The sequence below is a fragment of the Bradyrhizobium neotropicale genome (genome assembly GCF_001641695.1).
Taxonomy (GTDB): Bacteria; Pseudomonadota; Alphaproteobacteria; order Rhizobiales; family Xanthobacteraceae; genus Bradyrhizobium; species Bradyrhizobium neotropicale.
Window position 1 is genome coordinate 1 of the sequence record NZ_LSEF01000006.1, and the last position, 55299, is coordinate 55299.

The following is a 55299-nucleotide window of genomic DNA, read 5'->3' on the forward strand; positions in this document are numbered from 1 at the left end:
CTAGGCGGTGTGGACACTTATCGCATCCATAGGACGATGGCAGCGAGAGTGACGACGGCTCGGTAATTTCGGGCGGTCTTTTCGAAGCGGGTAGCGACGCGGCGGAACTGCTTGAGTTTGGAGAAGCAGCATTCCACGAGATGGCGCTGGGCATAGAGATGTTTGTCGAGCGGATATTTGAGGGCGCGTGACGGGTTGTTGGGGATGACGGCGAGCGCCTTTTTGGCGGCGATGTCTTGGCGCAAATGATCGGCGTCATAGGCTGTATCGGCGATGACGACCTCGGCCGGCAGTCCCTCGATCAATGCGGCGGCCTGTGGTGCATCGCCCTTCTGGCCTGCGGTGAGCGTGAACCGTACAGGACACCCCAAGCCGCGAACGGCCATATGTATCTTCGTGCTCAGGCCGCCGCGCGAGCGGCCAAGCGCCTGATCTTCAGACCCCCTTTTTTCGCCCCGGCGGCGTGCTGATGCGCCCGGACGATGGTGGAATCGACGATCAGATATTCGAAGTCTGGATCATCAGACATCGCCTCGAAGATCCGCCACCAAACACCCTTGATGCTCCATCGACTGAAGCGCCGGAATACGCTGTTCCAGTCTCCGAACGCCTCCGGAAGGTCGCGCCAGGGAGAGCCTGTACGCACGATCCAGAGCACACCTTCCACGAACATCCGGTTGTCCCGCCCGGTCGAACCCTTCTGGTCGGGCCGGCCTATGATCAGCGGCGCCATGCGCTCCCAGGCCGCGTCGCTCAACACCAAACGATCCATCACACCCAAGGCCGCCTCCCAAAAAGAAGCCTTGAATCTGATTTGCTCTCAAAAGGGAATCCTTAGAGTCCACACCGCCTAGCGGCTCGACGCGGATGAATTGGTGGCCGCGACGCGCGTCAGCGCCAGGGATGGCGTCTCGGACATCTTCACCAGCACGTCCTTGAGCGGATTGCGTGTCCAGGCGCGGTTCACGTAATCGCGATGCGTGATGCCGTCGCCGGTTTGGACGAACACAACGGTTCCGGGACGCAGCGGCCCGTCCATGTCCTCGGAGACGCTGATGCCCTTCTGGCGCAGCGTGCTCATCAACTCGCGGTCGCGCCGCGCGGTGTAGTGAGTGTAGGAGCTGACGAAGAAGCCGGAGCGATGGCTCTCGATCCATGAGGCGAACTTGTCGAGCTCGCCATAGACGGCATCGAGCAGCACGACGCCGCGAACGCGGTCGCTGATGCCACCGACCTCGAGGCTCCAGGCGGTGGGCAGGAAGCCGCCGCTATAGCCGACGATCACGATGGGCATGTTGGCGAAGGCCCGCGCGCTGTTGGGATCGCCGGTGAGGCGGGCGAGGTGATCGGCCGACTCGGCCATGAAGCGCTTCAGTCCGCCCGCCTGCCAGAACTTGCCGGCGCTGGAATCGGCGGCATCGACCGCCATCTGCGGTGCAAGGAGAATGGCGTTGGCGCCGGAATCGGTGACCTGCTGCGGCACCAGTTGCCGGTCGCGCACGTCGCGCTCCAGCGTCGCGCCGTTGCCGTGGAAGAACACCACGATCACGCCCGGCTTACGGACGTCGAAGTGTTCGGGGACGTGCACCAGCACGCGGCTGTCGCTGTAAGTTTCGTCCTGCCAGTAGACGCGTCCCGAATAGCTGCGATGGCCGCGGCGGTCGCCCTTGGAAATGTTGAGGAACGGCGCGTCGGAGGCGGGGTTGTTGCCGAAATAGGGGAAGGCCGACGATTTCATGCTGACGAGCGTCGTCAGGTCTTCGCGCTGCGGACGCTGGTACGGAACCTGCGGCTCCAGCGATGCCACCTTGTAGGCGGCCTGCTCCGGCTGTTGCTGCACGGCGCGCTTGGGCGAGAAGTCCGACATCTGCCGTAGCAGGAGGCTCTCGCTGGCGGACGGGAAGCGATCCGTGAACTGCGGGGCAGGGAAGCGATCGTCGAACGTGTCGCCGCTCGCCACCTTGGTCTTTGCAACGACCTGCGTGTTGGCTTGCGAGTTGGCCGCGAGCGCTGCCGGATTGGGCGCCCTGCCGCATTGAACCAGCGTCAGCGAAAGCGGCACCAACGCGCAGATCAGGCCGATCCGGAGCGCACGAGCGTACACACCGGACGTCGTCCGGTGCGCACGCGTGTCAGCTCTCAGTTTCGGAACGGCCCCGACCATCCACCCATGACCCCGATCCAGCGGCAATCTTTAGGCTAATTGAGCCGACTGGCGTTTAGGCGACGTTAAGTGTCCGGAGAAACTCCCCACATCCGGAACACTGGAAAGGACCATGCAATCGTGTCCTGAGTGTGGGAGGGGACTGCGGATTTTCACGGGTCTGGACGGGTTTATCGCCTTGGAATGGCATAAGAGGTGGCGAGATACCTATTTCGCTTGCCTCATTTAACCCTTGTTAACCCTGCTTGAATTGACTGGACCATACTGCACGATGCTTTCCCACGAGGCGTGACGCCTGAGGTTAAGACCCCGATGACGGCATCAGATGCGGGTACTGCGACCTGGACTGGCCGGCTGACCGGAAGGGCGGGCGGCGTTTCCGCTCTGGTCGCGACCGCCATCGTCGTTGCGGACATGGTTGGGGTCGGCGTCTTCACCAGCCTCGGCTTCCAGGTCAAGGACATCCCGTCCGGTTTCTCGATCCTGCTGCTCTGGAGCGTCGGCGGTATCGTCGCTTTGTGCGGCGTGTTCTCCTACAGCGAGCTGGGTGCGATGTTTCCGCGCTCCAGCGGCGAATACAATTTCCTCGGTCGCGCCTATCATCCCGCCTTCGGATTTCTTGCCGGCTGGGTCTCGGCGACGGTCGGTTTTGCGGCACCCGTCGCGCTCGCGGCGATGGCCTTCGGCGAATATGCGAAGTCGGTCTTTCCCGATCTGCCGCCAATCCCGCTCGCCATCGGCGTGGTGTGGCTGGTCTCAATCGTGCAGCTGACCGGCGTCAGGCATTCCTCGACCTTTCAGCTGATCTCGACCATCCTGAAGGTCGTGCTCATCGTCGCGTTCCTGGTCGCAGGCTTTGTCATCGGCGCGCGACAGCCGATCTCCTTCACGCCGCAGGCCGGCGACCTCGGCCATATCGCCAGCGCCCCCTTCGCGATCGGGCTGGTCTTCGTGATGTACTCGTTCTCGGGCTGGAATGCTGCGACCTACATCATCGGCGAGATGCGTACGCCGCAGCAGAGCCTGCCGCGCGCGCTGCTCGCGGGCACGCTGATCGTGCTCGTGCTGTACGTCGCGCTCAACGCGGTGTTTCTCTACTCGACGCCGATCGATGCGCTCGCAGGCCAGCTCGATGTCGCGAGCGTCGCCGGCAGCGCCATCTTTGGCGGCATCGGCGGCAGGATCGTCGGCGCGATGATCTGTGTCGGCCTGATCTCCTCCATCAGTGCGATGATGTGGATCGGCCCGCGCGTGATGATGACGATGGGAGAGGACATCCCGGCCTTGCGCATGTTCTCACGGAGATCGGTGAGCGGCGCGCCGGCCTACGCCATCCTGTTTCAGCTCGCTGTCGCCAACCTGCTCCTGTTCACGCGCAGCTTCGAGGCGGTGCTCGACTTCATTCAGTTCGCGCTGCTGTTCTGTTCGTTCTTCACGGTCGCAGGCGTCATCAAGCTGCGCATCACCGATCCCGATCTGCCGCGTCCCTATCGGGCCTGGGGATACCCGTTCACGCCGTTGGTTTTCCTGCTCGTGACTGCCTTCATGATGTACTACCTGTTGATGGAGCGGCCGGTGCAGTCGCTCTCGGGGATGCTCGTCATGCTCGCGGGCCTGCTGATTTATGCCCTTTTCCGCAGGCGGCCGGTCGCCGCTGCCGATTCATCACACCGCGAAGAGACATGTTTCGACCCATGAAGATTGCGGCCGTCGCTCTTGCCCTGCTGTTTGCGGTCGTCCCCTCCGCGCGCGCCGCCGAGGTGACCTTTGACGATACCGCGCGCTTCCTCGCCGGCATGCAGCCTTCGGCGGACTCGCCGCTGGTGGCGCTGACCAGGGACCCTGCCTGGCAGCACCACGCGAAATTCTTCGACGGCGCCTTCGCGCAGCTCGATCAGAGGCAATTGTCGAAGATCCGCAACTGGGCCGACGTCAATCTCGCCGCACCCAGGCCGACCATGTTCTACATGTTCAGCGGCCCGGATTTCCTCTACGCCGACGCGTTCTATTCCAAGGCGAGCACCTATGTGCTCGGCGCACTCGAGCCGGTCGGTGTGGTACCCGACCTGACGAAAGTGCCGCGCGGAGCGGTCAGTACCGCGCTCTACAATGTCGAGCGCTCGCTCAGTTCGATCCTGAGCTTCTCTTTCTTCATCACCAAGCACATGAAGGTCGACCTGCATGCCAACCAGGTCCACGGCACCTTGCCGATCCTCTATGTCTTCCTCGCGCGCTCCGGCAAGACCATCCGCAACGTCGAGATGATCGCGCTCGACAACAAGGGCGGGATGCATACCGGCAACGACAATCCCGGACCGAACGCCACGCGCGGCGTCCGCATCACCTTCGTCGGCAGCGACGGCGAGGTGCGCACGCTGTATTATTTCTCGACCGATCTCTCCAATCCCAATGCGCGCGGCACGGGCTTCCTGAAATTCTGCGAGACGCTCGGGCCCGGCAACAGCCTGCTCAAGAGCGCGTCCTATCTCCTGCATTCCGGCAACTTCACCACGGTGCGCGACTGGCTGCTCGCGAACAGCGCGACCATTATCCAGGACGATTCCGGAATACCGCTTGCGAACTACAACGCGCGTCAATGGCGCTTCTTCCCGTTCGGCCGCTATCTCGGGCCGATCGACGAATTCCCCGGCCGCTACCAGGAACGCTACGCCGAACTGTTCACGCGCGCCCAGCCGATCGATTTCGGCATCGGCTATCGCTGGCGCACGCATGAATCGAACCTGCTGTTGTCCGTGAAGGTGCCAGGCAGCGAGACGGTGCCGGCGGTGGAAGCCACTTCGTCCGCGGAGCCTCCGCCCAAACCGGCGCGTCCGAAGCGGTTGCGCCCGCCCGAGCCGATCCCGCCACCGCCCGGGCGCTTCTTCTGGTTCCGTTAGCTACCAGTGCACGCTCTGACTTGGCACGATGAACGCCGTCGTGTTCGGCGCCGTGGAAAAGCTTGTTGCCAGATACCAGCCGGAGCCAAGCACGAGCGCCAGGAGCGCAATGATGGCGAGCAGATCGATCGTTCTGGGATCGTGTCCCCTCGGACCAATTCGCAGATGCGAACCAAGATTGAAGTGAAAATGAGGGCTGATTTTCCAGCGCATTGTTGTTTCCTCCCGCGGGAGTATCAAAACAACGCGAGCGGGAAGTTCCGGTTCCGGTCGGGGCATGCGCAGAGCACCGCAGCAAACTCAGGACGCGTTGACGCCCCGCCAGCGGCCATAGCGCCATGGAAGATACCAGCGCGCACCTTCGGGGGCGGTGAGCGGCACGCGGTCGATACCTGAGGTGCCGAAGGGATGGCAGCGCAACAGCCGCGCCAGTGTCATCCAGCCGCCGGCCCAGAGTCCGAAACGTTCGATCGCCTCGTCACCATAGACGGAGCAGGTCGGCAGGTGCCGGCAGTTGTAGCCAACCAGAGGTGACAGCGTGTGGCGGTAGAGCCAGATCAGCGCGCGGCCGAACCTACGCGGCAGTCGCAGCACGACCGCAACGATACTGGCCCCTTGTTCGGACGCTGAATGCTTCATGAGCGGCTTGCTACGATCCTGTGCAGCACGTTGCGCGGTTCCGATGCAGGGAACTGCAAGTTGTTGTAAGCGCGCCATATTTTGCGTGCTTTTTGGGAGCAGTGCAGCAAGTACCTATGGACGATCTGTATTCCCCCGGATACCATTTTTGTGACACTCGTGGGATAGGAACAAACGTCTGTATGATGGACTCATCGGGCGCGAAGCGGGGATAACTCGCGCAATATTGGGACTTGGGGAAGGAACCAGTTTGAAACTCCTGAGGTCGCTTGATCTTCGCGGTTGGTTGCTGATGGGAACCGCCGCTTGTTGCTTCGCGCTGACGAGCGCAGTCGCGACCTTCACCTCTTCTGCACATGCCGGCGCTGCGCTCGAAGAGCGCAAGCTGCCTATGAAGTTCAACTGGGTCGCATGCGAGCCGAACTGCCGTGGCTGGGTCAGCGCAGTCGGCATCATCACCTCCGACACGCCGAAGGACTTCGAGGACTTCGCGCGCGGGCGCCAGCTTGGCGGCGCAACCGTCGTGCTCGACTCCAGCGGTGGTTCCGTCAACGACGCGATCACACTTGGTCGGCGCTTCCGTAACCTCGGTCTCATGACCACGGTCGGCATCACCCAGCAGAACCGCGGCAGGCCGGGCGTTCGTCCGGCGGTCGCGCCCGAGGCCTATTGCGAATCCATGTGCGCGTTTCTGCTGCTGGCCGGCAAGAAGCGCTACGTGCCCGACGCCGCGCATGTGCGGGTCCATCAGATCTGGATGGGCGACCGCGCCGACGACGCCAAGGCGGCGAGCTACAGCGCGCAGGACCTGATGATCGTGGAGCGCGACATTGGCCGGCTCGCCAAATACACCTTCGACATGGGCGGCGCCGGTGATCTGCTGTCGCTCGCGCTGAGCGTGCCGCCGTGGGAAGACCTGCATGAGCTGGACGCTGGCGAGCTGAAGCTGACCAATCTCGTGACCACGGACCTGGTCGCCGACGTGCTGCCGAACGTGGATGTCTCGGCGCCCGCGATGGCCGACCTTGCGCCAAAGACGCAGGACAGGTTCGGCGAGGAATCGGAGCAGCCGCATCCGGCCAAGTCGACCAAGACTGCGGAAGCGGCGGTGCCGACGGGCGCGGCGCCCGTGGCTGCGTCGCAGAAGTAAATCCAACGACAATCGCTCTCGTCATTCCGGGTTCTCCGCTTCGCGGGCGCCCTGGAATGACGGTTCAGAACGACGGGAGCGAAAGCTCAGCCCTGCGCCGCGGCCGGCTGCTTGACCTTGGCCTCGATCTGGCCGATGGCATCGACCACGGCGTCGAAGGTGAGCAGGGTCGAAGCATGGCGCGCCTTGTAGTCACGGACCGGCTCGAGGAACTTGATCTCGGCCCATTTTCCGTCCGGCGGCGCGCCGTTTTCCTTCAGCATCTTGCGAACGGTTTCGCGTAACTCACGGAGTTCGCTCGCAGTCGAGCCGACGACGTGACTTGCCATGATGGATGAAGACGCCTGGCCCAGCGCGCAGGCCTTCACGTCATGGGCGAAGTCGGTGACGGTGTCGCCCTCCATCTTCAGGTCCACCTTGACGGTCGAGCCGCACAGTTTGGAGTGGGCGGTAGCGGTGGCATCGGGGTCCGAAAGCCGCCCGAGGCGCGGAATATTCCCGGCCAGTTCGATGATCCGCTTGTTGTAGATGTCGTTCAGCATGTGATGGAGTCCAACACTTCCGGGCCGGATCGGCCTTGGCGGGCGCCGTCCAGGGTCCTATATAGGGTCGGAACTTGCGGAAAAACAGTCCAGCGGCGGTGGTCCAGAACCACGCGGCCTGCCTTGGAGGCGAGGATGTTTTTGTGCCGGGATCGATTGTTCTCTTCAGGCGTCCGGCGGCTTGCCGCCCCGTCTGCCGGTGACACTCCGGCCGTTAAGGCCGTCGAACGGAGTTGACATGGACGCTTTGATCAAATCCATCCGCCCCAACAAGCCCGCTGACAAGCAGCCCGAGAGCCGCCCGGCAGAGCTTGATCCTTCCGAATTCCTCGCGGTCGCCGTCCGCGCCGACCAGCCGCGCCCAGCGCGCGCCGAGGCCGAGCAGGCGGTGAAGACGCTGCTCGCCTATATCGGCGAAAACACCCAGCGCGAGGGCCTCTTGGACACGCCGCGCCGCGTGGTCGAGGCCTTCGACGAGCTCTACCAGGGCTACCACCAGTGCCCGGCCGAGGTGCTCGACCGCACCTTCGGCGAGACCGCGGGGTATGACGACTTCGTGCTGGTGCGCGACATCGAGTTCACCTCGCAATGCGAGCATCACATGATGCCGTTCTACGGCAAGGCGCACATCGCCTACACACCGGTGGAACGCGTCGTCGGCCTATCGAAGCTCGCGCGCCTCACCGACATCTTCGCCCGCCGGCTTCAGACCCAGGAGCACCTGACGGCGCAGATTGCAGCGGCGATCGACGAGATCCTCAAGCCGCGCGGCGTTGCCGTTCTGGTCGAGGCCGAGCATACCTGCATGTCGGTGCGCGGCGTCGCCAAGCATGGCGCGATGACGTTCACCAGCCGCTTTACCGGCATGTTCCGCGACAATCCGGCGGAGCAGGCCCGTTTCCTGTCCCTGGTGCGAGGCACGCAACGCTGACCTCGCGACGAATTTGCGAGGGGTCTCGTGTCCACTCATTCCCATGACATCGAGGAAGGGCTGAGCTTCCAGCCCAAATTCGACGCGGCCGGCCTCGTCACCTGTGTGGCGACGGATGCCGCGACCGGCGACGTGCTGATGGTCGCCCACATGAATGACGAGGCGCTGCGCAAGACCATCGCGACGGGTGAAGCCTGGTACTTCAGCCGCTCGCGCAATGCCTTATGGCGAAAGGGTGAGACGTCGGGTCAAACTCAGCACGTGGTCGAGATGCGCACCGATTGTGACCAGGACGCGGTCTGGCTTCGCGTCGAGCAGTTGGGGGCAGCCTGCCACACCGGCCGCAGGTCGTGCTTCTATCGCAGGGTCGAGGCCGAGGGGACGGGCGCCAGGCTCGTCTTCGTCGACGCGGACAGGCTGTTCGACCCGAGCGCGGTCTACAAGAAGTAGCTTCCGTCATTCCGGGGCACGCGAAGCGTGAACCCGGAATCCATCGCCAGGCATTACGCGCGGCTGAATGATTCCGGGTTCATCGCTGCGCGATGCCCCGGAATGACTCGGGGGCAGGCCGGTCGCCGAATTAACCCCGCATTAACCATAACTGTCCCACGGTGGGACGACAGGGCGCCGAATTGCCGGCGCCGCTCAACGCCGCGCGGGGCGGGCACTCCATCATGTCGGTCGACAACTCCAGTGCCACGCAGACGGTCGCTACCGATCCGTCGCGGGCGCGCGTTGCCGGCGCGATCAAGCAGGCCTCCAACCTCTCCGGCGTCAGCTTTCAATACATGCTGACCACCGCCAAGATGGAGTCGGATTTCAATCCGACAGCGGGCGCCACCACGTCGTCCGCGCACGGGCTCTACCAGTTCATCGACCAGACCTGGCTCGGCACGGTGAAGGAGGCGGGCGCCCAGCTCGGCTACGGCAGCTACGCCGACGCCATCAGCAAGACCTCGTCCGGCAGCTACACTGTCGATGATCCCGCCATGAAACGGTCGATCATGAAGTTGCGCGACGATCCGCAGGTCGCCTCCGACATGGCGGCGGCACTGACGCAATCCAACAGCTTCAAGCTCACCGGCCTGCTCGGCCGCCGGCCGTCCGACAGCGAACTCTACATGGCGCATTTCATGGGCGTCGGCGGCGCGGCCAAGCTGATCGCCAATGCCGAGGACAATCCGCAAGCGGTCGGCGCGCGGCTGTTCCCCAATGCCGCTGCTTCCAACCGCTCGATCTTCTACGAAAAGGACGGCCGCGCGCGTAGCGTCTCCGAAGTCTATTCGGTGCTGACGTCGCGCTACGCGAGCGCTGCGAATTCGAAAACGACGCGTAGCGCGATGGCGATGTATGGCGACACGCCGTCGACGGCGCAGGTTGCGAGCGCAAACGGCGTGCAGGCGACGGCGCCTGTGATCGACAACGCGGCTTATCTGCAGACCTTTCCGGATACGCGCGCGGTGACGCCGGTGAGCGCAACATCGTCGACGACGGTTGCGGACAATGCGCCGACCACGCCGGCGTTTCGCTCGATCTATCAGCCCGGCGATACCACGCAGCCGGTTTCGACGACGGTGCAGAAATTGTGGGGCAACAACGCCTCGCTCACCTCGGTCGCACCCGCGACCGCGACCGCGTCGGCAACACCCGAGGTGCGGCCGCCGCAACCGCTTGATCTCTTCAGCGATCGCAGCGGCACGTTCTCGAGCTAGCATCTGCTCTCGTGCCAATGCTCAGCGCGCGCCATCGTAGCGCGTTGAAGACGCGCGTGAACGCGCTTTTGCTGCGCTGCGTCCGGTGCGCGACAGCAGGGCGGCCTTGGTTCCCTTAACAAAACGTCAATAAAACCAGCCGGTTATGGTGAACGCTTTGTTAAGCGTCGTGGTTTATTTTGTATTGCAGGTGACAGGCCGTCACCATTTTTCGTTAGGTTGCGTAAGCCGGAAAGACCATGATCGTTCGGCAGTTCATCAGTTGGATCAGGACGGCATCCGCCGGCGAGCGGGCCGAGGCAACGCGGGCATTGGCCCGCGCCTGGTTGATTTCAGACCTTTCCCATGACGACCGCATCGCCGCCGAAGGCGCGCTGCTGATGCTGCTCGACGATCCGTCCCCCCTGGTGCGACAGGCGATGGCGGAAGCCTTCGCTCGCAGTGCCGAGGCACCGGCCGCAATCATGCGGGCACTGTCGGCCGACCAGCCGACCGTCGCGCTGCCCGTGCTCGAACATTCCCCGCTTCTGATTGATGCCGACCTCGTCGACATCGTCGCGACCGGCAACGACGAGGTGCAGTGCGCGATCGCGCGCCGCATCGCGCTGCCGGTCTCGGTCTGCGCCGCGATCGCCGAAGTTGGCTGCGCCGCCGCGGCCCTCGAGCTGATCGAGAACCCCAACGCCGAGCTCGCGCCGTTCTCCTGGGATCGCATTGTCGAGCGTCACGGCCATCTCGCCGCGATCCGCGAGGCGATGCTGGTGATGGAGGATCTGCCGGCCGCGACGCGGGCGGCGCTGGTCGCAAAGCTGTCCGAGACGCTGGCGCAGTTCGTCGTGGCACGGAACTGGCTCAGCGCCGATCGCGCCGAGCGTATGACGACCGAGGCGCGCGACCGCTCCACCATGAACATCGCGGCCCGCTCGCGCGGCGAGGACATGCAGGGTTTGGTGCGGCACCTGCGCATCACCGGTCAGCTCACGGCGGGCCTGATCCTGCGCGCGCTGTTGTCGAGCAATCTCGAACTGTTCGACGCGGCGCTCGCCGAATTGTCCGATCTGCCGCTGGCGCGAGTCTCTGCGCTGCTGCACGATCGGCGCGGCACCAGCCTGCACGCGCTGCTTCGCCGCGCCGGCCTGCCGGAGGCGACCTTCGCGGCCTTCCAGGTCGCGCTCGAGGCCTGCCACGAGAACGGCTTCGTCGATACCGACGACGGCGCCGTGCGGCTGCGCCGGCGCATGGTCGAGCGGGTGCTCACCCATTGCGAGACCGATCGCGGCGCGACCGAGCCGCTTCTGATCCTGCTGCGCCGTTTCGCAACCGAATCGGCGCGCGAAGAAGCGCGGCTGTTCTGCGACGAGCTCGTCGCGGAAGAGGCGATCGCACCGTTCTATGACGAACTGATCGCGGCCTGACGAAGAGGTCGTAGGGTGGGTTAGCCTTGCGGCTGCGCGAAGCGCAGTCCGCTAGGCGTAACCCACCTCTTTGCTTTCCGCGCGAAGAGAGAGTGGTGGGTTACGCTGCGCTAACCCACCCTACGACACCTTGAGAATGGCGAGCCTTACTCCCCCGGCACGATGCTCGGCGCCAAAATCGCTTCGAGATGCTCGGGACGGTCGCGGTTGACGTGGGCGAGATATTCGTCGGCGACCTTGCGCAGGCGGCGGCTGAGCTCGCTGGAGACGGTGAGGCTGTCGAGCTTTGTGTTCTCGTGCACGATCGCCGTGATGGCGTTGATGTGGTGCGAGAACAGCTCGGCCGGCACCTTGGCAAGATCCGGCGCATGCTCGATCACGCGGCACAGGCTTTCGGCGATCACGGCGGCCGACGGAAAGCCGAACGTCGCGGCATCGCCCTTGATGTCGTGGGCCGCGCGGAACAGCTCTCCGCGCCGATCGTCGTCGAAGCCGTCTTGCTGGATGGCGGCCCAGGCGGCGGACAATCGGTCGACCTCGCTCGCCATCCAGTCCGTGAACTCGCCGGAGAGGCCAGCAAGCGCCTGCTCCGCGCGCCCGACCGGATCATCCATGTCCTTGGCCTCGACCCGGCGCAGAACTTTCCGCAGCGGGTTGGGCTGCGTGATCACATGATGGGTGGCGAAGGCCTTGACCTCGATGTCCTTTGCGCTGTTCTTCGCCATGGTGCCTGTCTCGCGTAAGACGTTGCGCTAGATGGAGGAGCGGGCCTTGTCGAGCAACGAGGGCTGCTGGAGCACCTCGTGCTTCTCACCGACGCGGCGCTCGGGGCCCATATAGGCGGAGTTGATGTTGCGGCGGCGGTCGGGCCCGAAATAGGTCTTGGTCTTGATGAAGGGCCGGGGATTGGCGACCACGTTGAGGATGCGCTGATAGAGGCCCTTGGCCGAGATCGGCTTGGCCAAAAACTCGGTGACGCCGGCATCGCGCGCGATCGTGACCCGGCGTTTCTCCGAATGTCCCGTCAGCATGATGATCGGCGCATAGGGGTTACCCTTGGACTCCGGCTGCCGGATCATCTGCGCGAGCTCGAGCCCGTCGAAGATCGGCATCGCCCAGTCGGTGATGACGATGTCGGGCACGTAGTGGCTGTACATTTCGAGCGCGGTCGCGCCGTCCTCGGCTTCATAGACCTCGCGCGCGCCGAACGAATGCAGCAGCGTCCGCAGGATACGGCGCATGTGCGGATTGTCGTCGCAAACGAGGAAGCGCAGCTTGTTGAAATCGATACGGAACATGACGCCCGGGCCAAAGCGGTCAACCTTCGTTAACCATATCGCGCCGGGAGTTAACGAAGGGTTGCGACCGGGGCGCCGGAGGGCTTCCGGGCAGGTGGCTCAGTAGCCGAACTGCTCGCGCAGAATGCGCTCTTCCAGGCTGTGGCCCGGATCGAACAGCATGCGCATCGAGATGGTCCTGTCGGCGAGCACCTCGACGCGGCGGACGTCGCGGACCTCGTCGTGGTCGGCCACCGCGGCGACAGGGCGCTTCTCGCCTTCCAGCACCTCGATCACGACATAGGCCGTATTGGGCAGGAGAGCCCCGCGCCAGCGTCGCGGGCGGAAGGCGCTGATCGGCGTCAGCGCCAGCAGCGCGGCATTGATCGGCAGGATCGGCCCCTGGGCGGACAGATTGTAGGCTGTCGAGCCCGCGGGCGTTGCCACCATGATGCCGTCGGCGATCAGCTCGGACATGCGCTCGCGCTCGTCGATCAGGATGCGCAGACGCGCCGCCTGATAGGTCTGCCGGAACAGGGCGACCTCGTTGATGGCGTGATGGAGATACACCCGGTCGCGCACGTCAGTTGCGCGCATCAGGAGCGGATTGATCTCGGATTCATGCGCGGCCTCGAGCCGCGTGCGCAGATCGTGTGTCGAATATTCGTTCATCAGGAAGCCGACCGTGCCGCGGTGCATGCCGTAGATCGGCTTTCCCGTGTGCATGTTCTGATGCAGCGTCTGGAGCATGAGCCCGTCGCCGCCGAGCGCGACCACGACGTCGGCATTCTTCGGATCGCAATTTCCGTAGCGTTCGGTGAGCTGGTTGAAGGCGGCCTGTGCCTCGCTGCTCGGGCTGGCGACGAAGGCGATCCGGTCGTAGGACTTGGTCATGGGCTTCCGGGCAGGTGCCGCTGGCTCGAGGAGGTTCCGCCGGGGTCGTCTATACGACCTGGGCCTCCATTGTCGAGGATGACCGCCTCTCAAGGCAAGTAGAGGGCGGCCGGAACGGCCGTCCGTCCCGATTCACGGTAAAAGCCACCTCGATTTGCGCCCGATCGGCGGCTTCCGGCGCCGCCGGACCTCGTGATCCCCCAAACCGTCGCAATTCCTCGCTAGTCTTGCAGGCAGTCACCGACACGCAACCGATGAGGGCGCGCTGCCGGGCAGGGAGACCGACCATGATGATAAGTTCGTCGGCGCTGCGCCGCACGGGGCTGGTGCTGGCGTTGTCGGCCGTCGCACTCGCTGGACTTGCGCATGCGGACGATCCGCCGCAGCCGCGTCCGGAGGCAACCGCACCTGTGGGGCAGAAGGGCGTCCGTGGCGGCGGTGCGCAGTCTGCAGGTCAGCCTTCGTCCTCCGCCGCCGAACAGCGTGGCCTCCCTGCGGATGCGACGACGAAGCAGACGCTCGACCTGCCCGGGCGAACGCTCGCCTTCATCGCGACCGCCGGCTCGATCCGTCTGTTCGATGAAAAGCGCGAGCCGCAGGCCGATATCGCCTACACCTCCTATGAGCTCGATGGCGCCGACCGCACCACGCGCTCGGTCACCTTCCTGTTCAATGGCGGGCCCGGCGCGTCCTCGGCATGGCTCCAGTTCGGCAGCGCCGGGCCGTGGCGGCTGCCGCTCGATGGCGAAGCTCTCTCGCCGTCGGCGTCGCCCGAGGTGAGGCCGAACGCTGAGACCTGGCTCGACTTCACCGATCTCGTCTTCATCGATCCCGTCGGCACCGGCTACAGCCGCCTCATTGCGAGCGGCGAGGACGCGCGCAAGCGGTTCTATTCGATCGACGGCGACGTCAGTTCGATCGCGCTCGTGATCCGCCGCTGGCTCGAGAAGCACGACCGGTTGCTCTCGCCGAAATACGTCGCGGGCGAAAGCTATGGTGGCATTCGTGGACCGAAGGTCGTGCGCCAGTTGCAGCTTCAATACGGCGTCGGCGTCAAAGGTCTGATCATGCTGTCGCCGCTGTTCGACTTCCGCGAGTTCACCGGCTCGAGCCTCCTGCAATATGTCGCGACGCTGCCGAGCTACGCGGCGGTCGCGCGCGAAGCCAAGGGGCCGGTGACGCGCGACGATCTCGCCGACGTCGAAGCCTATGCGCGCGGCGAGTTTCTGGCTGACCTCGTCAAGGGCCAAGCGGATCGGGAGGCCACCAATCGGCTCGCCGACAAGGTCGCAGCCCTGACCGGGATCGACCAGGCGGTCAGCCGCAGGCTCGCCGGTCGTTTCGATGTCGGCGAATTCCGCCGCGAATTCGACCGCAAGAACGGCAAGGTCACCGGGCGCTACGATGCTTCCGTGCGCGGCTTCGATCCCTATCCGGATTCGAGCAGCTCCCGCTTTGGCGATCCCTCCGGCGACACGCTTCAGGCGCCGCTGACCAGCGCCGCAGTCGATGTCCTGACACGCAAGCTCAACTGGCGGCCCGACGGCTCCTATGAAGTGCTGAACAGCTCTGTCGAACGTGCCTGGGATTTCGGTCACGGCATCACCCCGCCGCAATCGGTGTCGGAGCTGCGCCAGATCCTCGCGACCGATCCGAAGCTGAATGTGCTGGTCGGGCACGGCCTGTTCGATCTCGCCACGCCCTATTTCGGAACGCAGAGAGTGCTCGACCAGTTGCCGGCCTTCGCGACGCCGCGGATCAAGTTCGTCGTCTATCCCGGCGGCCACATGTTCTATTCGCGCGACGGCTCGCGGCAGGCGTTTCGTGGCGAGGTCGAGGCGATGGTGAAGCGGTAGCGTCGGGACGGCGGTTTCTTTGTTCGCAGCTCTCTTGCTCGCCGGGTTAGTTGGCGTGAGCCACAGCGCTGATTTCAACGATCTGTTGCCGCTTCGTTGATCTGATCGTCGAGGAGCTCACGATGAGAGCTTAGTGCTCCTGCGTGGAGTTGGTCATTTGACGAGGATTCTTTACGCGAACCGGTATCCGCTTCGCTCGAAAACGCTCCAACCCAAAAAGCAGAACCGGCACAACCCTGAGGATTGTGCCGGTTCGTTTGCGTTGCGACTCAGTAGACGAGCGTTGCGCCGGTCGGCTTGTCCAGCGCGGCTGCAAGCGAGCGATACTCGGTGCTGTCGGTGCCGGCGAGCGAGGCGATCTTGTTCAGATGATACTGCGCCTGTTCGCGGTTGCCCTGCTCGAGCTGCCAGAGACCGTAATACTGCCAGGTCCGGACGTGGTTCGGATCGTCCTTCAGCGCCAGCTCGTAATAGATCTTCGACTGCTGGTAATCGCCGAGCTTGCGGTAGGAGTAGCCGATCAGATTGGCGACGTCGGCGACGTCCTGGCGCTTGAGCGACTTCAGCTGGTCGATCGCGCCCGTATAGTCGTGGCGGTCGTAGATCGTGGTGTAGGCCGTGCGATAAGCGGCGAGGAATTTGGGGTCGCTGATAGAGGAGCTCTTCTTCTTCGATTTCTTGCTCGAAGAGTCCGACTTCGGCGGCGGCGAGGGATCGTCGCTACCCGCAGCGTAAGCGCTCGTCAGCACCGGTCCGGCCGCCAGCGTCATCGAGACAAGTCCCGGTACCAGAAGCATTGAAAGTCTGCGCATCTATCTTCTCCCGTATGGAACGAGGCGATCCTACACGATTGCCTTCTGACGGGAACACCCGCGGTACGAAAACATTCCCAAATCGCCCGGTTTATTGCCCCTCCCTGAGGAGAGATGACAAACTTGTCATCCAGATGAACGGAAGCTTGCGATGCACTTCAGAATGGGTTCAGCGCGCTCCAACTAGGCTCACTCCTACGATCGAAGGGTCGGCGAGAGGGCGCCGCCTCAAGATCCTTCAAAGAGGAGACCACCATGCTGAAGACTATTTCCGCCGCTTTGCTCGCAGCTTCCGTGATCGCAGCTCCGGCTTTCGCCGCCGAAGCGGGCAAGACCACGACCACCGCACCTGTGATCAAGGCGGACCAGAGCCAGACCAAGACGTCGACCACCGCCGCGAAGTCTGACGCCGGCGTCAAGGCCGACACGAAAGCTGCCGACGCCAAGGCGGATTCCAAGGCGAAGGCGATGAACGCCAACGCCGCGGTCACGCCCGCCGAGCACAAGTCCGTGCGCACGCACCGCCATCACCACAAGCAGCTGTCGGCCAAGAAGTCGCTGAAGACGCAGCCGGATGTTACCAAGCCGGTGAGCACCGACAAGCGCAGCTAACGACTGATCCCGCGAGGCGGCATCCCCGCATTGCCCCGCCGCCTCGCGCGGAGTTCAGGCCGGCCCGTTTCGTCATGACGAGCACGCGCAAGCGTGAGCGCCATGCGGCGGGCCGGTATGCTGATTGCCCGGCCGGCAACATGGAATTCCCTTATGGATTTCCCCTGGAGCAACCTTGGCGCTAGAACATCTCAGAGTGAGGTGGTTCGGAGTCGTGGTCTGTGGGGCGATTGGCGAAACGCGCGGCGGTCCTCGTGCTTCCGCTGGCGCTTGCGGCATGTTTTGGCAGTGACGGCGACCGTCCATCCCTGATGGACGCGGGGCCGCAGCCGTTTCCCGATAATTTCCGCAGCGACACGCTGGCCCTCATGCGCACCTATCTGAACAACCCGGTCGGCGTTCGCGAGGCCAGCATGGCCGAGCCGGCGCTGCGGCAAGTTGGCGGCCGTCCGTTCTATGTGAGCTGCCTGCATTTCACGCCCCGCGAGACCGACGGCAGCTACAAGGCGATGCGCGAGCGGGCTGTCATCTACGTCAACGGACGGGCGGATCGTGTCGTCGAGCGGGCCAACGAGCTCTGCGCCGGTGCGGTTTACGCACCCTTTCCGGAACTGGAAAAGATGACGCGCTAGCGCAAAGCGGGTCTTCACCGCTCGGTGGTAGGACTACAGCCGCCGGGGCCGCTGGATCACATTTTGGCGAGCTTTGAATGGGCGGTGTGGCTTTGCGACAAACTGTTACGACATGCCATGCGCGGGCGACAGAATCTGTCGGCGCAAGGGAGCGTGACGGAACAGGAACGCGCGTCGTTGCCGCCCCGTCACAGTATCGGACGATCAACGTTCCGGCACTGCCGCCAAGCAACCAAATTCAGGCCACGTTGTTTGCTGAGGGTCGAATTTGAAAGAACGGGGATGATCATGAAGACGATTTTGCTCGGCGCAGCAGCCCTGCTTGCGCTGGCAGCGCCAGCCGCGGCAGCCGACATCCCGGCGCGCACCTACACCAAGGCACCGGCCTATACCGCGCCGCAGGTGGTCTATAACTGGACCGGCTTCTATATCGGTGGCCATGTCGGCGGCGCCTTCGCCGGCGACAACACCTTCCAGTCGAGCGATGCCCGTTTCCTGGGCGGCGTGCAAGGCGGCTTCGATTACCAGTTTGCGCCCAACTGGGTCGTGGGTGTCGAGGCCCAGTATTCCTGGCTGCCGACGAACAACAATGCTGTCGGCTTCCCGTTCGGCACGCAGGTGACCTCGAACACCGACCAGATCGGCTCGGTGACCGGCCGCATCGGCTACACCTGGGGACCGACGCTGGTCTACGCCAAGGGCGGCTATGCGTGGCGCAACAACAACCTCGGCGTCAGCGTCGCCGGCGTGCCGCAAACGTTCACCGCCACCGGCAATAACAAGGACGGCTACACCGTCGGCGCCGGCCTGGAGTACATGTTCGCGCCGAACTGGTCGGCCAAGGCCGAGTACCAGTACTATAATTTCGGCAGCACCACCTTCACCTCCGGTCCGGCCGATGTCGTCGGCGTTCGCGGGCGGGAGGACGAACATACCGTCAAGGTCGGCGTGAACTACCGCTTTGGCTGGGGCGGCCCGGCGGGCTCGCGCTACTGATCCACGGACCCAGCCAACCGCATCTCACAAAGGCCGGCTCTGCCGGCCTTTGTTTTGAGCCGGCCGCGTGTCTGGCGCGAGCCTTGCAGGGAATCTTTTCACCAAGCGGCTTTTCGACGCGCGCCTTCTCACGCGCGTCATGGGGCTGCGGTAAAGCAAAAATAATTTTTACGATTTACGGAACTCGCGCTCCGGAGCGCGTTAATATGAAAATTCCCGGGCTGGTGGGACAACGAATATGCGTATCTTGGCGTCGGTGGTGATCTCGTTCCTCGTCGCGCTGCCGTGCTCTGCACAGACGATCCTCAAATCCGAACCTTTGATGTTGGCGCCCTATGAGGTGGCCTTTGTGCGGGACGGCTCCTGTCCCTCCGGCAAGGTGCTCAAGGTCACCGGCGCGATCCGCGGGCTGCATCGCCGGAAGGCCTGCGTAGCCCTCGCCGGCGAGCAGGCCTCCCTGGCCACTGCAATGCCCTGAGCGCTACCCGCCGGCGGTCGGACTTCTTTACGAGTTGAACTCGGGCTCCATTCTGGATTGCTGCTCGGCGTCCGCCTTGTTCTTGGCGGGGTCCTCGCCTTGGGCAGCCCGGCAGGGCTTGATTTCGTAGTCATTGTCGAGCACCCGGCGGGGCCCGGGCCGCTCATCGTCGTTGGCCACGTCCACGACCAGCCCGCTCCGGTGTGCGAGCTTCCAGACGTCGGCCTCGGCCGGATAGGCCTTGCTGATTTGGGCGTCGTTGCAGAACAGGGCGTAGGGCATCCTTCCCGCTCCCAAGAAAGCCGCTCCCAGGAAAATCCATTAACGGCTTGCGGGCGGCGGGGTTCCGGACGGGCTATCGATCACGGCGCCGTGATCGAGGATGCTGGAGTCTGAGTCGTAAACGAGTCCTGAATCCCGGGAAAAAGAATCCCAGGGACTCTCCGGCCGGAATCAGCGGATGCTTCGGCCCATGACGAGCGACCTCAAAACCTCCTGCGGGCACATGCTCCTGCCGTTGACTTTGGCGCTGGTCGGCGCGTGCGCCGCCAATCTCGTCCTGGTGTGGTCCTGGTTGTGACCGGCCGAGGCGCCGCCATGCCTCACTTTTCTACCGGCGGGCGAGAGGAGGGGGCGCGAATGGCCTCGCGGAGCTTGGCCAGGGTTGTCGCGCAATATTCCTCGCGTTCGCGCTCGAACCGCTCCTGATGCTTGCGGAAATTGGCGATACGGGCCTGCATTTCGCTGCGGAAGTCGCCAATCGCCCGCGGCGGCGCGTGGACGGGCTGGGGCGGCGGGATGGCCGGCGACGGGTCGATTTCGGGCGCGGCTTCCGGCGGCCGCGCGGAGACGATCTCGGCGGGCAGGGGCGGCGCAGCCGCAGGCGCATCCGGCTGGCGGAGCTCGCCCGTCTTGCCGGTTACGGATTGAACGAAGGCCATCGTCTGCGCGATCAGGGCGTCGCGCTCCTTGATCCACTTCATGATCCACCTCGGTGAATCATTCCAGCAAAGCGGCTGCGACGAATCAAGAGTCGTTTGCAAGGGATTGCATATTTTTCCCGATAGCCTGACACTATGCGAATGGTTGCTCAGGACGAAGAGTCGGACGAAGCGTTGGGCTTGAGGCTCGTGCGTGCCTTTCTGTTGCTGCCGCCCGAGAAGCGGGCAGAGGTGATCGCGTTCGTCGAAGAGCTCGTCCGCGCCCGCGGCCGGCCCGAGGAGGGCAAGGAAGTGTCCCCGACCTGAAGCGCTATCGCTCGCGCGGCTTGACGTTGGGGACGAACGGCGCGCCGACAATGCGGACGGGCGTCTCGATGGCGGCATCGATCGGCCCGCGCGTGGCAACGCGGGGGTCCGATGTCTGGCCCGAAACGGGCTCGAACAGTGCAAGCGTGGCCGCCACGACGGCGCAGCAGAGCATGACCATCGCAAGCAGAAGCATGTTTCGGTTGTCTTCCCTGATCCGCATGGGCCGAGAACGAGCGACGCAAGCGATTGGTTCCGAGCCGGCGATGATTCTCGCGAAAGTTGCCGAAGCTTACGCCAGGCTGACGCGCAGAAGCTGAAAGGTTATTTTCCCGTAAGAGTACCCGTGTCATTTGGTATTAATTTTTAACACCCGCCGGTTCCAATGCCGTCGCTGGGACGACCTCCGTCCCGTTGAGCGAAAATCATTGGGCGGCTGCGATGAGCTTTTTGAATAATTTGAAGATCGTGTGGAAGGTCGCGCTGATCGTGACCGTGATGGGTTGTGCGATGATCGGTGTCGCGACCTTCGGCGTGCGAGAGCTTTCTTCCACAGTCGACCGATTTGCAGAGCTTTCCGCCGCGCAATCGGCAGCCCTCAACATCACGCGCGCCCAGCGTCGCATGGAGACCTATCACGCGGCGCTCTACGCGATCTTTACCGAGACAACCGAAGCGGGCAACGCCAATCGCCTGAAGATCGCGAACCAGAATCGCAATGAGATTCGCCAATACCTGGATGCGGCGGAGCAGGATGATGCTTCCCGTGGAAACGAGATCAGGAGCCTTAGCGAGCAGTTGAAGGCCGCGTTCGTAGGCTGCGATGCGGTTTTGCAGGCCGGCGCCGCCGCGAACAGCACGGAAGAGAACGCCAAGGCTGCCGAACGTGCCCACAAGGAATGCGACCCGCTGATCGACGCGTCCCTCGAGCGCATTGCGACGTTCACGTCCGATGTGGCCAAGGCGGTCGCCCAGCGTAAGCAAGCCATCGTGCGCGATGCCGGATCCGCGACCTGGACGGTGATCGGCGTCAGCGCCGGTGGTCTCGTGCTGGGCATCGCGATCGCGCTCTTCATCGGCCTCAAGGCGATGTCGCAGCCGATCGCCCGGCTCAAGCTCGCAATGGAGGGCCTCGCCCGCAACGATCTCAAAACCGAAGTGCCGGAGAAGGATCGCCGCGACGAGATCGGCGACATGGCCAGGACGGTCGAGATCTTCAAGACCAATGCGGTCGAGGTCGAGCGGCTCAAGGCGGCGCAGGCGGAAGCCGAGCGCGAGGCCGCCGAGCAGCGCCGCCGCGACATGTTCAACCTTGCCGATGGCTTCGAACGGGCGGTCGGCGAGATCATCGACACGGTCGGATCCGCCTCCACCGAGCTCGAGGCATCGTCCTCGACGCTGGCGACCACTGCGCAGCGCGCGCAGGAATTGACCTCGGTCGTCGTGGTCGCCTCGGGCGAAGCCACCGGCAACGTGCAGTCGGTCGCAACCGCCACGGAGGAATTGTCCTCCTCCGTGAACGAGATCAGCCGCCAGGTGCAGGAATCCGCGCGGATGGCCAGCGAAGCCGTCGGTCAGGCCCGCACCACGACCGAGCGCGTCAGCGAGCTCTCGATCGCGGCGACGCGGATCGGCGATGTCGTCGAGCTGATCAACACCATTGCCGGCCAGACCAATCTGCTCGCGCTCAACGCCACGATCGAGGCCGCGCGCGCCGGTGAGGCCGGCCGCGGTTTTGCGGTCGTGGCTTCCGAGGTGAAGACGCTCGCCGAGCAGACCGCGAAGGCGACCGGCGAGATCAGCCAGCAGATTTCCGGCATCCAGACTGCCACCGAGGAATCCGTCAACGCAATCCGCGACATATCCGCGACGATCGAGCGGCTCTCGGAAGTGTCCTCGACCATCGCCGCGGCGGTCGAGGAGCAGGGCGCTGCGACCCAGGAGATCGCACGCAACGTCCAGCAGGCGGCCCACGGCACCCAGCAGGTCTCCTCGAACATCACCGACGTGCAGCGCGGTGCGGCGGAGACCGGCTCGGCCTCCTCGCAGGTGCTCTCGACCGCGAAGCTGCTGGCGAGCGACAGCAGCCGGCTGAAGCTCGAAGTCGGAAAATTCCTGTCGACGGTGCGCGCCGCGTAACTTCGCGCGGCGGCGTGCGTCCGCCGCGCCTCGACCTATCGCACCAGCAGAAGACCGAGCGCGATTGCGAACAGCATGGCCGTCATGACGACGGCCGCAGCCGCGCCGGCGGCGATCTTGGCTTTCTCTCGGGCGGTCGTGGGGCGCATGCGACGCACACGCTAGCTCATGTTGAACTTCGATCCAACGTGTGGTTAATGGCCGTCCCCGCGATGCAAGCGGCCAACATCCATTCCCGAAGGTCGATCCATGAGCGACGATGTCAGCGACGGCTGGGCCGATTCCGCGTCTGCGTGGATCGTGGAGCAGGGTGAGGATGGCGACTACGGCCGCCGCTTCGTGCTGGACGCACCGATGCGTGCGCGGATCGAGGGACGCGGTTTCCGCCGCGCGCTGGATGTCGGCTGCGGCGAGGGGCGCTTCTGCCGGATCATGCAACGCGCCGGCATCGCCACCATCGGCATCGATCCGACCGAGGCGTTGCTCGCGCGTGCAAAGGCGATGGATCCGCAGGGTGACTATCGGCTCGGCCGCGCCGAGGCGATGGATTTCGATGCGTCCTTTGATCTGGTCGTCAGCTATCTCAGCCTGATCGATATGCCGGATGTCCGTACGGCGATCGCGAAGATGGTGGCGGCGCTGCGGCCGGGCGGCACACTCCTGATCGCCAACCTGACGAGCTTCAACACCGCCGGCCAGCCCGATGGCTGGACGCCGGACGGCGAGGGCGTCCCGCGCTTCTCGATTGATCATTACATGGACGAGCGGGCGATCTGGGTTGCCTGGCGCGGCATCCGGATCCAGAACTGGCACCGCCCGCTGAGCACCTATATGACGCTGCTGCTCGATCACGGCCTCCAGTTGCGCCTGTTCACAGAGCCCGAGCCCACGGGCGGCGCGCCCGAGCAGATCGCCCGCCACCGCCGCGTGCCCTACTTCCACATGATGGAGTGGCAGAAGCCGGTTTGAGCGAGACGTCGAATGTCTGTCAGGAAAGCTGAATGACGCGATCGAGCGCTGTCCAAGGAGATTTCGAGCGCGATCCGCGGTCTGTATAGTGCGCTCGCGAATGGTCTTTGACTTGAGGTGTGTCCGATGACCTCCAATCGTCCACCCGTGCTCGCCCATGAGCGGTTCGTTGCCGACCGCGCGAACTTTTCCGGTCTCGATCTCGCCGCGCGGTTCGAGCGGATCGAGAGGACCAATCTGTGGGGTGCTGCGACCTCGGTCTCCGGCCTCGGCTCGGAGGACCGTGCCACGGCCGCGATCCGCGAAGCGCTGCCATCGCTCTTGAAGCGGCTCGGCGCGCGTTCGCTGCTCGATGCGCCCTGCGGGGACGCAAGCTGGATCGGCCGCCTCGGGCTCGAAGTCGATTTCACCGGCGTCGATATTGTGCCGTCGCTGATCGAGAGCAACCATCAGCGCGTGGAGCGCGGGGAATTGTCTGGCCGCTTTCTCATCGCCGACATCACGCGCGACGCGCTGCCGCCTGCCGACGTCATCCTGTGCCGGGATTGCCTCGTGCATCTGAGCTTTCAGAACATCGGTCGTGCGGTTACTCGCTTTCGGGCGAGCGGCGCGCGCTTCCTGCTCGCCACCACGTTTCCCGAATTGGAGAGCAACGAGGACTGCGAGGATGGCGACTGGCGGGCGTTGAACATGGAGCGGGCGCCGTTCAACTGGCCTCCGCCGCGCGAGCTGATCAACGAGCGTTGCGAGGAGGGCGGAGGCGGCTGGCGCGACAAGAGCCTCGGGCTGTGGCGGCTGGATGAGCCGCGCGGCGAGGGCGGCATTGCGAAGGCGGTATGACCGGAATGGACGGAACATCCGTTGCCTCAGTGATCGCCCTCGCGCTATACTTTGGGTTGTGTGAAGCGATCTCGTATTGCGGTGGCGATGTCGGAGCACGTCATGAGAGTGAGCGCTGTCGTGGCTGCACTGCTGGTCTGGTGTTGCGCACCGGCGCGCGCACAAGACGGCGCGGCGCTTTACGCAAGGCATTGCGCGCAATGTCACGACACGGCTGATGCCCAGAGCCGTGTGCCGGGCCGCAGCGCGCTGCAGGCAATGTCGTATGAAAACGTGCTGGGGGCGCTTGCGACCGGCAGCATGGCGGGCATCGCGAAGGAGCGCAGCGACGATGAGCGCCGCGCGATTGCCGCCTTCGTCACTGGCAAGACCGCGACGAACAGCACTGCTGCCGATGCGGAAGGACGCTGCTCGCAGCAGACAGCCCGCTTTCCACAGGCGATCGACGGACCGCGCTGGAACGGCTGGGGCGTCGATACCAGCAACAGCCGCTTTCAGCCGACCGAGATGGCGGGCCTGTCCGCCGAGCAGGTGCCGCGGATGCGGTTGAAATGGGCCTATGCCTTCCCGGGAGCCTCGCTGTCCTTTGCGGCGCCGACGGTCGTGGGCGGTCTGTTGTTCATCGGCGGCACCGATCGCAAGGTACGTGCGCTCGATGCAAAGAGCGGCTGCACGGTTTGGACCTTCGCAACTGATGCCGCGGTGCGTGCCGCGATCAGCTTCGCGCCGCTCGCAGGCTCGGATCAATTCGCGATCTTCTTCGGCGATCTCAAGGCCAACGCTTATGCGGTGAACGCCCTGACCGGCGCGTTGATCTGGAAGGTGAAGGTCGAGGAGCATCCGGCGGCGCGGATTACCGGCGCGCCGACGCTTCATTCCGGCGTGCTCTATGTGCCGGTGTCCTCGATCGAGGAGGTCGCCGGCTCGCAGCCGAGTTACGAATGCTGCACCTTCCGCGGCAGTGTGGTGGCGCTGGACGCTGCGAGCGGCAAGACGGTGTGGCAGGCCTATACGATCCCGGAGGTGCCGCATCCGACGGAAAAGAATAGCAAGGGCACGCAGCTCTTCGGCCCGTCCGGCGCCTCGGTCTGGTCTGCGCCGACGATCGATCCGAAACGCAACGCGGTCTATGTCGCGACCAGCAATTCCTATTCGAACCCGCCTGCGGTGACCGCCGATGCGATCCTCGCCTTCGAGCTTGCGACGGGAAAGCTGATCTGGAAGCAGCAGGCGACGCCGAAGGACGCCTACATCGTGGCCTGCTTCACAGCCGACAAGACCAACTGTCCCGAGGATCACGGGCCCGACCATGATTTCGGCCAGTCGCCGATCCTGGTGAATCTGCACGACGGCAAGCGCCTGCTCGTGATCGCGCAAAAGTCCGGCGTCGTGCATGCGCTCGACCCCGATGATGGCGGCAAGATCCTGTGGCAGACGCGGGTCGGGAAGGGCGGCGCGCTCGGCGGCAGCGAATGGGGTTCGGCCGCGGACGGGAAGCGCATCTATGTCGCCAACTCCGACGTGCGCTTCCTGCGCGACGGCACCAGGCGTCTCGACTCCACACAGGGCGGTGGCCTGTTCGGCCTCGATCTCGAAACCGGGAAGATCGAGATGGAGGTGCCGCCGGTGCCTTGCGGCGACCGTCCGCAATGCAGCCCGGCGCTCTCGGCGGCGGTCAGCCTGATCCCTGGCGTCGTGTTCTCCGGCAGCGTCAGCGGCTTCCTGCGCGCTTACGCGGCCGCCGACGGCAAGCTCCTTTGGGAGTTCGACACCGCGCAAGACTACACCGCCGTGAACGGCATTCCCGNTGGCGGGGCGATCGACGGCCCAGGTCCAGTCATCGCTGATGGCATGCTCTACACCAACTCCGGCTACGGCCAATGGAGCGGTGTCCCCGGTAACGTGCTGCTGGCGTTCGAGGTGGGGAAGGAGTGAGGGGAGCTCATTGCGAGCCAACGGGTCCGCGCCAAGCGCGGCCCGATGACAGGCTCCGCGAAGCAATCCAGACTGTTTCCGCGAAACGCCCCTTCGACGACGGGGCGGGCAAAGTCGTAAAGGTGTTTTGCCCGACGGCACAAGGGATTCTTTGGATTCTTTTTTCCGAAATCAACCCCATGCAAAGTAGAGTTTGCGGCGCCGCTCCGATCGGCAGCACAAGATATTGACGTCCGGACAAGACTCCTGACCGGCTTTGTCAGCATGACGTGAGCCGCCTGGGTAGAGCGCCTCGCGCAGGACGCATTGCCGATTTTGCTGATGCGGCCGGTGTAATCGGTTTCGCCCGATTGGCACTTCTTCGAGGTGAGATGGGAGTTTTTCCGATGATCGATGCCAGATGCAGTTGCGGTGCTGTTGCGCTTTCGCTTCCAGGGCCATCCAGCCTGGTCGTTGCCTGTCATTGCATCGACTGCCAGCGCCGAACCGGCGCGCCGTTCGGCGTAGGAGCCTTCTACCCGGTTGAGGTCGTCACGATCTCAGGAGCCCCGAAAGAGTATGTTCGCGCCGCCGCAAGCGGCGGCAAGATCCGCAGCTATTTTTGTCCCGACTGCGGCTCAACGGTCTATTGGAAAGCCGACAACCTGCCTGCGATGATCGGCGTTGCCCTTGGAGCAATAGCGGATCCGGAATATCCGGCGCCCTCGAGATCGGTCTTCGAGCAGTCGAAGCACACCTGGGTCGAAATCGATGGTGCTGCCGTCGAGCATTTCCAGCAGAGCAGCGAGCCGAGGAATTCAAACTGAGACGTGCGCCAAAAGCTGGTGCCGGCTGAGGGGATTGAACCCCCGACCTTCGGTTTACAAAACCGCTGCTCTACCGCTGAGCTAAGCCGGCAAAATGTTGATTAATCAATCGCTTGTCGATAGTCCGGATCGAACGTTTTGGCAACCTTGGCCATAAGTGGGCCCAATGCTCAGCCCCCCTGGTCAGGAGGCCGATCTTCTCGGCTGCCGACTCGTCTCCCCTCCGCGTCCTCTTAGCGTAGACCTCGAGCAGGACGCTAGGGTCATGCCCCAACCTTTTTGCAACCGTATGAACCGGGGTCACCTGATCGAGCAGCCAAGTTCCATGCGGCGCTGGAACGACTGGCAAATATTCGATTGCGGTAACTTAAAAACAGGAAGAGACTTTGACGGTCGGACCCAACAAGCCCCTACGGCAATCACCGAAGGAGGAGGGAATGACCGCTTATAATTACGGATGGAAGTCGCCCACTGCCGCGCAACGTGAGGCGCAAAGGGTTTTCAAGGAAACCGATGCCAAAGTAGCGATGTCCGAGTACGAACGCATCCAAGCGGCGTTTCATGCAAACCGCGAGAGATTAAAGGCTGAACGACTTGCTCGCGAGGCCGAAGCGGCGGCCCGGAAGCACAAAAACCGGATCACGGCCCACCCTTCGAATGTGCATGGCGGTCTGCGGCACCGCTGATACGAGCATTCAAAATTTAAGTCCGGCGCACGCTATGCGTATCTTTTGCTAATTGGCGGTGCTGCCGCTCTTGGCCTTGGACGACTGCTTCACCGCCGGCTTGGCCGGCGCGGCCGACTTCTTCGACGCATCATCGCCGCGGGCAGTTCCCCACGGATCGACCGGCTTCTGGTCCGGAACATTATTGAGGGAGCGTTGATAGGCGCGCTCAGCTCGATTGTCGTCCGCCTTCTGCGCGGCCGTCTTCTCCTTGGACTCTTCACCATATTGCTGAACATGGTCCTGCGCCAGTGCGGGGCCGGCGATCAGGGCAAACATGACGGCGACTGCGATTTTGCGCATTGAGAAACTCCCGGTTCTGCGACGAGCATAACGTCACGCCGATTGCGGCATCAATGCAGCGGAGCGTGAGCCGGGACGAACATCGTCGGGCCGCCTTGTTCTATCAGCAGGATCAGTGTCTCCGTGGCGGCTTGCCACGCGGGCGCGCCATGCTTCCCATCGACGTTGTGGCTGCACCTGCAATGCGAGGCGGCGGGGCCAAAGCGTAGCAGGTGGGGAATGCTCAGGCTATGCTCTGGCTCGATCTCGCGTCGGCGAAACAACGTCCCACGACGTCAATCGGCGGCTTGCAACGGACGTCGAAGCGCGATTTCGGCACGAGCAATCCATTCTGAGCGTTGGGCAGTAATCGCGTATTGGGCAGCCTGTCACCCTTAACCGCCCGATTGGTTATCTGATTAACAAATACGTCGGCCTTCGCGCGGACATCCGTCTGAAGGGAATATGCTTGCTGCGCCCCAATTAGACCGGCGAGGCTCACAATACAGGTAAGGAAATGTGACGTGAGTATCTCGATACGCATGATACCGCTCACTTGGCCACTCGCCCCTTAGTTCTGTCGCGACGAGGAGCCTTGCGGTTCATTGATGAGGTTGCTGTTGAGTGTGTACAGGAATGGCGCGTGCCAGAACCCGCGAAGGCCTCTGCGGGCATGAATCGGGCGGCCTTTCGGCCGCCTGATCTGTCGTACTCAACTTGGACCGGCCTACTGGCAGAGGTGCTGGCGGCCGTCTTCTCCCTTGAACCAGGTGCCGGGCCTGCACACGATGCCGTTGCGGGCGGCGTAGCTGTTCCAGTCGCCGTACCAAGCGGGGCCGCCACGATCGTAGCTCGCGTAGGAATTGCCCCAGCCCTGGAACGGTGCGGCAGCGACCGCTGCGGCGGTGCCGACGGCAGCGCCGGCGACCGCGCCAGCCGTGTCGAGCGGCCAGAAGCCTGATTGTGTTCGATCGTTCGGATTCACTTGCCGATAAGCCGAGTGCCGGCGGCGATAGTAGCGGTCGTTGGCCGGATGGCCGGGGCCAAGATTCTGGCAATTCGGATCCTGGAAGAGCCCCGCGCAGCGGGCCGGATCGGTGACCGCCGTCTGTGCCATGGCCGAGCTTGCGAGCATGGTCGCCGCGACCGCGGCGGCCCCGAGGAGTTTGATATTCAGGTTGTTGAACTCCCGTTTGGGTTGAGCGTGGAGCTAAATACCCACCTCGGCGGACGTTCCGGTTGCATGCGCCGAATTTCACGCGCCGCCGGTCAAACAGACGTGAGCTGGGCGGACCAGGTCCTCGCGGCGGGACGCGCCCGTTAACGGTTGGTGAGCGCACCTTGCCGCATTTGAGAGGCGCGCAATCCTTGCGCGTTAGGCTTACCGGAAATTGGCCGAACGGCCTTAACACTCTCCGCGCGGTGATCGGATAGGTTGCGGGCCGGATGAACCGGGGCCTCTTCATGCGCGCTTTTGCGCTCGCAGCCTTTCTGATCGGACTGCCCGCGACGGCGCTTGCCGGCGAGGGCTTCGATCTCGTCGTTCCCGGCCGTCCCGGCGTGCCGATCATCATCAACAACATCGACGTGTCTTACGCCGTCGTCGAAGGGACCTGGGGCCTCGGCAAGAACATCCAGGTGCAGCCGACGATCTATGGCGGACGCTATATCCCAGAGCGGCAGCCGCCCGAGGTCGGGCATTATTATCCGACGATGGGCCTGCGGCCCGGCTACGGCCGTCTCGAGGTCGAGCCGCCTGCAAACCGCAAATTGCCGAAGCCGGCCGAGAGCTACTACCGGAGCTGGGGCGCGCAATCCGCGCCGCTGCCGCCGCAGATGGATATTCCCGCCGATCCGCCGCCGGTGATCCTCGCGCCTGAGATCAACGTCAATCCACAACACCATCGGCCGCGGCCTCACGCGGAAGGACCCGGCAGGCCGCTGAGGTAACGACCAAGCCAACAAAACAAGTTCAAATCCAACGAACGAAAATCGACAGGAGAGAGTAATGCGTCAAATGATTTCGGGACTGGTCGCGGCGGCTGCCGTGATGTTCGTGGGCGCCGCGCCCGCCATGGCCTGCGGCTTTTCGCCGTGCGCGCCGGTTGTGCCGGTCTACACCGGCTGCAACACCGGTTGCGGCAGCTGGGGTTATGGCGCTGGCTATGGCGGCTGGGGCTTTGAGCAGCTCGCCGAGCCGGCCACGCAGTACTACTACGTCAACCAGGGCCCGACCTACACCGGCCCCGGCGCCTTCGCGCCGTATCCGACCTATCGAGAGGACGCAGTCGTCGCGCCCGCCAATTACGGTTACGGCTATGGCTATCGCGCCGCCTATCCCTATCACCGTCCGTACTACCGTCCGTATCGCTACGGCTACGGTCCGCGCTACGGCTACCTTCCGCGCGCGCACTACGGCTACGGCGCGCGCTATGGCTACCGCCCCGCGCCGTACTATTACGGCGGCCGTCGCGTGCTGCGCCGCTACTACTGATCGCCCGATCGGTTGAGTTAGCGAAGCGCCCGTCCGCGTGATGCGGACGGGCGCTTTGTTTTGCTACCGCTTCATCAACCCCAGCCGGCTGGCGCCGACATAAAGCGAGAGCACGGCGGCGTTGGACACGTTGAGGCTCTTGATCTCGCCGGGCATGTCGAGCCGCGCCACGACGCTGCAGGTCTCGCGCGTCAATTGCCGCAGGCCCTTTCCTTCCGCGCCCAGCACCAGGGCGAGCGGCTCGCGCAGCGCCACCTCGCTGAGGTCCTCGCTGCCTTCGCTGTCGAGGCCGACGGTCTGGAAGCCGCGCTCATTCAGCGCGGTGAGCGCGCGGGCGAGGTTTTGTACGGTCACCATCGGTACGAGCTCGAGCGCGCCGGAGGCGGCCTTGGCCAGCACGCCGGTCGCTTCCGGACTGTGGCGCGCAGTGGTGACGATCGCCTTCACCGCGAACGCCGCGGCCGAGCGCAGGATGGCGCCGACATTGTGGGGATCGGTGATCTGGTCGAGCACCAGCACCATGCCCTGCTGCTCCAACGTCTCGATGTCAGGCGAGGGCAGGGGATCGGCCTCGGCAAGCAGGCCCTGGTGGACGGCGTCGGGCGAGAGCAGGCGGTCGATCTCCTGGGGCCGGACGATCTCGGGGGCGACGCGAGTCTCGATGTTTTCTTCCGCGAGCCGCCGGGCGGCGTTCTCGGTCAGGGTCAGCTTGCGGATCCGCCGGCTGGGGTTTTGCAGCGCCATGGTGACGGTGTGCCAGCCATAGAGGATGACGGGCCCGTCGGTGTGCGAATCACGGTCGCGCCAAGCCGGGCGGCCCGGCGATTTTCCCGGCCTGTTGAAGGGCTTAGCCCTGCCACGGGGGCCCTTGGGGGCGAATTTTCGATCCTTCATGGGCTCGCTTGTGTCACGGGTTCCGGAATATGGCAATTTGGCCATCCAAAGAGGCGATTTTAGCTGTTCGCCTCGGTTGACTTTGCCCCACCGCATCGCCCATAAACGCGCCCGGCCGCTGCCCCCGATCCTGGGCTGTCGCGGTCTTCACGTCTCCATGGCCGTATTCGGTCCGCCGGCAAGGTCCGGCCCGAAAGTGCTGCCGTCGAGCGGGGGAGTGTCCCGAGTGGCAAAGGGAGCTGACTGTAAATCAGCCGCCTCATGGCTTCGCAGGTTCGAGTCCTGCCTCCCCCACCAGCCTTCGCTCGCTTCGCGAGCTACGGCTCGGCAAGCCAGCGCAGATGGCGATAGCGCGAAGCTAGCGAAGGCTGCCGCGCCGTAGCCCGCAGGGCGTAGGCGGGCTGTCGAAGCGATCAGGATGCCGCTATCATCCCCCATGTAGATTTGGAAGCTTCGCGCGATCGCCGGAGGATGCGCGCATGTTCTATGTGTACATTCTCTGGAGCAAAAGCGATCCCGATCGCTACTACATCGGTCTCACGTCCGATCTTCGTGCGCGTCTCAAGAAGCACAACGCCGGTGAGGTCTCGCATACCTCGAAGTTGAGCCCTGGGAGCTCAAAACGTATATCGCGTTCTCGGAAGAGCAGCAGGCCATCGCTTTCGAGAAATATCTGAAATCACCTTCCGGGCGCGCGTTTGCCAAGAAGCGGCTCTAAGCCTGCTACATCGAGGCCGTCGCTTAAACGGATTGCCGCCTACCCCATCATCTCCCTGACCATCGGCACCACCTTGCGCCCATAGAGCTCGATGCTCCGCATCAGTCTGTCATGCGGCAGGGGACCGGCCGAATACTTCAACTGGAAGCGTGTGATGCCGAGCGCCTTTGCGGTCGCTGCGATCTTTCGCGCGACCGTCTCGGGTGAGCCGACATAGAGCGAACCGTGCTCGGCCTCGCTCACGAACTCGTCGCGGCCCATCGGCGGCCAGCCGCGCTCCTTGCCGATGCGGTCGCGCATGGCCTTGTAGTCGGGCCACAGCTCTTCGCGCGCCTTTTCATCGGTCTCGGCGACATAGCCGGGCGAATGCACGCCGACCGGCTTTGCCGGGCGGCCGAATTCCTTGAAGGCGCGGTGATAGAGCTCGACATAAGGAGCGAACCGCGTGGGATCACCGCCGATGATCGCGAGCATCAGGGGCAGATCGTAATGCGCGGCGCGCACCACCGATTGCGGGCTGCCGCCGACGCCGATCCAGGTTTTGAGCTGGCCGTCCTCGACCGGCGGATAGACGAGTTGATCCCTTAGCGGCGGACGCAGCTTGCCTTCCCAGGTCACCGGCGTCTGCGACAAGAGCGCTGCGAACAGGTCGAGCTTCTCCTCGAACAGGGCCTCGTAAGCGCGCAGGTCGAAGCCGAAAAGGGGAAAGGATTCGGTGAAGGAGCCGCGGCCGAGGATCACCTCGGCGCGCCCGTTGGAGAGCGCGTCCAATGTCGCAAATCGCTGGAAGACGCGGATGGGATCGTCCGAGCTCAGGACCGTCACGGCCGAGCCGAGATGAACCCGCTTGGTGCGCGCCGCGATCGCGGCGAGCACGGTCTCGGGCGAGGAGATCGCGAAATCGGCGCGGTGATGCTCGCCGAGGCCGATGAAATCGAGGCCGAGCTCGTCGGCCAGCACCGCCTCGTCGACGACATTGCGGATCACCTGCGCGTGCGAAAGCATGGTGCCCGAGGCATCCTTGGTGACGTCGCCAAAGGTATCCAGTCCGAATTGAAGCGGTGCGGTCATCGATCAGGTCTCTATGGGGAGGATCGTCGAGACTTAATGGATGGCCGCGGCGTCACAAGGTCGCTTTTCGGAAATGCTCGGTTTCCGTTTGTTCGATGCCGGCCTACCGCCACATCCCGCGCATTCGCGCGCCGATGTCGATCTTCGGGCCCTGCGCGGCGGTGCGCGCGGCGCCGGCAGCGGCCTTCGGCCAGGCGGCGCGCTCGAACAGGTGGACCAGCGATTCCGGAATGAAGCGGGTGCGCGAGGCGTAGACATGGCGGTCGCCCTTGGCGGCCTGGCCGTGGGTGAAGAAGCGCTGCGGCACGACGAGGTGCAGATCGTCCTTGGCGCGCGTCATCGCGACATAGAGCAGGCGGCGCTCCTCCTCGAGCTCGGCGCTGGTGCCGGCGCCGAGATCGGACGGCATGCAGCCGTCGACGACGTTGAGCACGAACACCGACTTCCACTCCTGGCCCTTGGCCGAGTGGATGGTGGAGAGGATCAAATAGTCCTCATCGCGCAAGGGCGGGCCGGATTTGTCGCTGGTCGCATCCGGCGGATCGAGCGTGAGCTCGGTCAGGAATTTCTCGCGCGATGCGTAGCCGCTCGCGATCTGCTCGAGCTGCATGAGATCGGCGCGGCGGGTCTCGGAATCCTCGTGGATGCGATCAAGATGCGGCTCGTACCAGAGCCTGACGCGCTCCAGATCCGCCGGCCATTCTGAATAGCGCAGGTTTTCGATCGTGCGGACGAAGTCGGTCCAGTCCGCGCCGGTGCGCGAGGGCACCGGGAGCTGGCCGAGCGCGTGGAGCGGGTCGGTGCTCTCCGCCATCTGGTCGAGCACGCGCTGCGCGGTTGCGGGGCCGATGCCCGGCAAGAGATGCAGGATGCGGAAGCCCGCGACGCGGTCGCGCGGATTTTCGGCAAAGCGCAGCAGCGCCAGCACGTCCTTGACGTGCGCGGCATCGAGGAATTTCAGCCCGCCGAACTTGACGAAGGGAATGTTGCGGCGGGTCAGCTCGATCTCGAGCGGGCCCGAATGCGAGGACGTGCGAAACAAGACCGCCTGGTGCTTGAGCAGCGCGCCTTGCTCGCGGTTGGCCAGCACCTGTTCGACGATGTAGCGCGCCTGGTCGGCCTCGTCGTGCACGGTGACGAGTTGCGGCTTCTGTGACGAGGTGCGGTCGGTCCAGAGGTTCTTGGTGAAGCGCTCGCGCGCAAGGCCGATGACGCCGTTCGCCGCCGACAGCACGGCCTGCGTCGAGCGGTAGTTGCGGTCAAGCGTGATCATTTCCGCGCGCGGTGAGAAGCTCTGCGGAAACTCCAGAATATTGCGTACGGTGGCGGCGCGGAACGAATAGATCGACTGCGCGTCGTCGCCGACGACGGTGAGCCCGCGGCCATCGGGCTTCAACGCCAGGAGGATCGAGGATTGCAGGCGGTTGGTGTCCTGATATTCGTCGACCAGCACGTGATCGAAGCGGCCGCCGATCTCTTCGGCGATCAGCGCATCGCTCATCATCTGCGACCAGTAGAGCAGGAGGTCGTCGTAATCGAGCACGTGCTGGGCCTGCTTGGCCTCGACATAGGCGGCGAACAGGCCTTTCAGCTCGGCGGCCCAGCCTGCGCACCAGGGATAGTGCTGGCCGAGCACTTTCTCGATCTCCATCTCCGCATTGACGCAGCGGGAATAGATCGACAGGCATGTGCCTTTTGCGGGAAAGCGGCTCTCGGTCTTCGACAGGCCGCGCTCGTGCCGCACCAGGTTCATCAGGTCCGCGGAATCCTCGCGATCGTGGATGGTGAAGGCGGGATCGACGCCGATCCGCTCGGCATATTCGCGCAGGAGGCGCGCGCCGATGCCGTGGAAGGTGCCGGCCCAGGTCAAGGCGTCGCGCATGATCGCGGCGTTGTTTTCGCCGAGCACTTTTCGTGCGATCCGCTCGACGCGGCCGGCCATCTCAGCCGCCGCGCGGCGCGAAAACGTCATCAGCAGGATGCGGCGCGGATCGGCGCCGGCGACGATCAGATGCGCGACGCGGTGGGCCAGCGTATTGGTCTTGCCGGAACCGGCACCGGCGATGACGAGCAGGGGGCTGCCCACGGTCGCGCCATCGGCCACGCCATGCTCGACGGCGCGGCGCTGCTCCGCATTGAGCGTGTCCAGATATGTCGCCACGAATCGCCCCGGTGAAAGCCCCAGACTCGGCGATCCCGCTGCGAATCGCAATGCGGCTGGACGGAACCGATTTTAAGACCTAGGGAAAAGCAGGCGAAAGTTCCAGCTCGAAAAGCGCGCCCCCGAAATGACCGAGCTCAAGCCCGACCAGTTCGAGATGCGGCGGCTGGAGTCGCTCAGCAACACCATTTTCGGCGTCGCCATGACGCTATTGGCCTACGATCTCCCCAAGGCGGCGGTCTTCACCAGCGCTCCGGACTGGAGCGATCTTGCCCATGCCTATTCCGGCAAGCTGGCCGGTTTCGTGCTCAGCTTCATCATCGCCGGCCTGTTCTGGATCAGCCATCACCGGCGGCTCGCGCGTCAGCCGGTGGGCAGCCGCGGCATGGTGATTCTCAATCTGCTTTTCCTGCTCTCGATCGTGCTGCTGCCGGTGACCAACGGCCTCTACACCAATTACGGGGCGAGCAGCGCGGTCGCCGTGCTCTACGGCCTGCATCTGACCGCGATCGCCGGTCTCAATACCTGGCTGTGGTGGACGATCTTGCGCCGCTGGCGCCGCGAGATCATGGCCTCGCTGTTTCCGCTGCTGGTGTTCATCCCGGGCACGATCGTTGCGGCATTCGCGCCGCGCGTCGCGCCCTTCGTCTGGTTCATCGCTTTCGGCGGGCTCCTGATCCGGCGCTTCTATGCCGCGCCCGCTGAGCAGGATCCGTAGCCGTCGGATCACCCTGGTGTCGCCCCGAACCCATCGGCTGGCACGTAAAGCTTGACCGGGCGGATTTCGTAGACCGCGGTCGGATTGACCTGGCGTAGCATCCGCGCAGCCGCGATCGCCTCATCATCAGTGTCGAATTCCATGAGATGAAAGCCCAGCAGCTGCTCCTTGGTCTCGGCAAACGGGCCGTCCAGCACCATGCCGGCGCCGGGGCCACGCAATGTGCGGGCCTTTCGGGTCTCATCCAGTCGGGCGGCCGGCCCAAGATGCCCGCTTGTCCTCATGCGCGCCTGAACCTCCAGGACTTTGGTCACGACTGCGGTGTCCTCCTCAGGCGTCCACGACAAAATCTCGTCTTCCACGTGATAGGCCAGGATGGCGTAAAGCATCTTCACCTCGCTTTTTTTGAGCTCGCAGTTCGAAGGACGTATCATCGCCGCCGATACCGACAACCCCGGACACTAAAATATTGCGTTGCCTAGGTGCGGCGAAACCGTCCTGAAACCCGATTGCGGCCTTGCGGCGTGAACGCCGCCGGAAGCGGCCGCGACTGATGACCACAAAGAACACTGTCAATGCTGGAGGCGGCAATGTCGGGTCAGACCATCAGGATCATCTGCGACGCGCGGCGGGCGGGACAATCGGAGCCGGCCGATCCGCACGACCGGGCCGGCCATCACCGCTATTACGGCAGCTCCGCCGAAAATGGCGGGGAGCGGATCGTCGAAAGCCGTCGCGGAAAGCGCCCGCGTCCGCCCAATATCTGCGGCTTCTGAGCCGGCGTCTTCACGGCGCGCTCAGGACCTGCCTGACGAGGGCCTCGCGCAGCGATGCCAATTCACCGCTCGCTTCCATCTGCCCGATCACCTTTCCGACTTTCGGCACGAGATCGCGATGGCGCTCGTGCAGATGGTGGTAGATGTTGATGCGCTCGAGCGGTGGGGAAAGCGGATATATCCGGGACTGCAGATTGAGCTTCCGGACCGCGACCAGTCCGCTGAAGAGGTCGGTGACCATCACGTCGAAACGGTCGGCATCGAGCATCCTGACCATGTTCTCGAGGCTCGTGGTCGCGGTGACGCGGCTCATGCCGCGCGTGCCGGCCTCCGATGAGCCGACGCCGCGCACGATGCCGATGCTGTAGTCCCTGATCGAATTCCAGCCATCGACGTCGAAATGGAGTTTCGCGGTGAAGACCGCGGGCTCGATGTAGTTGATCGCAGGCGTGACCTGGATCAGCGTCGGGTAGTCGCGCGAGAGCGTTCCGATCCGCTGGATCTCGCCGTCGACCTCGCCGGCGCTCGACAGCGCAAGCGCCCGCTTGCCAGGAACGTCCTCGAACTCGAGCTTGATGTTCAGCTTTGCGTAGACGGCCCGCAGCATCTCGCCGCCGACATATTGGTCGGGGATGTCGGCAATGCGTGCCAGCCGGATGACCTGCTGCGCCTGCGATGGGCCGGCTGCGATGAGCGACAGGCAGACGACGACTATCCGCCACATGACGCGCCTCCCTGGTCGCCCACTGCTACGACTGGATTCGGAAGCCCTCGCGCGATCCACCGCAGATCGTGCGCATGCAGGGCCACAACGTCCGCTGTTCGCCCGTCGGCGGAGACGTCTCCGGAGTTTAACCGATGTCATTCCAGCACGCGAGGTGGTAATTTGTGCCGAAATCCCGATGCTGGGCGCAAGATGATCGCGCCGATTTCAAATCGCCCATGGCCGCGGAAGATAGCAGCCGACAGGATGGCTGTACGCGTCGGGTGCTGAAGGAGAGTCTCAACCGTCGATTTGCTCGACGCTGCGACCGGCATGCTGGAGCAGGGTGTCGCCATTCCGGGGAAGTGGTGCATGGGCAACGCAGGTGACGAGGAATCCGGGCGCAGCCGTGACATCGCGCCGGCGGCCGTGAAACAACATCTGAACGGCATCGGCGCTGCGATCGCGCCGCCGATGTTTGCGGCGCTCTTGTCGCGGATGTTCAACTGGTCGCGCAGCGGCGTCGGGCCACGCCTGCTTGCCGCCGTGCTGCTGTTCAGCTCGATCGTGACGCTCACATTGACCGCGCTTCAGCTCTACCTGGACTACGATCGCGAGGTCGGTGTCATCCAGACACGGCTCGATGAGATCGGCCGCAGCTACACGGAAAGCATCGGCGAGAGCTTGTGGAATCTCGACCAGAACCAGCTCAAGCTCCAGCTTGACGGTATCATGCGGCTGCCCGACATCCGCGCTGTCGAGGTCCGCGAGATCGCCGATCGCCCTAATCCCATCCATGTCTCGGTCGGGGAGCGAAGCACCCGCTCGGTCGTGACCCGGGACTATCCGCTGAACTACACCGCGCAGGGCACCGTGCGTCCCATCGGCCAGCTCCACGTCGAGGCCACGCTGAGCGACGTCTATCAGCAATTGCTGAACCGGGCCCTGATCATTCTGGCAAGCCAGGCTGCAAAGACGTTCCTGGTTTCCATGTTCATCATCTACATGGTCCATCTTCTGGTGACGCGGCACCTCGTCGCCATCGCCGAGTTCGTCAGCAAATACAGCCTCGCACGGCCGCCTCCGCCTTTGCAGCTCGAGCGCCGGCCGCCTTACGATGCCGATGAGCTGGACAAGGTGATCGACGCCTTCCACGGCATGTGCGCGAACCTCGAACGAGCCTATGGCGATTTGCGCGAGGCCAATGCGAGTCTCGGGCGCGATCTGGAGATCCGCCGGCGTGCCGAAGAGGACGCGCGCGCGAGCGAGCAGCGCTTCCGCGACTATGCCGAGACTGCGTCCGACTGGTTCTGGGAAACCGGACCGGACCACGTGTTCACCTACATCTCGGATCGGGTCGGCACCTTCGGCATGGACCGCAAGGCTCTGATCGGCAGGCGCCGGTGCGATGCCGCCTTCGACCGCGATACCGAGCCGCAGAAATGGCGCGAGCATATGGCGACGCTCGACCGCCACGAGCCGTTCCGGAAGTTCGAGTATCGTGGCCGCGATGTCGCCGGGCGCGTGCGCCATTTCAGCGTCAATGGCCAGCCGATCTTCGCCGCGGACGGCCGCTTCATGGGCTATCGCGGTTCGGCCACCGACCTCACCGAGCAACACGAGACCGAGGAGCGGCTGCGCCAGTCCCAGAAGATGGACGCGATCGGCCAGCTCACCGGCGGCGTCGCGCATGACTTCAACAACGTGCTCACGGTCATCACCGGCACCATCGAGATCATCCAGGAGGGTCTTCAAGACAGGCCCGAGCTTGCCGCGATCGCGCAGCTCATTGACGATGCGGCCTCGCGTGGCGCGGAAATCACCTCGCAGCTCCTGACCTTCGCGCGCCGGCAGCCGCTGGAGCCGCGCGAGATCGACGTCAACGGCCTCGTGGTCGAGACGGCCAAGCTGTTGAAGCCGATTCTGGGCGAGCATATCGAGATCGTGACCCGGCTCGCTGACGACGCATGGTCCGCGATGGCCGATCCGTCGCAGCTCTCGTCCGCGATCGTCAATCTCGCCGTCAATGCCCGCGACGCGATGCCGGGTGGGGGCAAGCTCATGCTCGAGACCGCGAACCGCGAATTTGACGGCACGGGCAGTGTCAGCGAGGTCACGCGCGGCGCCTTCGTGATGATCGCGGTGACCGACACCGGCCACGGCATCCCGGCGGACATCCGCGACCGCGTGTTCGAGCCGTTCTTCACCACCAAGGGCGTCGGTCGCGGCACCGGCCTGGGCCTCAGTATGGTCTACGGCTTTGCCCGGCAGACCGGCGGCACCGTCGCCATCGAGAGCGAGGAGGGCCGTGGCACGGTGGTGCGGTTGTTCCTGCCACGATCGGAGGGGGAGGCATCTACCAGAACGGAGCCCGTGCAGGCGCTCGCGGCGGCACGGGGCCACGAGACGATTCTCGTGGTCGAGGACGATCCGCTGGTGCAGGGCTATGTCATCGCCCAGCTCGGCAGCCTCGGCTATCGCACGCTCGTCGCCGCCGACGGCGCGACCGCGCTCGCGCTGGTCGACCAGGGCGCCAAATTCGATCTCCTGTTCACCGACATCATCATGCCCGGCGGCATGAACGGCCGGGAACTGGCTGAAGCCGTCCGGCTCCGCCGCCCCGGGGTGAGGGTGCTCTACACCTCCGGCTACACCGACGACACCATCGTCCATGAGGGACATCTCGACCCCGGCGTGGCGCTGCTCCAGAAGCCATATCGGAAGTTGGAGCTGTCCCAGAAGATTCGTGAGACGCTTGCGGGCGAGCCGCCGGCCTGAGCGGCACACACGCCATCAACGAAAAAGGCGCGGCGGGGAATGCCCGTCGCGCCCGATTTCTTGTCTCGCTGGTCCAGGGCTGAGACCGCCCCGTGGCCAAGCCTTTGGTCAAAGCTTAGCGGGCGACCCCAGCGAGGTGACAGCGCTTGAGATAAGACACTGGATCACCTCCTTTCGTTGGTTTCGGGAGACTTTAATATAGGCGGCACGGGTACCCCTGTTAAGGGGAGGCCGGCCGGGGCCGGAACAAGGCCTGTTCGCAAGCCCGGAAAGACGCCTCCACGGCAGTTGAGACCGCCGCCCGGCCGTGTTAGGGAGCCCCTGACGCGGGTGTAGCTCAATGGTAGAGCAGCAGCCTTCCAAGCTGAATACGAGGGTTCGATTCCCTTCACCCGCTCCAGTCCACGATTTTCTGCGCTTTCCTACGATCTTGTACGATCGGGTTCGCTGGACAATTGGTGCTCGGATCTTGATCGGTCACATGCCGCCGCTGGTGGATTGGAACGAGAGTTCAAGTTTTTCAATCAGTTGGATGGTGCCGTGTGCACGACGTGTGCACCGGGAGATCAAGAAAAATCTATCGAGAGCAAGTGGGGATCGTCGTTCTTTGGTAATGTGAGGTCGGCCCGCGCAAATTCGTTGAAGTGCCGGACCTGCCTGGCAGTGCTCCACTCGGGCGAAGCCAGACACGAGGCCCTACTGAACTGCGATGGCTATACACCCAGGCTCTTTGCAGCGTCCCTCAAGTCTTGCTCGGCACTCGTGCAATCACGTCCTCGGGGCGAGCGCCCACGAGCTTCTCATACAGTACTGGATCAGTCGCGCCCTCGGTATTGATCAGGAAGACACTCGCATCTGAGCCGAGTCCGATTTCCGCACGTAGCGCCGGGTCACCGGCCACCTTTGCCAATCCAGCGAGACCGACGCCGCCGCTTTCGCCGGCGACGATCGCCGGATCGCCGTCGGCGGGATACGCGAGATCCTTCATCGTCGCGATCGCCTCGTCGTCCTCAACGGTCATGAAAGCATCGGCAACGCGGGAGAGAATTCGCCAGGCAACCAGGGATGGCTCGTAGCATTCGAGCATCGCCATGACCGTCGGCTTGTCATGCGGAATCTTCACGATGTGGCCGGCCTTGGCACTCTCAAAAAGGCAGGCGGCTCGCGCCGGGTCCACCACAGTGAGGAAGGGCCTGTCATTCCCGAAGACGAGTGCAAAATGTGCGGCAACCGCTGCGGCAATTCCGCCGACGCCAGCCTGAACAAACACATGGGTTGGAGGGTTGGGTAATGCGGCAAGCGCCTCACGCAGTAGCGCGGTATAGCCCTGCATGACAAGGTGCGGTATGCGTTCGTAGCCTGGCCACGATGTGTCGGAGACCACGATCCAGCCCCGCTCGCTTGCGACACTCGAAGCCTTCGCAACGGAATCATCGTAGTTGCCCTCAACATGCTCGATGCGAGCACCATAGCGGGCGATCGCTCGGCATCTCTCGTCACTAACGCCCGCATGGACAAAGATGACGCAGCTTGCGCCAACCAGTTGGGCGCCTTGTGCCACCGACCGGCCGTGGTTGCCGTCGGTAGCACAGGTCACCGTTAGTCCCGCAGCGACTGCGGCCACCTCAGGTGAGCGCCACTCGGAAACGTCGACTGGACGGCCGAGTTGTTTCGACGCCAACTCGAGGACAAGCTGGATGACGGCATAAGCTCCCCCGAGCGCTTTGAAGCTGCCGAGACCAAGGCGGTGTCCCTCGTCCTTGAGGTATATGGACTCGACACCCAAGCGACGCGCAAGAGCCGGAAGTGAAACCAGTGGGGTCGGGGTCGCCCCCTCTCGATGTTGGAGAAAGCGCTCCACCGCTTGAGCCGCCTCAATGCCGAGAGCGTCGGCATCGGAAGGATCGAGTGCAGAACGATAGTCGCTGAGAGTATTGCGGAGCAACATGGCGTCATCTTCCGTTGAGCGAGTTCATCATAGATACCGTCCTCAATGTGATCACGGCGCTACAATTTCACCCGGATATCGCAGATTTCCCTCTCGCTCACCCTGTCAAATGAGCGTTTCGCGTCGGCGACGTTCGATGCGTGCGTCGGGTCAAGCGTTGAGCGGTCTTACTCATTGGCTCAGCTTCCTCGTGACGTCGAGAAGGACGTTAGCGCCCGCGATCAGCTCATGATCGGCCGTGAACTCTGCGGGGTTATGACTAATCCCGCCCTTCGATGGCACGAATATCATTGCCGCCGGCGCAACGCGCGCGATCATTTGCGCGTCGTGACCCGCGCCTGACGTCATTCGCCGGCAGGGTAGCTGCCGCTGGCCAGCGGACTCCTCAACGGCGCTCACAATTTCAGGTGCGAATATCACCGGCTCAAAGCGAGCCAAACGCTCGGTCCTTACCTCGTAGCCTTCGGTGACAAGTCCGTCCAGGAACCTCTGAAGCGCCGCCTCCTGAGATCTCAGCCGATCCTCGTCCGGATTCCTCAAGTCGACAGTGAAGACAGCGGCTGACGGAATCACGTTGATCGCATTCGGTTCGAACCGGATGGTTCCGACCGTCGCCACGGCGTCCCGCGTTCTTCGCGCTAGGTCATCAAGGAAGGCGATAGCTCGTCCCGCTGCAACACCGGCATCGCGACGCATCACCATGGGCGTGGTTCCTGCGTGGTTCGCCGTGCCGGCTATTGACACCCTTTGCCACGAAATGCCCTGGAGGTTTTCGACAGCACCGATAGGCAGGCCTTCGGCTTCCAAGACAGGGCCTTGTTCTATGTGAAGTTCGACGTAAGCATGCGGTCGCAGGAATCCCGGTTCTCGGGATCCGGCGTAGCCGATGCGAGCAAGCTCCGCACCAAGGGTGGTTCCGTCGGTCCCGATGGCAGCAAGAGCATCGTCGGTAGCGAGTCCTCCGGCCGCGACAAGGCTGCCCATCATGTCAGGAGCGAAGCGTACGCCCTCTTCGTTGGTGTAGGCGACTACGGCGAGAGGCCGGGCCGGTCGAAGGCTCGCTTGTTGCATTGCTTCGATCACTGCCAAACCGGCCAGCACGCCAAAGCAGCCATCGTAGATGCCGGCGTCGATGACCGTATCGATATGGGATCCCATCACGACCGGCTCACCTGAAGCATCTTCCGGCTCCCAGATGCCATAGATGTTACCAATGCGGTCGACTTCGATCCGCAAGCCCGCCTGCTTCAACCATTCACAAAGAAGGTCTCGCCCCTCGCGATCAGCATCGGTGCCGGCAACACGGCAGAGGCGACCGGCTTCGTCTCGGCCGATCGCGCCCAGTTCTTTGATACGCTCGATCAGGCGAGCTGCGTCAATCGCAATAGTCATAGCCACCCTTCCATGGAGGCCGCCTTCAGGCTGGTTTGTCAGCTTCTGCGACCCGTTTTGATCGTCAGATCTGATCGTTCGTCATGCCTCTGGTAGTCGACGCCGCGTGATTGCGACATGGAGCTTGGTGCCGGTGAGAAGTCCCTCGTCATTGAAGTCGTAGCTCGGGTTGTGCAGGGGGGCAGAGTTCGTGCCATTGCCTACGAATAGAAAGCAGCCCGGCACGTGCGCCAGAAACCGCGCGAAGTCTTCCGATCCAGTCATAGGTTCACGTGCGGTCGCGACATTCTCTGGCGGAGCGACGGTACGTGCGGCGGCAAACGCTTCCTCGACGAGGGCAGGGTCGTTCAGGAGCGGCACAAACTCGCGCGTATATGTAACCTCGACGGCAAGATTGTAGGTGCGGGCGGTTCCTTCAGCAATCGCACGCATCTGGGCCTCGATCTCCGCGCTGACTTCGGGGCGGAAGCTGCGTGCATCGCCCAGGATTCGTGCCAGTCCTGGTAGCGCGTTCCGGGTACCATCGGTAATGAGCTCGGTCACCGAGACAACACCGATATCGGTCGGGCTCAGCCGCCGAGACACTATCGACTGAATATTCATGACGGTCGCGCAGGCGGCCACAAGGGTCTCTTTGCCTTGATGGGGGCGGGCGGCGTGGCCGCCGATGCCCTTCAGTACAATTTCGAAGTTGTCCTCTGCCGACATGATGGGCCCAACACGGGTTTGCACGTGCCCGATCGCAAGACCTGGCATGTTGTGGAGGCCATAGATTTCCTCAAACGGAAACCGTTCCATCAAACCGTCGTCGAGCATCGCGAGTGCCCCTCGGCCCCATTCCTCGGCGGGTTGGAAGACAAAACGCACGGTGCCATCGAACCCACCTTCTTCGGACAGAAGCTTGGCGGCCCCAAGAAGCATCGCGGTATGACCATCATGCCCGCACGCATGCATAACACCGGGATTGAGCGACCGATGGCCAATGTTCCCTTGCTCAGAGATGCGCAGTGCGTCCATGTCGGCGCGCAGCGCGATGCAGCGATTGCCCGTTCCGCGCCTCAGTGTGCCAACCACTCCCGTACCGCCGACTCCCTCAGTAACGTCGTCCAAACCAAATTCTCGGAGCTTTGCTGCCACGAAGGCTGCAGTGCGGCGCTCCTCGAACCCGAATTCTGGATGCCGATGGAGATCCCGTCTCCACTCCGTCATTTCACGGTCCAGCATCGCAAAGTCGGTCATTGGGGTGTCTCCTTGGAAAGTGCTTATCTCGCTGCGATCAACGCATCGGCGGGGCGTATTGCGCGCCGCCATCTTTCACGAGGCGGTTGATGCCGCGGGGAATGCCCAGCGGTACAATATTGCGATTCCAGATCTCGGCGAAGTTGCCGACCGCCTTAACTGCGTTCACAGCCCACTGGGTGTCCAAGCCCAAAGCCGCACCGAGATTGTTCGTCTCGCCCATGAAACGCTGAATTTGGGGATTGGCGCTCTTACGGAACGTTTCTATATTTGATTGGGTAATGCCGAACTCCTCGGCGGTGAGCAGCGCGACATGCGTCCAGCGGACGATGTCGAAAAAGCGTTGGTCACCTTTGCGGACGAAGATTCCGAGAGGCTCTTTCGAGATGATTTCGGGTAGCACGACATAGTTGTCGCCCGCGGAACCCAGCGTCGCCTTGAACGAACCCAGTTGCGCACTGTCATTCGTGTAGGCGTCGCAGCGGTCGCTCATCAGCGCGTCGCGGATCTGTTCTAGCTTCTCAATGACAACAGGTTTTAGTTCAAGCTTATTGGCTCGAAAATAGTCGACGAGATTCACCTCGCCGGTCGAGCCAGGCTCCACACAGACGGATGCGCCGTTGAGATCCAGCGCGCTTTTTGCACCAATGCTCTTCTTTACGAGAAAACCTTGGCCATCATAGAAGTAGACTGCAGCGACCTCCAGACCGAGACTGGCCTCACGGGTGAGAGTCCAGGTCGTATATCGCGCAACGAGGTCGACTTCGCCAGACTGCAGTGCGGGGAAGCGCGTAAGACTAGTCAAAGAAGTGAAGCGCGCTTTCGCGGGATCGCCGAAGATTGCGGCTGCGACAGAACGGCAGAGGTCAACATCGAGCCCCTGCATGACGCCCTTGCTGTCGGGGAAACTAAAGCCGGGCTTGTCCCCCGAGATACCACAGACCAGATATCCGCGGGCCTTGATGGCACCGAGCGTGTCTACTGTACCGGCTGCTGCGGGTGAGTTCTGTGCCCGAGCTTGAGTGACCAACGGCGCGATCGCGAACGCTGCTGCACAGATCGTCGTGCGCAGGGCTCGGCGCAACATGTCGTGGCCCTTCGCGGGCGTCGAACAGCGCAAATCCGAACGTCTCATAGTGCAGTCCTCCTTCAAAGGCAGTGTGGTTGTTCGCGTTGATCTTTCCCGGCCTCTTCATCTTAAGACGGGATCCGCGCTGGCTGAGGACGGACGTCTTTCGATCGGGCGAGTTGCGTCAATCGCAAGAGACATTGCCATCCATCCATAGAGCCGCCTCCGGGACTAGCCTCGGCGAGCCGCGGCCTGCCGTTAGGTCAATCAATCCATCGGCTCGGAATTTCCCGAGTTGGCACATCGGAAGATCAGTGTTGTCTAAGAACTTGACCTAAGAATAGCTTGAGCCGATCGGTCTTTGGTTGGCCAAACACCGCCTGCGGACTTCCAGACTCGACGATCTGGCCGTGATCCATGAACACGACGCGATCGGCTACTTCGCGGGCGAATCCCATCTCATGGGTGACGCAAATCATCGTCATGCCATCCCTCGCGAGCGAAACCATCGTATCAAGCACCTCTTTGACCATCTCCGGATCGAGAGCCGACGTTGGTTCGTCGAACAGCATGATCTTGGGCTTCATGCATAGGGCGCGGGCGATGGCAACGCGCTGCTGCTGTCCGCCCGAAAGCTGGCCGGGGAACTTGTTGGCCTGATCCGGAATACGGACACGCTCCAGATAGGCCCTCGCCTGAGCTTCCGCGTCTGCGCGAGCGACGCCACGCACGAGCATTGGTGCGAGCGTACAGTTTTCGAGAACGGTCAGATGCGGGAATAAATTGAAGCTTTGGAACACCATCCCGACCTCGCGGCGAACGGCATCCAGATGGGCGATGTTGTGGTCGACCTGTATGCCGTCCACGACGATCGTGCCCTGCTGATGTTCCTCAAGATTGTTGATGCAGCGAATAAGCGTGGACTTGCCCGAGCCTGAAGGCCCGCAGACGACGACCCGTTCGCCGGCTGCAACGTCCAGGTCGACGTCGCGAAGTACGTGCAGGTTGCCGTACCATTTGTTGACCTTTTGTATCGAAACCGCGATCGCCTGTGTTGGCGAGTTAGTCTCGGCGATCGCTGGCTCGACCACTTTAAGTTCCTCTTGATTCATCTGCTGTCTCTCGCGGAAGGGGCGGCTCAAGATGTCGCCCGAGTGGTCAATGATTAGCGGTGTCTATGCATGTTGAGGCCGAATTCCAGCCATTGGCTGTATCTCGACATCGCGAAGCAGAAGACGAAGTAGATCAAGCCGGCAAAGATGTAGGTTTCGACTCCGAATCCCTGCCAGGCGGGTTCAGCCACGGCGACCTGTGCCGAGTGCAAGAGGTCGTATAGGCCGATGATCAGGACCAGAGAGGTGTCCTTGAAGAATCCAATGAAGTTATTTACGAGCGGCGGAATGACCGTCCGCAAGGCTTGCGGAAGCACAATCCGCCTTGACGTCTGCCAATAGGAAAGCCCCAATACATACGCAGCCTCGTACTGCCCCTTGGGGAGCGCTTGTAGGCCGCCGCGCACGACTTCCGCCAGATACGCGGCGAAGAACAGGATGATGGCGATCTGGGCTCGGACAAGTTTGTCGAGATTGACGCCTTCGGGCATCAACAGAGGAAACATGACACTTGCCATGAAAAGGAGGGTGATCAGAGGGACGCCGCGGATGATTTCGACGTAGGCCACGCAGAGCCACTTGATGAATGGGAGGTCCGAGCGTCGGCCAAGGGCCACGAAGACTGACAACGGAAATGCAATCGCAACCCCGATTGTCGCAATGATAAGCGTAAGTGCCAGGCCGCCCCAGTTCGGCTGAGAAACGAATGTGAGCCCGAATACCCCGCCCCACATGAGCAGTCCAATCAGGAGGAGCGCAATCACCCACACTGCTGCGAGTTCGAGGCGCCAGAACCGCTTCATCGCAGACACGACGAACAATCCGACGAAGAGTGCGACAACGATCGCTGGTCGCCATTGCTGCTCGAAGGGATATGTACCGAACAGGATGAAGCGGTACTTCTCCCTGATGACTGCCCAGCAAGCTCCAGTTCCCAGCGCTCTACAGCTATCGGTAATGGGGCCCTGTGGACCGGCTGGAACACTCCACACGGCGTCCAAAAAAGCCCATTGGAACAGCGAGAGTCCGGCCTTCGCCATGGCCGCCAGCAAGACCAATGTCGTGAGCGAGGAAAGCCGGGAGTAGAAGAGGTTCTCCCGCGTCCAAGCGAAGAAGCCGCCACCAATCAATTCCGGGCGTTCGCGCGCTTCAATGAGCGTCGGATTGACGATGTGTTCAACCGAAGCGGCCATGGTCAGCGCTCCACCAGCGCCACTCGGGCGTTGTAGATGTTCATCAGAAGACTGATAGAAAGACTGATCGTCAGATAGACGGCCATGATGACGCCCACGAGCTCGATGGATTGACCCGTTTGATTCATCGAGGTGGTCGCGACGGACACAATGTCCTGGTAACCGATCGCGACGGCGAGCGAGGAGCCTTTGGTCACGTTGAGATATTGGCTGGTCAACGGAGGCACAATGACGCGCAGGGCCTGCGGAAATACGATCCAAGTCAGAATGTTTTTCGGATGGAGCCCGAGGGCGCGAGCCGCTTCGTGCTGCCCTCGGCCCACCGACTCGAGCCCCGAGCGGACGATTTCGGCGATGAACGCGGCATTGTAAACGACGAGACCGACGAGAAGTGCGAAGAATTCGGGGGAAACGGTCGCGCCGCCGCGAATATTGAAGCCTTTCGGCTGAGGCATATCGAGAGCCACGGATGCGCCGAGCGAGAATCCGACGACGAGCGGGATGGCGACCAGAAGGGTGATGGCTACCGGCCAGAACGACCTTGCGCGGCCGTCATCCAGTTGCTTGCGGGACGTTCTCTTCGCGTACAGTGTCGTTGCCAGGAGGCCGAGGACAAAGGCGAGCAGTGTCCAACCATGCGCGGCTTGCCAATCCAGAACGGGAAAGCTCAATCCGCGATTCGACAGAAAAACGCCGGCGACGGGATTTAGAGCCTGCCGGACGGGCGGCAGTTTCTGGAGGATGGTGTACCAAAGAAAGAGCTGGAGCAGGAGCGGCACGTCCCGGAATAGATCGACGTAAATGGAGGAAAGCTTGGCGAGCAGCCAGTTTTTCGAAGTGCGCGCGACGCCGATTGCGGTGCCGAGAATGGTTGCAAGGATGATGCTCCAGAACGCGACCGACAACGTATTCAGGGTCCCTACGAGAAGCGCGCGGAAATAGCTGTCAGCTGGCGTGTAAGCGATCAAGTGTTCGGCAATAGGCAAACCCGCTTCGCGAGTAAGGAAGCCGAAGCCTGATGCGATGTTGCGCGCTGCAAGATTGTGGTGGAGATTGCCGGCGAGCCAGAAGACAGCCCCAAACAAGGCGAGTGCTGCGAGCGCTTGCCAAGCAAATCTACGAACGGCGACGTTGGAAAAGAATGTACCCAATGCTGCTGCCTGACGATTGTGCGCTTGTATGTCGTTGTTGAGTGCCGTCATGTCGCCCTGCCACGAACTGCAATAGGTGAGTCAAAGTGAGGGTACGTCTCCCTAGGAGAAGGCGAGAGGATCGCCGGGAGGCCTTCCTCTCGCCACCGCTCGCGAGCGGTATCACCGCATCGGGGGAGCGTATTGAAGGCCACCATCCTTCGCGAGACGGTTTACGCCGCGCTGAATTCCCAGGCTGGCGATGGTGCGGTCCCACAACTCGGCGGTATTGCCGACGGCCTTGACCACATTGACGGCCCATTGTGGATCCAGCCCAAGCGCGGCACCTAGATCGCCGGTCTCGCCCACGAAACGCTGATTCTGTGGGTCTCGTGTCTTCCGGAAGGTGTCGATATTGGTTTTGGTGATGCCGCCTTCCTCGGCGGTCAGCATGGCGATGTAAGTCCAGCGAACGATGTCAAAGAACCGTTGGTCGCCCTTGCGGACGAAGGCTCCGAGCGGTTCCTTTGATATGATGTCGGGAAGAAGAATGTATTCGTCACCGGCTGGGCCCATCGAAAGTTTCAGGGAGCCGAGTAGCGAGGAATCGTTCGTATAGGCGTCACATCGGTTGTTTGCCAACGCATCGCGGACCTGTTCGACTTTTTCGATGACGATGGGCTTCAGTGCGAGATTGTGGGCCCGGAAGAAGTCGACCATGTTGGCTTCGCTTGTCGAGCCCTGCGTCACGCAGACGGTGGCACCATCAAGCTCCAGCGCGCTCTTTACGCCCAGGCTTTTTTTCACCATGAACCCCTGGCCGTCATAGAAATAGACCGAGGCGACGTCGAGACCCAGGCTGGCTTCGCGAGTGAGCGTCCACGTGGTGAAGCGAGCCAGCATGTCGACTTCGCCGGATTGGAGTGCAGGAAAGCGTGTCAAGCTGGTGAGAGAGGTGAAGCGAATCTTTTCCGGATCACCGAAGATCGCGGCTGCGACCGAGCGGCAGATGTCCGCATCCAACCCTTGCATCACGCCCTTGCTGTCCGGGAAGCTGAAGCCAGGTCGATCGCCTGCCACCCCGCAGATGAAGTATCCGCGAGCCTTGATGGCTCCGAGCGTGTCGACCTTGTCTGAAGCAGGGGTGCCCTGACCGCTCTGGTTTTGCGCCTGGGCGCCAAGCGGAGCGATTGCCATCGATGCTGCCAGGGCCGCGGTTCCAAGCGCGAACGCCAGTCTTGAGCGTAGCCTGCCCCCGCGAGTATGAGCACGTCCCAAAGTCAGCATGGTCGATCCTTCCTGTTGGCTGTGATGTGTTGTTTTTGTCTTTGGGCGGGCCTTGCGGCATCACCGGTTCTTCTAAGAAAGCTCGGCGAGGAGCAGCCGTATCAGGCCGCCGCCGATGCGACTGGTTGCCCGTCTCGGATCGCCGCCTCTCCGAGATCCCAGAACAGACCCGTCATGATTTGCATTCCTTCCTCCGCCACGCTGACGAGCATGTGCTCGTCCGGTGCATGCTGGGAGCAAGAAGGATAGGAGTGCGGGATCCAGAGGGTCGGCATGCCGATGATCTCGGCAAAGACCTCGTTCGGCAGCGATCCACCAAAGTTGGGCAACAAAGATGCTTCGCGACCGAGCGTCGTTTCCATCGACGAAAGGGCGAACCGTACCCAGCCGTTGTCGAGGTTGGTCCGGGTCGCAAGATAGAAGTCTTCCTTGATTTCCTCGAATTTCACGTCGGAGAACCCTCGCGCATCCAGATGCGCGCGCAATGCGGGAAGCACTTTCTCCGGATCGACGCCAACGACGTAGCGCAGTTGACACGTTGCTTGAGCGGTCCCCGGCACGGCATTGACGGGGGCATCAGGCCGGCCGCAAAGGAAGGCTAGGACCTCGAAATTGCACCAGCCATAGACCTGTTCCGCGCTCGCCAAGCCCGGCTCACCCCACTTGTCGTCAATTGCCGGGTCGTCGGGGCCTGTTTCGAGGACGATTTTCTTCAGGGCTGCGCGGACCTCGGGCGGCATGCGGTCCGGCGTCCATTCGGGGATCGCGATGCGGCCGGTCGGATCGGTAATGCTAGCGATCGCATGGGCAAGCCTGATGCCGGGATTGACGAGCAGGCCACCCCAGTTTCCGGAATGATATGCTCCTTCGCGGATCTCGCAGGTCAGACGAAAGCCAACGCTGCCTCGACCGCCGAGAAACAGGGTCGGAGCACTTGCTGCCAAACGGGGGCCGTCGGAAGCGATAAGACAGTCTGACTTGAGCAGATCGCGATGGTTTCTCGCGAGTTCGGCCAGCCCGAGCGAGCCGGTCTCTTCGCCCATCTCGATGAGAACTTTGGTGTTGAACCCAAGCTGGCCGCGTCTTTCCAGCACGATGCGCAAGGCAGCGAGGTTGATTGAGTGCTGACCCTTGTTGTCCGCAGTGCCTCGGCCGTAGATGCGTCCTTCGGCTTCATCCAGTATCCAGGGATCGCGGCCGTCCTTCCAGTCGCCACTCATGCCCCACAGAACGTCGCCGTGGCCGTAGATCAGGATGGTGGGGCGTCCCGGATCTTCGATCCGCTCGGCATACATGGCCGGCAGACGCTGCTCGACCGGGTTCTCGATGACCTGGCATGAAAAACCCATCCGCTCCAGGAGCGGACGCATTTCCTTGTTCAAGTAGTGAAGGTGATCGTCGCGGCTGTCCGTTCGAGGGCTTTCGCTACGGATGGCAATGCGAGGGGCCATCTCGGCCGTGAAGTCGCCGTCAACGACATAGCGTCGCGCGGCGGCAATCGCATCTTCCCTCGTGGCCGGCTGGGCAACGCTAGACATCAGAGCTCCGGAAAGGAAAAATCGCCGACTGCGAGCACAGGTCGCCGCTCCCGTGTCGCGGTTCTTGTCCCTCAAGAAATTGCATATTCGGATATGATCAGTATTGCGGCGTCGCCGAGTTGTGCGCTCGGATTCAAGCTGCCGAATGCAATCTTCCCTCGATTTCTCGGGGTTGGCCGAACGAATTGTGGTGGTTCACTCGAAATAGTTCGGAGCACCATTTCGAGGGAAGTGCCGCAAGCTCCGGTCGGGGTTGTCGACGAAAGGGGGGCGGCGAGAGGACCGTGATGCGGGGATTCTCGTCGAAAAGATATTGCGCGCGGGCTCAAAAAAGCTTTTAGCTTGAGAGGCTTACTGGACGATGGAGGCGTTGATGCTGAAGAAGCTCGGGGTGCAAGACCTCGATCAATATGATCTAGCGATCCTCGAAATTCTTCAGCGCGACAACACGACTCCGCAACGCACTGTCGGAGACATGGTCAATCTGTCCGCTGCGGCCGTTCAACGCCGGATCAGCAGGCTTCAGAAGGGCGGTGTCATCCAAAGCAACGTCGCCATCCTGGATCCGGAGACCGTGGGTCTACCGATCACGATCCTCGTGGAAGTCCACATCGAGAGCGAGCGTCTTGATCTACTCGAGGCTGCGAAGAAGGCATTCATTGCAACCCCGGAAGTCCAGCAATGCTACTACATCACTGGCGACATGGATTTCTTGTTGGTGATCACTATCGCTTCGATGCGAGATTACGAAGACCTTACCAAGCGGTTGTTTTTCGAGAATCACAACGTCAAGCATTTCAAGACGATGGTGGTCATGGATCGCGTGAAAGCGTCGATGGGCCTAAAATTGCCCACGGAAAAAACGACTAAATAGGTCGCGCGCTTCGATCAATCGTCTATCGCCATCGACAAAGTTTCCGCATTCGTCTCCCTGACAGAACGGCATCTCGCAAGGCGGCCTTGTGACTTGCGGCCCCAACCTGCAACATTCTTGCAAAATGGGAGAGCATTTAGACGCGTTTCTCGCCCTCAACCGCAGTATTGATAGGGCCCAAGCTCAGTTTTCTGGGAAGCTGTGTTCGACTCGCTATCTCCCAAACTTGCCGGGGCTGTTGCCCCGGCGTTTTTTGTTAACCCGCGGCTGCGCAGAGATCATTCGAATCGGAGCTGAGATCCGAGGGAAGTGAGATCGGCAAAATTGCGAAACGTACGGTGCTGGTACTGACATGAGAGATTTCCAGTCGCCAGGACGTTCCGAAGCATTCGGCGTCAACGGAATGGCCGCGACCACGCACCCGCTAGCCACGCTGGCTGCCATCGACGTGCTGCGCGAAGGCGGAAACGCCATAGATGCAGCCGTGGCGGCCGGAGCGATGCTTGCTGTCGTTGAGCCAACCCAGACCGGCGTGGGTGGGGACTGCTTCGTTCTTCTGAAGCGGGAAGGGCAGCCGGTCATAGCTCTCAACGGATCCGGAGCCGCGCCATCAGCGGCGAGTGTCGAACGGCTCGCAGAAGCCGGCGTGACGACACTCGACCCCGAGAGTGCGCACACAGTTACTGTTCCAGGTGCCGTGCGGACATGGGCTCGCCTGGCAGAAGATTACGGAACACTTGATCTCGCGCGACTACTCGCACCTGCGATCGCCGCCGCGGAGAAAGGCTATCCCGTCGCTGAGCGGCTCGCGAGGGACTGGGCGAGGCACATGCCGAAGCTCTCTCGCCTCGCTGCGACGACTTCCGTCTTTCTTCCCCGCGGCGAAGCGCCGGCTCCCGGCGATTTGCACGCGCAGCCGATGCTGGCTCGCACCCTTCGGGATGTCGCCAGACAAGGGGCGGACGTGTTTTACGAGGGATGGATTGCTGAAAGCATCGTAAAAGCGCTGCGTTCGCTCGGCGGTTTTCACACCGTCGAGGATTTCGCCGCGTTCCGGCCGCGTTACGAGAAGCCGATATCAGCGTCCTACCGTGGTTTTGAACTGTGGGAGTGTCCGCCGAATGGCTCAGGCGTTGCCGCTCTGGCCATGGCAAGTCTGCTCGACCGTTACAATGTCGCGGACTTTGCTCCCGTGTCGGTGGAGCGCTATCATCTCCTGGCCGAGATCGCCCGCATTGGCTATGCGGAGCGCGACGTCTTCGTCGGCGATCCCGATGCCGGGCATGTGCCGGTCGAGCGCATGACCTCGTCAGCCCGTGCCGACATCCTCGCTCGCCGGATATCGCTGAGCGGGCGGCTGACCGACGTCACGCCGATCACCATGCCGGAACACAAAGACACGGTGTTCCTGTCCGTCGTTGATAAAGATCGCACCGCGGTTTCGTTTATCAACTCGATCTTTGACGATTTCGGCAGCGGCATCGTGGCACCCGAATGTGGGGTCCTGCTGCACAACCGCGGCTTCGGCTTTGTGCTCGAGCCCGGCCATCCCAACGTTCTTGCTGGTGGCAAGCGGCCAATGCACACCATCCTGCCTGCGATGCTGACGCGAGGTGGCGAATGCGTGCTGTCGTTCGGTGTGACAGGGGGGCATTTCCAGCCGATTGGACAAGTCCAGATCCTGTCGAATCTACTCGATCACGAAATGTCGGTGCAGGAAGCAATCGACCAGCCGCGCATCTTCGCGCGTGGCGACCAGCTGGACGTCGAAGCGACCGTTCCGGCTAAGGTCGTCGAAGGGCTTCGTGCCTTAGGGCATCTCCCGACGCGAGCGCAAAATCCACTCGGAACGGCCCAGGCGATTTGGATCGACCGCAAGCGTGGACTCCTCAGAGGCGGGGCTGATCCCCGCCGAGATGGCATCGCCCTTGGTTATTGAGGGCAGATTTGGAGAGGCATTCAGTAAGACCGGGAGTCTGGGCGCGAAAACGAACATCCAGACGCGCACACGTCTTGGAAGAGCAATCAACGGACGCCGAACCTCGACGGCGACATGACGGGTTGATTTTACAAGACGATCGGTCTAATAAATAGCCGTGACACCAATTTCCGCGTCAACCGGGCCTCGTCGTCGTGGCCGCCCGCCCAAGGACCAAACACGGCCGGACGCGCCGCGCGCACGGCTGCTGCGCACGGGCGTGGCGATCTTGACCGAGAAGGGCTTTAGCGCCGTTGGAGTTGAGGAGATCCTGGA

The 55299-nt window shown here is 62.9% G+C and carries 55 protein-coding genes, 3 tRNA genes and 1 pseudogene (1 of these 59 only partly in view); 30 read left to right on the forward strand and 29 right to left on the reverse strand.

Annotated features, from left to right (window positions below; translation table 11 throughout):
- Nucleotides 1-17 precede the first annotated feature (17 nt).
- Both AXW67_RS39950 and AXW67_RS00380 read right to left on the reverse strand, forming a co-directional pair.
- Nucleotides 18-781, reverse strand: a protein-coding gene (locus AXW67_RS39950; protein WP_145927316.1) for an IS5 family transposase whose coding sequence is annotated in 2 segments (ribosomal slippage) — nucleotides 18-443 and nucleotides 446-781 — 762 coding nt in all. Because the reading frame shifts where the segments join, the coding sequence is not laid out codon by codon here.
- A 69-nt stretch (nucleotides 782-850) separates the two neighbouring features.
- On the reverse strand, nucleotides 851-2164 hold the full coding sequence (locus AXW67_RS00380) for an alpha/beta hydrolase (protein WP_063675767.1): 1314 nt from the start codon (nucleotides 2162-2164) through the stop codon (nucleotides 851-853).
- Nucleotides 2165-2476: 312 nt separating this feature from the next.
- On the opposite strand from AXW67_RS00380, the gene AXW67_RS00385 reads away from it, so the two are divergent.
- Nucleotides 2477-3862, forward strand: coding sequence for an APC family permease (locus tag AXW67_RS00385; RefSeq protein ID WP_063675769.1), 1386 nt, complete (start codon nucleotides 2477-2479; stop codon nucleotides 3860-3862).
- Nucleotides 3847-5061 (forward strand): hypothetical protein, encoded by a 1215-nt coding sequence (locus AXW67_RS00390; protein ID WP_145927324.1) that lies wholly within the window; start codon nucleotides 3847-3849, stop codon nucleotides 5059-5061. Before AXW67_RS00385 ends, AXW67_RS00390 begins: the two co-directional genes overlap by 16 nt.
- Here the strand turns inward: AXW67_RS00390 and AXW67_RS00395 are convergent, their stop codons facing one another.
- Together AXW67_RS00395 and yidD are read right to left on the reverse strand one after the other, a co-directional pair.
- Nucleotides 5062-5274, reverse strand: a complete 213-nt coding sequence (locus tag AXW67_RS00395; protein ID WP_063675774.1) for a hypothetical protein — start codon at nucleotides 5272-5274, stop codon at nucleotides 5062-5064.
- An 87-nt stretch (nucleotides 5275-5361) separates the two neighbouring features.
- On the reverse strand, nucleotides 5362-5700 hold the full coding sequence (yidD, locus tag AXW67_RS00400; RefSeq protein ID WP_027554588.1) for a membrane protein insertion efficiency factor YidD: 339 nt from the start codon (nucleotides 5698-5700) through the stop codon (nucleotides 5362-5364).
- A gap of 292 nt (nucleotides 5701-5992) precedes the next feature.
- On the opposite strand from yidD, the gene AXW67_RS00405 reads away from it, so the two are divergent.
- A complete protein-coding gene (locus AXW67_RS00405) occupies nucleotides 5993-6850 on the forward strand; it encodes a COG3904 family protein (protein ID WP_245284022.1) in 858 nt (285 codons plus the stop codon).
- Between the two features lie 86 nt (nucleotides 6851-6936).
- On the opposite strand, the gene AXW67_RS00410 is transcribed toward AXW67_RS00405, so the two are convergent.
- Entirely contained in the window at nucleotides 6937-7392 is a 456-nt protein-coding gene (locus AXW67_RS00410) for an iron-sulfur cluster assembly scaffold protein (protein WP_027554590.1), read from the reverse strand.
- 238 nt (nucleotides 7393-7630) lie between these two features.
- Here AXW67_RS00410 and folE point away from each other — a divergent pair, with 238 nt between their 5' ends.
- The 4 genes from folE to AXW67_RS00430 all read left to right on the forward strand — a co-directional run bounded on the left by folE (nucleotide 7631) and on the right by AXW67_RS00430 (nucleotide 11450).
- On the forward strand, nucleotides 7631-8323 hold the full coding sequence (folE, locus tag AXW67_RS00415) for a GTP cyclohydrolase I FolE (protein ID WP_063675776.1): 693 nt from the start codon (nucleotides 7631-7633) through the stop codon (nucleotides 8321-8323).
- 27 nt (nucleotides 8324-8350) lie between these two features.
- A complete protein-coding gene (gene hisI / locus AXW67_RS00420; protein WP_063675778.1) occupies nucleotides 8351-8773 on the forward strand; it encodes a phosphoribosyl-AMP cyclohydrolase in 423 nt (140 codons plus the stop codon).
- A 182-nt stretch (nucleotides 8774-8955) separates the two neighbouring features.
- Complete coding sequence (locus AXW67_RS00425; RefSeq protein ID WP_063675780.1) at nucleotides 8956-10035, forward strand: hypothetical protein; 1080 nt, start codon at nucleotides 8956-8958, stop codon at nucleotides 10033-10035.
- Between the two features lie 239 nt (nucleotides 10036-10274).
- Complete coding sequence (locus tag AXW67_RS00430) at nucleotides 10275-11450, forward strand: DUF2336 domain-containing protein (protein ID WP_063675783.1); 1176 nt, start codon at nucleotides 10275-10277, stop codon at nucleotides 11448-11450.
- A gap of 146 nt (nucleotides 11451-11596) precedes the next feature.
- On the opposite strand, the gene AXW67_RS00435 is transcribed toward AXW67_RS00430, so the two are convergent.
- The 3 genes from AXW67_RS00435 to AXW67_RS00445 form a co-directional block, all read right to left on the reverse strand.
- Nucleotides 11597-12175 (reverse strand): Hpt domain-containing protein, encoded by a 579-nt coding sequence (locus AXW67_RS00435; protein WP_027554595.1) that lies wholly within the window; start codon nucleotides 12173-12175, stop codon nucleotides 11597-11599.
- A 27-nt stretch (nucleotides 12176-12202) separates the two neighbouring features.
- Nucleotides 12203-12748, reverse strand: coding sequence for a response regulator (locus AXW67_RS00440; protein ID WP_063675785.1), 546 nt, complete (start codon nucleotides 12746-12748; stop codon nucleotides 12203-12205).
- 99 nt (nucleotides 12749-12847) lie between these two features.
- Complete coding sequence (locus tag AXW67_RS00445) at nucleotides 12848-13621, reverse strand: NAD kinase (RefSeq protein WP_063675787.1); 774 nt, start codon at nucleotides 13619-13621, stop codon at nucleotides 12848-12850.
- Nucleotides 13622-13908: 287 nt separating this feature from the next.
- Between AXW67_RS00445 and AXW67_RS00450 the strand changes: the two genes are divergently transcribed.
- Nucleotides 13909-15477: a S10 family peptidase gene (locus tag AXW67_RS00450; protein ID WP_063675788.1), complete on the forward strand. Its 1569-nt coding sequence runs from the start codon at nucleotides 13909-13911 to the stop codon at nucleotides 15475-15477.
- A gap of 269 nt (nucleotides 15478-15746) precedes the next feature.
- Here AXW67_RS00450 and AXW67_RS00455 read toward each other — a convergent pair whose 3' ends face one another.
- The gene (locus AXW67_RS00455) at nucleotides 15747-16289 is read right to left on the reverse strand and encodes a tetratricopeptide repeat protein (RefSeq protein ID WP_027554600.1); all 543 of its coding nucleotides are present in this window, start codon (nucleotides 16287-16289) and stop codon (nucleotides 15747-15749) included.
- A gap of 255 nt (nucleotides 16290-16544) precedes the next feature.
- Here AXW67_RS00455 and AXW67_RS00460 point away from each other — a divergent pair, with 255 nt between their 5' ends.
- The 4 genes from AXW67_RS00460 (at nucleotide 16545) to AXW67_RS00475 (ending at nucleotide 19007) form a co-directional block, all read left to right on the forward strand.
- Complete coding sequence (locus AXW67_RS00460) at nucleotides 16545-16901, forward strand: His-rich protein BRANT (RefSeq protein ID WP_063675790.1); 357 nt, start codon at nucleotides 16545-16547, stop codon at nucleotides 16899-16901.
- A gap of 221 nt (nucleotides 16902-17122) precedes the next feature.
- On the forward strand, nucleotides 17123-17533 hold the full coding sequence (locus AXW67_RS00465; RefSeq protein WP_063675791.1) for a hypothetical protein: 411 nt from the start codon (nucleotides 17123-17125) through the stop codon (nucleotides 17531-17533).
- Between the two features lie 288 nt (nucleotides 17534-17821).
- On the forward strand, nucleotides 17822-18529 hold the full coding sequence (locus AXW67_RS00470) for an outer membrane protein (protein WP_063675856.1): 708 nt from the start codon (nucleotides 17822-17824) through the stop codon (nucleotides 18527-18529).
- Nucleotides 18530-18767: 238 nt separating this feature from the next.
- A complete protein-coding gene (locus tag AXW67_RS00475; RefSeq protein ID WP_027554604.1) occupies nucleotides 18768-19007 on the forward strand; it encodes a DUF6719 family protein in 240 nt (79 codons plus the stop codon).
- A 27-nt stretch (nucleotides 19008-19034) separates the two neighbouring features.
- On the opposite strand, the gene AXW67_RS00480 is transcribed toward AXW67_RS00475, so the two are convergent.
- Nucleotides 19035-19289, reverse strand: coding sequence for a hypothetical protein (locus AXW67_RS00480; RefSeq protein WP_063675793.1), 255 nt, complete (start codon nucleotides 19287-19289; stop codon nucleotides 19035-19037).
- Nucleotides 19290-19609: 320 nt separating this feature from the next.
- Nucleotides 19610-19990 carry a hypothetical protein gene (locus AXW67_RS00485; RefSeq protein ID WP_063675795.1) on the reverse strand — a complete coding sequence of 127 codons (381 nt, stop codon included), beginning with the start codon at nucleotides 19988-19990 and terminating at the stop codon, nucleotides 19610-19612.
- 99 nt (nucleotides 19991-20089) lie between these two features.
- On the opposite strand from AXW67_RS00485, the gene AXW67_RS42975 reads away from it, so the two are divergent.
- Nucleotides 20090-20254, forward strand: coding sequence for a hypothetical protein (locus AXW67_RS42975; RefSeq protein WP_198024787.1), 165 nt, complete (start codon nucleotides 20090-20092; stop codon nucleotides 20252-20254).
- 4 nt (nucleotides 20255-20258) lie between these two features.
- Here AXW67_RS42975 and AXW67_RS00490 read toward each other — a convergent pair whose 3' ends face one another.
- Nucleotides 20259-20450, reverse strand: coding sequence for a hypothetical protein (locus tag AXW67_RS00490; protein WP_063675858.1), 192 nt, complete (start codon nucleotides 20448-20450; stop codon nucleotides 20259-20261).
- Between the two features lie 245 nt (nucleotides 20451-20695).
- Here AXW67_RS00490 and AXW67_RS00495 point away from each other — a divergent pair, with 245 nt between their 5' ends.
- The 5 genes from AXW67_RS00495 to AXW67_RS00515 all read left to right on the forward strand — a co-directional run bounded on the left by AXW67_RS00495 (nucleotide 20696) and on the right by AXW67_RS00515 (nucleotide 26943).
- A complete protein-coding gene (locus tag AXW67_RS00495) occupies nucleotides 20696-22393 on the forward strand; it encodes a methyl-accepting chemotaxis protein (RefSeq protein WP_063675797.1) in 1698 nt (565 codons plus the stop codon).
- A gap of 249 nt (nucleotides 22394-22642) precedes the next feature.
- The gene (locus AXW67_RS00500) at nucleotides 22643-23362 is read left to right on the forward strand and encodes a class I SAM-dependent methyltransferase (protein ID WP_063675799.1); all 720 of its coding nucleotides are present in this window, start codon (nucleotides 22643-22645) and stop codon (nucleotides 23360-23362) included.
- A 126-nt stretch (nucleotides 23363-23488) separates the two neighbouring features.
- Nucleotides 23489-24202 (forward strand): class I SAM-dependent methyltransferase, encoded by a 714-nt coding sequence (locus AXW67_RS00505; RefSeq protein ID WP_063675801.1) that lies wholly within the window; start codon nucleotides 23489-23491, stop codon nucleotides 24200-24202.
- A 102-nt stretch (nucleotides 24203-24304) separates the two neighbouring features.
- The coding region (locus tag AXW67_RS00510) for an outer membrane protein assembly factor BamB family protein (RefSeq protein ID WP_245315315.1) at nucleotides 24305-26009 on the forward strand (1705 nt) is incomplete at its 3' end.
- Nucleotides 26010-26523: 514 nt separating this feature from the next.
- Nucleotides 26524-26943, forward strand: a complete 420-nt coding sequence (locus AXW67_RS00515; protein WP_063675803.1) for a GFA family protein — start codon at nucleotides 26524-26526, stop codon at nucleotides 26941-26943.
- 16 nt (nucleotides 26944-26959) lie between these two features.
- Here AXW67_RS00515 and AXW67_RS00520 read toward each other — a convergent pair.
- Nucleotides 26960-27034: transfer RNA gene (locus tag AXW67_RS00520), tRNA-Thr, on the reverse strand.
- Nucleotides 27035-27380: 346 nt separating this feature from the next.
- Between AXW67_RS00520 and AXW67_RS39955 the strand changes: the two genes are divergently transcribed.
- Nucleotides 27381-27629, forward strand: coding sequence for a hypothetical protein (locus AXW67_RS39955; protein ID WP_082907702.1), 249 nt, complete (start codon nucleotides 27381-27383; stop codon nucleotides 27627-27629).
- A gap of 48 nt (nucleotides 27630-27677) precedes the next feature.
- On the opposite strand, the gene AXW67_RS00525 is transcribed toward AXW67_RS39955, so the two are convergent.
- A complete protein-coding gene (locus tag AXW67_RS00525; RefSeq protein ID WP_063675805.1) occupies nucleotides 27678-27971 on the reverse strand; it encodes a hypothetical protein in 294 nt (97 codons plus the stop codon).
- 706 nt (nucleotides 27972-28677) lie between these two features.
- Complete coding sequence (locus tag AXW67_RS00530) at nucleotides 28678-29067, reverse strand: hypothetical protein (protein ID WP_245315316.1); 390 nt, start codon at nucleotides 29065-29067, stop codon at nucleotides 28678-28680.
- Between the two features lie 347 nt (nucleotides 29068-29414).
- Here AXW67_RS00530 and AXW67_RS00535 point away from each other — a divergent pair, with 347 nt between their 5' ends.
- Both AXW67_RS00535 and AXW67_RS00540 read left to right on the forward strand, forming a co-directional pair.
- Entirely contained in the window at nucleotides 29415-29900 is a 486-nt protein-coding gene (locus tag AXW67_RS00535) for a hypothetical protein (protein ID WP_027554616.1), read from the forward strand.
- Between the two features lie 58 nt (nucleotides 29901-29958).
- Nucleotides 29959-30444, forward strand: coding sequence for a hypothetical protein (locus AXW67_RS00540; RefSeq protein ID WP_063675809.1), 486 nt, complete (start codon nucleotides 29959-29961; stop codon nucleotides 30442-30444).
- 63 nt (nucleotides 30445-30507) lie between these two features.
- Here AXW67_RS00540 and rlmB read toward each other — a convergent pair whose 3' ends face one another.
- Nucleotides 30508-31338: a 23S rRNA (guanosine(2251)-2'-O)-methyltransferase RlmB gene (gene rlmB, locus AXW67_RS00545; protein WP_063675863.1), complete on the reverse strand. Its 831-nt coding sequence runs from the start codon at nucleotides 31336-31338 to the stop codon at nucleotides 30508-30510.
- Nucleotides 31339-31549: 211 nt separating this feature from the next.
- Between rlmB and AXW67_RS00550 the strand changes: the two genes are divergently transcribed.
- Nucleotides 31550-31635: transfer RNA gene (locus AXW67_RS00550), tRNA-Tyr, on the forward strand.
- A 182-nt stretch (nucleotides 31636-31817) separates the two neighbouring features.
- Nucleotides 31818-32056 (forward strand): annotated as a pseudogene (locus AXW67_RS39960) (GIY-YIG nuclease family protein).
- Between the two features lie 39 nt (nucleotides 32057-32095).
- Here the strand turns inward: AXW67_RS39960 and AXW67_RS00555 are convergent.
- Nucleotides 32096-33127 (reverse strand): LLM class flavin-dependent oxidoreductase, encoded by a 1032-nt coding sequence (locus tag AXW67_RS00555; protein WP_063675811.1) that lies wholly within the window; start codon nucleotides 33125-33127, stop codon nucleotides 32096-32098.
- 103 nt (nucleotides 33128-33230) lie between these two features.
- Complete coding sequence (locus tag AXW67_RS00560; protein WP_063675813.1) at nucleotides 33231-35288, reverse strand: ATP-dependent helicase; 2058 nt, start codon at nucleotides 35286-35288, stop codon at nucleotides 33231-33233.
- Between the two features lie 127 nt (nucleotides 35289-35415).
- Here AXW67_RS00560 and AXW67_RS00565 point away from each other — a divergent pair, with 127 nt between their 5' ends.
- Nucleotides 35416-36006, forward strand: a complete 591-nt coding sequence (locus tag AXW67_RS00565; RefSeq protein WP_063675815.1) for a TMEM175 family protein — start codon at nucleotides 35416-35418, stop codon at nucleotides 36004-36006.
- 8 nt (nucleotides 36007-36014) lie between these two features.
- Here the strand turns inward: AXW67_RS00565 and AXW67_RS00570 are convergent, their stop codons facing one another.
- Complete coding sequence (locus AXW67_RS00570; RefSeq protein ID WP_063675865.1) at nucleotides 36015-36395, reverse strand: YciI family protein; 381 nt, start codon at nucleotides 36393-36395, stop codon at nucleotides 36015-36017.
- A gap of 201 nt (nucleotides 36396-36596) precedes the next feature.
- Between AXW67_RS00570 and AXW67_RS00575 the strand changes: the two genes are divergently transcribed.
- Nucleotides 36597-36782 (forward strand): hypothetical protein, encoded by a 186-nt coding sequence (locus AXW67_RS00575; RefSeq protein WP_063675867.1) that lies wholly within the window; start codon nucleotides 36597-36599, stop codon nucleotides 36780-36782.
- Nucleotides 36783-36792: 10 nt separating this feature from the next.
- Here the strand turns inward: AXW67_RS00575 and AXW67_RS00580 are convergent, their stop codons facing one another.
- Nucleotides 36793-37506: a substrate-binding periplasmic protein gene (locus AXW67_RS00580; RefSeq protein ID WP_027554625.1), complete on the reverse strand. Its 714-nt coding sequence runs from the start codon at nucleotides 37504-37506 to the stop codon at nucleotides 36793-36795.
- A 351-nt stretch (nucleotides 37507-37857) separates the two neighbouring features.
- Between AXW67_RS00580 and AXW67_RS00585 the strand changes: the two genes are divergently transcribed.
- Together AXW67_RS00585 and AXW67_RS00590 are read left to right on the forward strand one after the other, a co-directional pair.
- The gene (locus tag AXW67_RS00585; protein ID WP_063675817.1) at nucleotides 37858-40263 is read left to right on the forward strand and encodes a hybrid sensor histidine kinase/response regulator; all 2406 of its coding nucleotides are present in this window, start codon (nucleotides 37858-37860) and stop codon (nucleotides 40261-40263) included.
- Nucleotides 40264-40589: 326 nt separating this feature from the next.
- Nucleotides 40590-40663: transfer RNA gene (locus AXW67_RS00590), tRNA-Gly, on the forward strand.
- A 342-nt stretch (nucleotides 40664-41005) separates the two neighbouring features.
- On the opposite strand, the gene AXW67_RS00595 is transcribed toward AXW67_RS00590, so the two are convergent.
- The 9 genes from AXW67_RS00595 to AXW67_RS00635 form a co-directional block, all read right to left on the reverse strand.
- Nucleotides 41006-42211 (reverse strand): diaminopropionate ammonia-lyase, encoded by a 1206-nt coding sequence (locus AXW67_RS00595; protein ID WP_063675819.1) that lies wholly within the window; start codon nucleotides 42209-42211, stop codon nucleotides 41006-41008.
- Between the two features lie 171 nt (nucleotides 42212-42382).
- Nucleotides 42383-43603 carry a Zn-dependent hydrolase gene (locus AXW67_RS00600; RefSeq protein WP_063675821.1) on the reverse strand — a complete coding sequence of 407 codons (1221 nt, stop codon included), beginning with the start codon at nucleotides 43601-43603 and terminating at the stop codon, nucleotides 42383-42385.
- Nucleotides 43604-43684: 81 nt separating this feature from the next.
- A complete protein-coding gene (locus AXW67_RS00605) occupies nucleotides 43685-44842 on the reverse strand; it encodes a M20 aminoacylase family protein (RefSeq protein ID WP_063675823.1) in 1158 nt (385 codons plus the stop codon).
- Nucleotides 44843-44879: 37 nt separating this feature from the next.
- Nucleotides 44880-45929: an amino acid ABC transporter substrate-binding protein gene (locus tag AXW67_RS00610; protein WP_063675825.1), complete on the reverse strand. Its 1050-nt coding sequence runs from the start codon at nucleotides 45927-45929 to the stop codon at nucleotides 44880-44882.
- Between the two features lie 293 nt (nucleotides 45930-46222).
- Entirely contained in the window at nucleotides 46223-47023 is an 801-nt protein-coding gene (locus tag AXW67_RS00615; RefSeq protein ID WP_082907703.1) for an amino acid ABC transporter ATP-binding protein, read from the reverse strand.
- A 53-nt stretch (nucleotides 47024-47076) separates the two neighbouring features.
- Entirely contained in the window at nucleotides 47077-48216 is a 1140-nt protein-coding gene (locus tag AXW67_RS00620; RefSeq protein ID WP_063675827.1) for an amino acid ABC transporter permease, read from the reverse strand.
- A 2-nt stretch (nucleotides 48217-48218) separates the two neighbouring features.
- Nucleotides 48219-49418 (reverse strand): amino acid ABC transporter permease, encoded by a 1200-nt coding sequence (locus AXW67_RS00625; protein ID WP_082907704.1) that lies wholly within the window; start codon nucleotides 49416-49418, stop codon nucleotides 48219-48221.
- A gap of 111 nt (nucleotides 49419-49529) precedes the next feature.
- On the reverse strand, nucleotides 49530-50555 hold the full coding sequence (locus AXW67_RS00630; RefSeq protein WP_430648691.1) for an amino acid ABC transporter substrate-binding protein: 1026 nt from the start codon (nucleotides 50553-50555) through the stop codon (nucleotides 49530-49532).
- Between the two features lie 179 nt (nucleotides 50556-50734).
- On the reverse strand, nucleotides 50735-52171 hold the full coding sequence (locus AXW67_RS00635; protein WP_063675831.1) for a M20 family metallopeptidase: 1437 nt from the start codon (nucleotides 52169-52171) through the stop codon (nucleotides 50735-50737).
- 373 nt (nucleotides 52172-52544) lie between these two features.
- Between AXW67_RS00635 and AXW67_RS00640 the strand changes: the two genes are divergently transcribed.
- The 3 genes from AXW67_RS00640 to acuR all read left to right on the forward strand — a co-directional run.
- A complete protein-coding gene (locus AXW67_RS00640) occupies nucleotides 52545-53045 on the forward strand; it encodes an Lrp/AsnC family transcriptional regulator (RefSeq protein WP_063675873.1) in 501 nt (166 codons plus the stop codon).
- A 403-nt stretch (nucleotides 53046-53448) separates the two neighbouring features.
- Complete coding sequence (gene ggt / locus AXW67_RS00645; RefSeq protein WP_245315317.1) at nucleotides 53449-54984, forward strand: gamma-glutamyltransferase; 1536 nt, start codon at nucleotides 53449-53451, stop codon at nucleotides 54982-54984.
- Nucleotides 54985-55141: 157 nt separating this feature from the next.
- Nucleotides 55142-55299: the beginning of an acrylate utilization transcriptional regulator AcuR gene (gene acuR / locus AXW67_RS00650; RefSeq protein WP_430648690.1), read on the forward strand. Its footprint extends 499 nt past the window's final position; 158 of the gene's 657 nt are visible here — the first part of the coding sequence; it begins with the start codon at nucleotides 55142-55144; its stop codon lies beyond the right edge, outside the window.

Excerpts from the sequence above, each read along its gene's own strand:
- AXW67_RS00390 (WP_145927324.1), top strand. The coding sequence starts at position 3,847 with ATGTTTCGACCCATGAAGATTGCGGCCGTCGCTCTTGCCCTGCTGTTT.
- AXW67_RS00470 (WP_063675856.1), top strand. The coding sequence starts at position 17,822 with ATGAAGACGATTTTGCTCGGCGCAGCAGCCCTGCTTGCGCTGGCAGCG.
- AXW67_RS00460 (WP_063675790.1), top strand. The coding sequence starts at position 16,545 with ATGCTGAAGACTATTTCCGCCGCTTTGCTCGCAGCTTCCGTGATCGCA.
- ggt (WP_245315317.1), top strand. The coding sequence starts at position 53,449 with ATGGCCGCGACCACGCACCCGCTAGCCACGCTGGCTGCCATCGACGTG.
- AXW67_RS00455 (WP_027554600.1), bottom strand. The coding sequence starts at position 16,289 with ATGCGCAGACTTTCAATGCTTCTGGTACCGGGACTTGTCTCGATGACG.
- yidD (WP_027554588.1), bottom strand. The coding sequence starts at position 5,700 with ATGAAGCATTCAGCGTCCGAACAAGGGGCCAGTATCGTTGCGGTCGTG.
- AXW67_RS00540 (WP_063675809.1), top strand. The coding sequence starts at position 29,959 with ATGCGTCAAATGATTTCGGGACTGGTCGCGGCGGCTGCCGTGATGTTC.
- AXW67_RS00505 (WP_063675801.1), top strand. The coding sequence starts at position 23,489 with ATGACCTCCAATCGTCCACCCGTGCTCGCCCATGAGCGGTTCGTTGCC.
- AXW67_RS00585 (WP_063675817.1), top strand. The coding sequence starts at position 37,858 with ATGGGCAACGCAGGTGACGAGGAATCCGGGCGCAGCCGTGACATCGCG.
- AXW67_RS00445 (WP_063675787.1), bottom strand. The coding sequence starts at position 13,621 with ATGACCAAGTCCTACGACCGGATCGCCTTCGTCGCCAGCCCGAGCAGC.
- rlmB (WP_063675863.1), bottom strand. The coding sequence starts at position 31,338 with ATGAAGGATCGAAAATTCGCCCCCAAGGGCCCCCGTGGCAGGGCTAAG.
- AXW67_RS00440 (WP_063675785.1), bottom strand. The coding sequence starts at position 12,748 with ATGTTCCGTATCGATTTCAACAAGCTGCGCTTCCTCGTTTGCGACGAC.
- AXW67_RS00490 (WP_063675858.1), bottom strand. The coding sequence starts at position 20,450 with ATGCTTCTGCTTGCGATGGTCATGCTCTGCTGCGCCGTCGTGGCGGCC.
- AXW67_RS00625 (WP_082907704.1), bottom strand. The coding sequence starts at position 49,418 with ATGACGGCACTCAACAACGACATACAAGCGCACAATCGTCAGGCAGCA.
- AXW67_RS00410 (WP_027554590.1), bottom strand. The coding sequence starts at position 7,392 with ATGCTGAACGACATCTACAACAAGCGGATCATCGAACTGGCCGGGAAT.
- AXW67_RS00525 (WP_063675805.1), bottom strand. The coding sequence starts at position 27,971 with ATGCGCAAAATCGCAGTCGCCGTCATGTTTGCCCTGATCGCCGGCCCC.
- AXW67_RS00610 (WP_063675825.1), bottom strand. The coding sequence starts at position 45,929 with ATGTTGCGCCGAGCCCTGCGCACGACGATCTGTGCAGCAGCGTTCGCG.
- AXW67_RS00575 (WP_063675867.1), top strand. The coding sequence starts at position 36,597 with ATGTCGGGTCAGACCATCAGGATCATCTGCGACGCGCGGCGGGCGGGA.
- AXW67_RS00485 (WP_063675795.1), bottom strand. The coding sequence starts at position 19,990 with ATGAAGTGGATCAAGGAGCGCGACGCCCTGATCGCGCAGACGATGGCC.
- AXW67_RS00500 (WP_063675799.1), top strand. The coding sequence starts at position 22,643 with ATGAGCGACGATGTCAGCGACGGCTGGGCCGATTCCGCGTCTGCGTGG.
- folE (WP_063675776.1), top strand. The coding sequence starts at position 7,631 with ATGGACGCTTTGATCAAATCCATCCGCCCCAACAAGCCCGCTGACAAG.
- AXW67_RS00565 (WP_063675815.1), top strand. The coding sequence starts at position 35,416 with ATGACCGAGCTCAAGCCCGACCAGTTCGAGATGCGGCGGCTGGAGTCG.
- AXW67_RS00435 (WP_027554595.1), bottom strand. The coding sequence starts at position 12,175 with ATGGCGAAGAACAGCGCAAAGGACATCGAGGTCAAGGCCTTCGCCACC.
- AXW67_RS00570 (WP_063675865.1), bottom strand. The coding sequence starts at position 36,395 with ATGCTTTACGCCATCCTGGCCTATCACGTGGAAGACGAGATTTTGTCG.
- AXW67_RS00450 (WP_063675788.1), top strand. The coding sequence starts at position 13,909 with ATGATGATAAGTTCGTCGGCGCTGCGCCGCACGGGGCTGGTGCTGGCG.
- AXW67_RS00405 (WP_245284022.1), top strand. The coding sequence starts at position 5,993 with ATGGGAACCGCCGCTTGTTGCTTCGCGCTGACGAGCGCAGTCGCGACC.
- AXW67_RS00515 (WP_063675803.1), top strand. The coding sequence starts at position 26,524 with ATGATCGATGCCAGATGCAGTTGCGGTGCTGTTGCGCTTTCGCTTCCA.
- AXW67_RS00640 (WP_063675873.1), top strand. The coding sequence starts at position 52,545 with ATGCTGAAGAAGCTCGGGGTGCAAGACCTCGATCAATATGATCTAGCG.
- AXW67_RS00635 (WP_063675831.1), bottom strand. The coding sequence starts at position 52,171 with ATGTCTAGCGTTGCCCAGCCGGCCACGAGGGAAGATGCGATTGCCGCC.
- AXW67_RS00535 (WP_027554616.1), top strand. The coding sequence starts at position 29,415 with ATGCGCGCTTTTGCGCTCGCAGCCTTTCTGATCGGACTGCCCGCGACG.
- AXW67_RS00580 (WP_027554625.1), bottom strand. The coding sequence starts at position 37,506 with ATGTGGCGGATAGTCGTCGTCTGCCTGTCGCTCATCGCAGCCGGCCCA.
- AXW67_RS00480 (WP_063675793.1), bottom strand. The coding sequence starts at position 19,289 with ATGCCCTACGCCCTGTTCTGCAACGACGCCCAAATCAGCAAGGCCTAT.
- AXW67_RS00495 (WP_063675797.1), top strand. The coding sequence starts at position 20,696 with ATGAGCTTTTTGAATAATTTGAAGATCGTGTGGAAGGTCGCGCTGATC.
- AXW67_RS00380 (WP_063675767.1), bottom strand. The coding sequence starts at position 2,164 with ATGGTCGGGGCCGTTCCGAAACTGAGAGCTGACACGCGTGCGCACCGG.
- AXW67_RS00605 (WP_063675823.1), bottom strand. The coding sequence starts at position 44,842 with ATGACCGACTTTGCGATGCTGGACCGTGAAATGACGGAGTGGAGACGG.
- AXW67_RS39955 (WP_082907702.1), top strand. The coding sequence starts at position 27,381 with ATGACCGCTTATAATTACGGATGGAAGTCGCCCACTGCCGCGCAACGT.
- AXW67_RS00385 (WP_063675769.1), top strand. The coding sequence starts at position 2,477 with ATGACGGCATCAGATGCGGGTACTGCGACCTGGACTGGCCGGCTGACC.
- AXW67_RS00615 (WP_082907703.1), bottom strand. The coding sequence starts at position 47,023 with ATGAATCAAGAGGAACTTAAAGTGGTCGAGCCAGCGATCGCCGAGACT.
- AXW67_RS00530 (WP_245315316.1), bottom strand. The coding sequence starts at position 29,067 with ATGGCACAGACGGCGGTCACCGATCCGGCCCGCTGCGCGGGGCTCTTC.
- AXW67_RS00430 (WP_063675783.1), top strand. The coding sequence starts at position 10,275 with ATGATCGTTCGGCAGTTCATCAGTTGGATCAGGACGGCATCCGCCGGC.
- AXW67_RS42975 (WP_198024787.1), top strand. The coding sequence starts at position 20,090 with ATGGTTGCTCAGGACGAAGAGTCGGACGAAGCGTTGGGCTTGAGGCTC.
- AXW67_RS00595 (WP_063675819.1), bottom strand. The coding sequence starts at position 42,211 with ATGTTGCTCCGCAATACTCTCAGCGACTATCGTTCTGCACTCGATCCT.
- AXW67_RS00620 (WP_063675827.1), bottom strand. The coding sequence starts at position 48,216 with ATGGCCGCTTCGGTTGAACACATCGTCAATCCGACGCTCATTGAAGCG.
- AXW67_RS00475 (WP_027554604.1), top strand. The coding sequence starts at position 18,768 with ATGCGTATCTTGGCGTCGGTGGTGATCTCGTTCCTCGTCGCGCTGCCG.
- AXW67_RS00555 (WP_063675811.1), bottom strand. The coding sequence starts at position 33,127 with ATGACCGCACCGCTTCAATTCGGACTGGATACCTTTGGCGACGTCACC.
- AXW67_RS00600 (WP_063675821.1), bottom strand. The coding sequence starts at position 43,603 with ATGACTATTGCGATTGACGCAGCTCGCCTGATCGAGCGTATCAAAGAA.
- AXW67_RS00395 (WP_063675774.1), bottom strand. The coding sequence starts at position 5,274 with ATGCGCTGGAAAATCAGCCCTCATTTTCACTTCAATCTTGGTTCGCAT.